This window comes from Enterococcus quebecensis (assembly GCF_001730365.1).
GTDB lineage: Bacteria > Bacillota > Bacilli > Lactobacillales > Enterococcaceae > Enterococcus_L > Enterococcus_L quebecensis.
This window is the reverse complement of record NZ_MIKB01000019.1, coordinates 1-57,671: the sequence shown is the minus strand read 5'-3', so window position 1 is coordinate 57,671 and position 57,671 is coordinate 1. Positions and strand designations below refer to the sequence as shown.

Genomic DNA, 57,671 nt, shown 5'->3' with positions numbered 1-57,671 from the left:
ACGTTTAATTGTTGTACCGCACAACACAAGGGACGGTTGAAAGATAGTAAAGTTTCCATAAAACAAAGACAGTGGCGCAAAGTCGAGGCTCCATTTCATCATCAACGGATGTTTTTGATGACAATTGTTTTTTAGGTGGACAACCACCTCATTTTGTTGTGTTCAAAATTACAGTAAGAAATTATTAAAAATAAATAATCAACTGCTTTGGCAGGTAAAGGAGAAGAAATAATGATCTATAAAGTTTATTATCAAGAAACAAAAACAAGAAACCCAAAAAGAGAAGATACAAAGTCTATTTATGTTGAGGCAGAAAACGATGTTATCGTTCGTCAACAAGTAGAAGAAAATACCCCATACAACATTGAATATATTCAAGCTCTTGATGAGAATCATCTAGCTTACGAACAAGAACATGCGGAATTCTCTTTAACGGAGTTTTAATATGAAAGTAAATATTAAAAACAACGAAACCGGCGTTTTCGCTATAGGTGGTTTGGGCGAGATCGGAAAAAACACTTATGGGGTTCAATTTCAAGATGAGATCATCATTATTGATGCTGGAATCAAATTTCCAGAAGATGATTTACTTGGAATTGATTATGTTATTCCAGATTATAGCTACATCGTTCAAAATCTGCATAAAGTCAAAGCCTTAGTTATCACTCACGGTCATGAGGATCATATTGGTGGTGTCCCTTATCTATTGCGTCAGGCAAATATTCCAATTTATGCTGGACCGTTAGCATTAGCTTTAATTACCAATAAACTTGATGAACATGGCTTATTGCGAGATGCTGTGTTACATGAGATCAATGAGGATACCGTGATCCGTTTCCGTAAAACAGCGGTCAGCTTTTTCCGAACAACACATAGTATTCCTGATGCTTTAGGTGTAGTTGTTAAGACACCTTCAGGCAATATCGTGGCAACAGGAGATTTCAAATTTGACTTTACACCTGTCGGTGAACCAGCTAACTTACATCGCATGGCTAAATTAGGTGAAGAAGGTGTTTTATGTCTCCTTTCCGATAGTACCAATGCAGAAATCCCGACTTTTACAAAATCAGAAAAAACAATTGGTTCTTCTATTTTGAAGATTTTCGAAAAAATCGACGGACGAATTATATTTGCTAGTTTTGCTTCAAATATTTTCCGTCTACAACAAGCAGCGGACGCTGCTGTTAAAACTGGACGTAAAATTGCAGTATTTGGGCGTAGCATGGAAAACGCTATTGTAAATGGCGAACGACTGGGTTACATTAATGTACCTAAAGGTACATTTGTAGATGCATCCGAGCTAAATCAATTGCCTGCAAACGAAACAATGATTTTATGTACAGGTTCCCAAGGCGAAGCAATGGCTGCGTTAAGCCGAATCGCTAATGGAACACATCGTCAGATTTCAGTACAACCAGGTGATACAGTGATCTTTTCAAGTTCACCTATCCCAGGAAACACCACAAGTGTTAACCGCTTGATCAACTTGCTTTCAGAAGCAGGTGCTGAAGTTATTCATGGTAAGATCAATAACATTCATACTTCTGGCCATGGCGGACAAGAAGAACAAAAATTAATGTTACGTTTAATGAAACCTAAATACTTTGTGCCTGTTCACGGTGAATTTAGAATGTTAAAAATCCACGCATCGCTAGCTCAAGATGTGGGTGTCCCAGAAGAAAATTGTTTCATTATGGAAAATGGAGATGTTTTAGCTTTAACTGCTGATGAAGCTCATGTTGCTGGACACTTTAATGCAAATGATGTTTATGTAGATGGGAACGGTGTCGGTGATATCGGTAATGTTGTTTTACGTGATCGACGTATCCTTTCAGAAGAAGGTCTAGTTTTAGCTGTAGCAACAGTGGACATCAAAAATAAAGAAATTTTAGCAGGTCCAGACATTTTATCTCGTGGTTTTGTTTATATGAGAGAATCTGGTGAAATGATTCATGAAGGACAGCGCCTGTTGTTCAATGCTATCCGTGAAGCTTTGCGGGATGAAAATTGTACAGAAGCGAAATTGTGTGATGCGATTTCTACAGCGTTGCAGCCTTTCTTATTTGAAAAAACAGAACGTCATCCAATGATTTTACCAATGATCATGACTTCATAAGTTTATATGTAAAAAAGCAGTTGATGGATTTTTATCCCTCAACTGCTTTTTGGTTTCTATACTGTTTTATTAACAACTAATACGTTTGCTTGTGTATGATTTACCACATAAGAAGTTGTTGAACCGACCATCAGCCGTTCAAATCCATTCAGACCAGTTCTACCAATTACAATCAGATCAATTGGTTCTTTTGACTCTGTAAAATCAGCAATCAATGTTTTCGGATATCCATAGATAACATAAGTAAAGACATTTTCTAGTCCTTCACCCTTTGTTATCGACTCCCTTTTTTTCATTTCTGCTTCTTCTTTTACACGAAGTTCTTCCATCACCGTTCCCATTGACATCGTCAATTCGCCAAAATAATTACCCATCTCTTCAATTACGTATAAAATATGCAATGTAGCATTATTACGTTTGGCGATTTTAATTGCTTCCTGAAATGCCTTTTCTGACTGATCAGAACCGTCCACGGCAACTAAAATATTCTTATATGTTTCGCTCATGACAAAAACCTCCTTCTATGCTCTCTTCATTATACTACTTGAAAGGGCTTTCTACAAAAATACTGATCCTTCAAAACTTCGGACTTTACACTTTTATAAAGTCATGCTATAGTAATCATGGAATTTCGTTATCAGATATCGCCGCCTTTCATTAAGAATCAAGAAAGGAGAATCATTATGACATTTGGTAATAAAGTATTAAAATACCGTGTAGCGTTAGATACAAAGAAAAATTTGTTTATGGCTATTGATGCAAATGACCAAGCAAATGTAGCTTATGGTGTCACGATTACACAAGCAGTAAAAGAATTGAAAAAATCTATTTAAGGAGAGTTATCAACCTAAATGAGCGATTCAAGTTCTAATACGATTTAAAGGCATTCTGTGAATGAAAAATCACATGGATGCCTTTTTGTTTTGTGTTGATTATTTTTTCCTTCCTTTGTTTAAATGGTTTACAACTATGTTTAATAGTAAGATTCGTACGCTCCTTTTAATCGCCTAGTACTGTCCAACATCTGCTCTGCACTACGTAGCAATCGCAGTATTTTACAACAAAAAAACACCTAGCAAAATGCTAGGTGTTTTGGAATGGATGAATTAGTTTTTTTCTACGTTTACTGCTTGAGGTCCACGATCTGAATCTTCAACATCGAAGCTTACTGATTGGCCTTCTTCTAGAGTTTTGAATCCGTCTCCTTGGATAGCTGAGAAATGTACGAATACATCGCTACCATCTTCGCGAGAGATAAATCCAAATCCTTTTTCTGCGTTAAACCATTTTACTGTTCCTTGTTCCATTCTTTGTTCCTCCTCGTGCTTAAGCACTAAATATTGTAACATTGCCCGTGTACGATAGAGGGTTTTAAAATTAAAACTTCTATATTGTCCCAAACAAGATTACCCTTACATTGTACATGTGAACCCTTATTTTTGCAAGAATTCAAGCTAGTCTAATTTAAAAAAATTTTCTTCTCTCATACTGATGTATACTTGCTCCCCAATGATGATATGATCAAGTACCTCGATCCCCATCATCTTGCCGCACTTCTGCATTCTTTGAGTAAAATGAATGTCACTCTCTGAAGGCGTAGGATTGCCCGATGGATGATTGTGAGCGAGAATCAAACGGGCTGCAGAATACTTTACAGCACTACGAAAGACTTCTCTGGGATGGGCTACGGATTGATTCAGCGTGCCTTTAAAAACCGTTTCTTGTTTGATCACTTCATTTTTTGTATTCAAATATAAACAGACTAAATGTTCTTGTTGAAAATCTTGTAATTCATACATTAAATTTTGAGCAATTTGGTAACTGGAAGAAACCTTTCCAAACTTCATTTGAGTGCTTTGCTGAATGCGGTAGCCAAACTCGATTGCTGCTCTAAGTTCAATCGCTTTGATTCGACCAATGCCCTTGATCTCCATCATCTCAGTCAAGGTTGCATTTTTCAGCTCATATAGATGATTAAAATGATTCAAAAACATAGAAGCAACTTTCATGACATTTACGTTTTTTGATCCTGTTCGCAATAAAATCGCTAATAACTCTTGATTAGACAGTACTTTTTCACCTAAGTCTTCTAAGCGTTCCCTTGGTAAACAGTTTTCCGGCATCTCTCTGATAAATAGTTTTTCCTCTTTTAACAAAAAATCACTCCTTTACGCTCTTCTATTAAAAGATACGCAACGGAGTGCTAATTTTATTTTTCTAAATAAGCTGGAACTTGTGTTAAGCTGTCAAAAATTTCTAGTGTCTTTTCTTTGATTTCATTTGTTGGAGCTAATAGATCTGGTACCATGATTACAGGAATCCCAGCCGCATCTGCTGCAGTGACACCATGAAATGAGTCTTCAAAAATCAAGGTACTTTCTGCTTTTGTTCCAAGATTGAAGAGGGCTTTTTTAAATATTTCAGGATCTGGCTTTGCTCTTGTCACATCTTCTGCTGAAACAATTCCAGAAAAGCGTTCCTTAATTCCAGCGCCTTCTAATAATAATTCTATTGCTGGACGAACATTGCTTGAAGCGACAATTCTTGGAATTTCTTGTTGATCAAGAAAATCTAGCAATTCAAGTACGCCTTCTTTAAGTGGCACTTCACCTGATTCAAAGACTTGATACGTGTCTTCATATGAACGTTGAATAAATTCTTCGACTTTTTCTTTTCCAAACTCCTTGTAGATGCGATGATAATTTTCTTGTACCTCTTCATCGGACACACCTAAAAATTCTAAATAAACATCTTTATTGTACGGAAAGTTCATTGCATCCGCAATTTTTTGTGTCGACTGATAATAAATCAGCTCTGTATCGAATAATAAACCATCCATGTCAAAAATTACTCCATCAATTTTCTTCATCATTTCCTCCTAAATTTAAAAGCATCCTGAGCAAACCTATAGCACTAGGTGTCACTGTATTTCAAAACAAGAACGTCGTACTACTCCACGTCGCTAGATCCTATATTCAATAATAACTCACGTACTTGGGAAACAAAATAAAGAGAACCTGTCACTAACATCAAATCGTCTCCTGACATTTTTTCTAAGATCTCACCCAAGCCAAATTGCCATAATGAAACAAGCTCGGTTTTCTCATCTTCAAAATGAGCCATTTTTGTTAACTCAATAGCCCTTGGATAATCAAAGGTCGTTAAGTACAAATGAACATTTGGTACTTTCCTCAGTAAACCAATCATCTGATCGACATTTTTGGTTGCCAGTGCCGAAAATAAAATATGGATTTCTCTGTTTGGAAATTCCTTTTTTAAATTTTCAGCTAAACGGTGCATCGCATGATCATTGTGGGCACCGTCTAAAATAATCAGCGGTTCATCACTGATTTTTTCCATTCGTGCAGGCCACTGCGCTTTTGCCAACCCTTGATAAACATCACGATCTTTAAAATGAATTTGTTGCATGTCACAATAAAGATGAAACAACTGAATAGCTACAGCTGCATTCTCCACTTGATGACGTCCTAATAAAGGTACTTTCACATTCGGAAGTTTTCCAGCTTTTCCATAAAAATGAAACACTTCCCCCCACTGCTTATCTGGATGCAGATATTCAGCTTTATAGTCTTTATCATAACGATAAACTGAGCTATGTTTTTCTTTAGCTACTTTATCAATCACCATAAATGCTTCTTCTTCAATATTTCCAGTTACAACAGGAATGGATTCTTTAATGATACCAGCTTTTTGGAAGGCGATCTTTTCAAGCGTATCCCCTAAAATTTCTGTATGATCTTTACCAATTGTGGTGATAGCTGTTAACTGTGGTTTGACTACGTTTGTACTGTCTAGTAATCCACCAAGACCTACTTCAACAATAGCGACGTCCACTTGTTCATCTAGAAAATAATCAAGAGCCATAACTGTCAATGTTTCAAATTCTGTGATCCCCGCACTTTCAGGCTGTTGATCCATCTCTTCAATTAAATCTTGGTATTTTTCTACATACTGGATGATATGATTGTCTGAAATTCCGTGACCATTGATCGCAATCCGTTCGTTAAAGTGCTCAATGTATGGCGATGTAAATGTCCCCACTTTTAAACCTAGCTCTTCTAACATGCATCTCAAATAAGTAACTGTTGAGCCTTTTCCATTCGTGCCAGCAATGTGAATCGTTGGTACTTTATCTTCTGGATTGTCCACTCTATTTAGTAGTTCTTCCACACGATCAAGACCTGGTCTAGAGCCAAAAGGCAATCTGCTATGGATCCAATCAATTGCTTCTTCTATTGCTAATGACATCTTATCAACTCCTCACTACCTATTATATCGAAAGCAGGAATGCTTTTCACTAATTAAAGCCTTTTATGATAAAATAAATAAGTCCATATGTATAAAGTAAAAATAGATTTTTTTGCATCTTCACCAAGTCCCATGATAGACTAGAATCTTAGAAGAAATTGAATTTTATGGTTCTTTTTATCAAAAACTTAATCGAAAAATAATTATTGTTGCAGGTCGTTCGTTTAATTTCATTAAGATTGATTGAACCTTTATCCTAAAACAGTTACAAATTATTAGAATAGAGGAGCAGTATAAAATATGATAAGAATTAAAAAAAGTTTGTTGATTAGTGGAAGTTTTTTATTGCCTTTCCTATTGTTGATCATACTCTGGTTCATCTTGGGTTTAGCACCTTTAGGGAGTAATAATCTCTTAGTCAGTGATTTAGGTACACAGTATATGCCATTTTTAAGTGCTTTTAAGCAATTTTTTCAAGGTGAAACATATTCTCTCTATACATTTTCCGATGCACTTGGCGGAACTATTTTACCATTGAGTGCCTATTATTTATTAAGTCCTTTCAATTTTTTAGTTTTATTTTTCTCTTATGAACAGCTTCCCATTGTGATTCTACTTATTATTACGCTAAAAATTTCTCTTATGGGCAGTTCGATGTTTTATTATCTTCAAAAAACCTATCAACAATCAAGTATGTCTACATTACTTTTTTCAACATCTTATAGCTTATGTGGCTTTGTGACAGTTTATGCTTTGAATTTTATGTGGTTAGATGCATTGATTTTCCTACCGTTATTAGCCTTAGGAATTCAACAGCTGTGGGATCACAAAAAATATGTGCTTTATTCGGTTTCACTATTTCTTTCTATAGTAACGAATTATTATATGGGCTACATGCTTTGTATTTTTTCCGTTTGTTACAGCTTGTATTGGTATTATCAAAAAATAGATTCATCGCAAAAAAAATCTATCAAACAATTCATTAGAGAAGGTCGTTTGTTTTTTGTTACTTCTTTTTTAACAGGAATTAGCACGAGCTTTATTTTGATTCCAGCAATAGAAGGTATGTTAGCCACAAAGAAAACCAGTTTTGATTGGCAAACATTTTTACCTATCCCGAATTTTGGTTTAAACTTTCTATCTCAATTAGGAATTGGCAGTGTCAATTTCGAATGGCGCTTAGAACATTTACCTACTATTTTTTCTGGTATTCTAATGACCTTGCTTTTTATCGCCTATTTCCAGCTACCTGCTATTTCTAAAAAAGAAAAAAAAGGTACTGCCTTTTTGATTGGGTTTATTTTCTTAAGTTTTTGGTTGGAATTGATCAATACTATCTGGCATATGTCCCAAAGTCCTGCGGGATTTCCTTATAGAAACACCTTTATCCTTAGCTTTTTGATGATAAAATTTGCTTACGAAGCGTTTCTTAAATTGAAACAAGGAGCTACACTAAATATAGTTGTACCCAGTATTTTTTCTGGACTATTGATCGTTGGATATATCGCTTTAAAATTTTCAAAAGAGCGTGTATTTCTGTTATCGGATTATTATTTCATTATCAGCCTTCTTTGTATTTGGTTGATTTATGCTTTGCTTTTCTTAAGTCAAAAAACACATGGTCTACAGCGGCTAAGTATTTACAGCCTACTTTTCTTTTTTGTTTGTTCCGAACTGGTTTTTAATTTTTGGATCAGCTTTAAAGATATTCCTTTTGGTAATCAAGAAAAATTTGCACAAACATACCAAATTCAAGATACCATTATTTCAGGTTTACAAAATGAACATTCTGATCTATTCCGAATAAAACAAACGATTGATTCTGATGTTGCTGGTTACAACGAAAAAAATAATGGCTATAATAATCCGATTCTATACGGGTATGCAGGGGTTTCCAGCTATACTTCAACGTTAGATGCTAAAACTCAAGATACATTGACTGCTTTAGGTTTGTATCAAAAAAATGACCGTAGAATCGCCTATGTAGATGAAGCAAAAGTGATCAATTTGCTTTTAAATGTGAATTATCAACTGACTCCAGAAATTAAATCACAGCAAAAAAATATTTCAAATGATCCTTCAACAAACGTTTACGAAAATTCTGAAGCGATCGGTATGGGCTTTTTAGTTCCTAAAAAATTCGGCACCATTGAATTAACTAAAAATCAGCCATTAAGAAATCAAGAAATGATTTTACAACAGATTCAAGCAAATCAACATGACTATTTCAAAGAAACACAAAACATAGCTTTTACAACTCATTCTGATAACAACTATACTCTTAAAACAAAAACAACAGCAGACGGTGAGGTCTATCTTTATGCTCCAGATGTTGATTGGGAGAAGATCACTTCATTTAAAGTCAACGGCAAGAAGATTCAGCCAGCTGTTTATATCGCAACAAATCAACTATTTAATCTTGGCTATTTCAAAAAAGATGAGGTCGTACAAATACAATTGGAATCAGAAAGTGAACTTGAAGAAAAAACTATTGAATTAAAAACGCTGCAGCAAGAAGCTTTCGATTCACTAATAAATGCACAGCAAGCAAAAGCGATCCAGCTAAAAGAACAAGTGTCAGGTACACTGACTGGAGAAATCACAGTAACAGATGAAAAAGAGTCATTACTCTATTTAGCCATTCCATATGATAAAAATTGGCAAATCACTGTTGATGGACAGAAGATCAAAGCTAAACGAATCTTAGGAAATTTCACAGGTCTTGACCTTACTACTGGAAAACACCAAATCACCATGAACTATCACCAAAGAAATTTCTTTATAGGTATTTTAATTAGCTTTTCCGTCCTTTTCGGCGTATTATTTTATCAGATATTTAAGCGAATTTTACAGCGAAACAACAAGTAAGCGTGAGAGGAATTTACAGACATGGGAAGAACTATTCTTAAAAGAATTATCTATGTACTGCCGATTTTAGGAATTATTGGTTTTACTGCCTTAGTCATTTATGGTTATTCCAAAGGAATTTTTCATTCTGTTCAGACGTTACAGACTTTTATCAAACAATTTGGTAAGTATGCTGTATTGATTTTTATGGCACTCCAATTAACTCAAGTAATTGTCCCCATCTTACCTGGAGGAATTTCTACCGTGGTTGGTATGTTGATGTTCGGGAGTATTCAAGGATTGATTTATAGTTATATTGGATTGATTATCGGAGAAATCATTGTTTACTGGCTGACTCGTTATTATGGAAAAGCTTTCGTCCGTTTAGTTTTATCGAAAAAACGCTATTTACAGTTTGAAAAGATGATGGATCGTCCCGAATCAGGAATCAAAAAATTAATGATTTTTACGTTGTTAGTACCTTTTGCACCAGATGATTTAGCTTGTTTGGTAGCTGGTTTAGCGGATCTGCCATTTAAAGAGTATATGAAAATCTTGCTTATCTTTAAATTCTGGTCTGTCGCGACTTACGGCTATGCGTTGTTGTTCTTATTCAATCGTTTTTTGATTAGTTAATACAACTGAAAAAAAGCAAGTACGATTTTGATGATTATTGTCGAAATCGTACTTGTTTTCGTTTAAGTAATAGATCCCTTTATTTTCTTCAAAAATTGCACGAAATAACTCCCCCTAATTCTACTATTCCTTCACAACCTGTTCTTGTTGATTGGTTCTTTACGAAATCAGAAAACACAATTCAGATAAAAAACACCCCTTAAGTATGATATTATTAACTTGACATTAATTTTTAAAAGGAGGTTAACCTATGAAAAAGAATAAAATGATTAAAGGTTTAATAATGGTAGGATTGATTGGAATGGTTGGTTTGCAGTCTCCTATAGCTTTAGCGGAAGAACAAAAAAATTTTATAAATGAAATGGACGCTAACCAATCCAACAAGTTAGAGGAGACAATAGAAGAAGTTACGCCGAAAAGCATTACAACAAACAGCGAGAACGAAAATAAAATTACAGGAACGTTCGGAACAGTTCCATGGACGTTTGAAGAAGAAACACAAACACTTATTTTTGACGAGGGGGAATTCCCAAATACAGACCAGTTATCTAATATTGAAAAAAACATTCGTCCAGATATTAAGCATATAACATTTGCGAAACCTGTTATAGCAAATAAAAATTCTAGCTATTTATTTAACTCTTTAAAAGAATTGGAATCTATAAAAGGCTTAGAACTTCTAAATACAAATAACGTAACCAATATGAGCTATATGTTTTCTCACACAACTAATCTAACAACTCTCAATATCAGCAACTGGAATACTGGTACTTTGACTGATATGACTGGTATGTTTCTAGCGGCATCTGCTTTAACTGCGCTTGACTTGACTGAATGGGACACCAGTAATGTACGTGATATGACTGGTATGTTCGCAGAAACAATTAGTTTAACTACTCTTGATTTAAATAAGTGGGATACCAGTAACGTAATTTCTATGGCTTATATGTTTCATCGCGCAACAAGTCTAACCTCTCTTGATCTTAATAATTGGAATGTTAGTAATGTAATTAGTATGGGGGGATTATTCGCAGATACAAGTAATCTAAAAGAGCTTACTATAGACAATTGGGATACTAGTAATGCAACCGACATGTATGGTTTGTTTTTTTGCGCAACAAGTCTGACTTCACTTGACTTAAGTAAGTGGAACACAGATAAAGTAAAAAACATGCATTGGATATTCTATGGTGCAAGCAATCTAACCTCTCTTGATATAAGTAGCTGGAATACGCATGGTCATTTTTCAAATAGCTCATATCCCGACAATATGTTTAGTGGTACCTCTTCTTTAGACACGTTAATTTTGGGAGAAAACAGTTTATTAAACAATTCTGAAATTCCAGAAAAAAAAGATGAACGCTATACTGGAAAATGGACACTAGTTTCTCAAAATACTCAAAATGGTTACTCTAGTAGTGAAGACTTGATGGCAAATTACAATGGGAGTATACCAGGTAAATATATCCGAGAAAAATATGAAGACATTATCAAAGTAAATGGTGTCGAATTATCATCTAGTATATTAGAGTTAACAGTTTCTAAACAGGTTACCCTACAGCCAAAAATCACACCAGAGAATGCAAGTAATAAGAAAGTAATCTATACTTCGTCAGATCATACCGTGGCAACAGTATCCTCAGAAGGTGTTGTAACAGGTCTTAAAAAAGGGACAGCTGTACTCACTGCAACAACAGAAGATGGCGGTTTCCAAGCAATTAGTACTGTTACAGTTACGGAACCAACTTCTTTATTTATTGATCCGTTCTATTTAGGTATTGATCACTATGTAACTGGGAGCTTAGATTCTAGCCTCTCCGCTAAAAAAGTTCAATTGGTCGTAAATGGTGAAGTGATTTCTACTTCAACAGTCTTTAGCGATGGAAGTTTCGAATTGGATACAAAAGGAATGATCACTAAAGTAACAGACAAAGTAGAAGTTATTGCATTAGATCGGAAAAATAAAGAACTAGAACGGACTACTGTAAAACTAGAGGAAAAATCTTATGCTTTAACCCTTAATCCCTACATTTTATACGAAGACTCAACCGTCTCTGGACAAACCGATTATTTCCATACTCATGTAGCCTTGCTAATCAATGGAGAGGAAATAGAACGTAAACCGTTATCCTCAACAAGACAGTTTAATTTTGATGTAGAAGGATTGATTGAGTATGCTGACGATGAAGTAGAAGTCATTGGTTATCGATATGATGATAAAATTACTCGGAAAGAAGTAGCGATTCAAGAACCTGTGATAGAAATAGCTCTATCTCCATATAAAGTAGGTGATCCATATTTAGCTGGAAAAGTAATAGGAAAATCTGCCAAAAATGTGCGTTTATATGTGAACGGTAGAAGACAACAAACAATCAAAGTAGCTGAAGATGGCACATTTAGCTTATTAGGAATGGCGATTTTATCACCTGAAGATAAAGTACAAGTGGCTGTTTTAAATGATTCAGGAATTGAGATTAAGCGATTCGCTGTTACAGTAACCAATTAAAGTAAGTAACTTCAAAAATAATGTATTTAAATTAATAATGACTATCAAAAAATGGAACAATAATCAGATTTCCACCTGATTATTGTTCCATTTTCGTTTATGCTTAATTCACTGTACGAAGTTGTGCAATTCGTTCTTTTACAACGACTTGTTTTTCTAAATAATCTTTTTCTTTTGCTTTTTCAGCTTCCACAACATCATCCGGTGCATTAGAAACAAAGCGTTCATTTGCTAGTTTTCCTTGCACACGTTTAACTTCTTGCGTCCATTTGTCTAACTCTTTCTCTAAACGAGCAATTTCTTCTTCCACGTTGATCAAACCAGCTAGAGGTAAGTATAGCTCTGCTCCTGTTAACACAGCTGACATCGCTAATTCTGGCGCAATGATATCACTTGCGATCGTCAACTCTTCTGGATTACAGAAACGTTCGATGTAATTTGTGTTTTCGATCAAGAATTTATCAACAGCTGTATCATTTGTTTTAATCAACAGTGTGATTGGTTTTGAAAGTGGTGTATTCACTTCGGCACGGATATTACGTACTGCGCGAATCACTTCTTTTAAGACTTCCATACCGCGAGCAGCTGTTTCATCTGAAAATTCTGCGTGTACGACAGGATAGTCAGCAACAACTAGGGAAACTCCTTCGTGAGGAATATTTTCCCAGATTTCTTCTGTCACAAATGGCATGATTGGGTGTAATAGACGTAAAATTTGATCTAATGTATACACTAAAATGCTGCGAGTTGTTTGTTTTGCGCCTTCATTTTCACCATAAAGAATTTCTTTACTCATCTCGATATACCAGTCACAGAAATCATCCCAGATGAAGTTATATAATTGACGACCAGCTTCACCAAATTCAAAACGATCGAATAGATCAGTAACACGAGCAACTGTTTCATTCAAACGAGTTAAGATCCAACGGTCTGCTACTGTTTTCTCACCACTAAAATCAATGTCTTCATATGACATGTCTTCAACATTCATGATTACAAAACGGCTAGCATTCCAGATTTTATTGATAAAGTTCCAAGAAGCATCCATTTTTTCATAGCTGAAACGCATATCTTGACCTGGTGTTGAACCATTTGACATAAACCAACGTAGCGCATCTGCTCCGTATTTATCAATGACTTCCATTGGATCGATTCCATTGCCAAGAGATTTACTCATTTTACGTCCATCTTCTGCTCTAATCAGACCATGCATCAAGACATTTTTAAATGGCGCTTTTTCGGTAAACTCTAAGCTTTGGAACATCATACGACTCACCCAGAAGAAGATAATGTCGTATCCCGTCACTAATGTACTAGTTGGGAAATAGCGTTGGTAATCTTCTGCTTCTTCATCTGGCCACCCCATTGTTGAAAACGGCCATAGTGCTGAACTAAACCATGTATCTAATACATCAGAATCTTGTGTCCAATTTTCAGCATCCGTTGGTGCATCCATGCCAACATACATTTCACCCGTTTCTTTGTGATACCAAGCTGGAATTTGATGTCCCCACCATAATTGACGTGAGATGACCCAGTCATGAACATTTTCCATCCAGCGTAAGAAGGTTTGATTAAAACGTGGTGGATAAAATTCTACTGCATCTTCTGTTTCTTGATTTTTAATTGCTTTTTCAGCTAACGGCGCCATTTTTACAAACCATTGTGTGGATAAACGAGGTTCAACGACAACACCTGTACGTTCTGAGTGTCCAACGCTATGATTCATTGTTTCGATTTTAATCAAGCGACCCATTTCTTTAAGGTCCGATACAATCAGTTTACGTGCAGCAAAACGATCCATACCTGCATATTTACCAGCTAAATCATTCATAGAACCATCTTCATTCATTACGTTTACACGAGGTAAATCATGACGGTTACCAACTTCAAAGTCATTCGGATCATGAGCTGGAGTGATTTTTACCACACCTGTCCCAAATTCCATATCTACATATTCATCAGCAATGACTGGGATTTCTTTGTCTACTAAAGGTAGTGTAACTGTTTTACCGATGATTGCTTGATAACGTTCATCTTCTGGATGTACTGCAATCGCAGTATCTCCAAGCATTGTTTCAGGACGAGTTGTGGCAATTTCAACAACGCCTGTTCCGTCTGTCAGTGGATAACTCATATGATAGAAGGCACCTTCAATATCTTTGTGGATAACTTCAATATCAGATAAGGCAGTTTTTGCTTTTGGATCCCAATTGATGATGTATTCACCACGATAGATCAGGTCTTTTTCATATAAAGAAACAAACACTTTGCGAACTGCTTGAGATAAGCCCTCATCTAATGTAAATCGTTCACGACTGTAATCTAGAGACAAGCCCATTTTTGCCCATTGTTCACGAATATGAGACGCATATTCTTCTTTCCAATCCCACACTTGTTCAACAAATTTTTCACGACCTAAATCGTAACGAGAAATATCTTGTTCCGCTAATTTTTCTTCTACTTTTGCTTGCGTTGCAATACCTGCGTGATCCATTCCTGGTAACCACAATGTATCAAAGCCTTGCATTCTTTTTTGGCGGATAATCATATCTTGTAATGTTGTATCCCATGCATGACCTAAGTGTAATTTCCCAGTAACGTTTGGTGGTGGAATAACGATTGAATAAGGTTTTGCTTCTTTATTGCCGTTTGGTTTAAATAAATCTTGATCTAGCCATTTTTGATAGCGACCTTGTTCTACTTCTGTTGGCTGGTATTTGGTCGGTAGATTTTTTTCTTCTGACATGTAGATTCCTTCTTTCTGTTTTTAATCTAAATTTTTGTTTAGTAGTAAGACTGTCTGTAGTAAACATGCAAAAAGCCCTAAAATACTTTCGTATTTTAGGGCGTAAACTCTGTACGCGGTACCACCTAAATTGTGCTTGATATCCAAACACCGCTTCATTGGTGAGGTAACGATCACTACTCGAATCATTCTACTAACTTCAAATCATTGACTCCCAAGCTACCTTCTTACTGGTTATGTGAAAATCTTCCACCATACGATTCTCTCTCTATAACGATGCCAGTAGTACTCCTCTTGTTCATTGTCTTTGCTCCATTATTTTACATTGAAGTGGAAAATAAGTCAATTTGAAAAAAACTAACGAGCTGCTTTTGCTTTTGCTAACGCAGTATCATAATCAGGTTCTTCCGCAATTTCTGTAGAAATCGCTTCATAAGTAATCTTACCTTCTTTATCAATTACAAAAATACCACGAGCCAAACGTCCCATTTCTGGAATAAATAATCCGTAAGCTTTCCCAAATGTTCCATCAGTATCATGGAGAATTTCCATATCAACACCTTCAGCAGCACACCAATTCGCCTGTTCTTCTTTTGTGTTATTGGAAATTGTTATAAATTTTACACCATCCACATTAGCCGCTTCTTGATTGAAACGTTTTGTTTGTAGTGAGCATATTCTAGTATCGATGTCTGGTACAACACTGATCAAAACAGGAACTCCTGCAAAATCGGACAAGTTCACTACTTCATCTTTTAAATTTCTTAATGAAACATCTGGTGCTTTAGCACCCAACTCAGGTTGTACACCGATTATTTCTACTTCTTCGCCTTTTTTTGTTACTTTCATTCTTTTTCCCTCCCAAATTTAAAACCTAAACTCTCTTTATTTAGTATAGAGGAAGGAACATCAGATGACAAAGTTCTTGCCTCCTACGCTCTCTTATTTGAAAATGTTTCATCAAAATAAATTAATGTCTGCAGTTCCGTTGTCAAATCGATATATTGAACATTCACATTATGGGGCACAATTACACGGTCTGGGGCAAAATTCAAGATCGCTGTGATGCCTGCATCCACAATTTTGTCTATTGCTTCTTGTGCAAACTGGCTAGGTACAGTTGAAATCGCAACTGTCACACCCGTTTTTTTGATTTCATCTGCTAATTTATCCATTGGTTGGATAATAACATCATCAATGGATAATCCAACAAGTTCTTCTTTGGAATCAAATGCACAAACAATATTTAAGTTTTCATTTCTCCGAAAATTATTCTTGACTAATGCTTTTCCTAAATTACCACAGCCAATCAATGCAATTCGTTTTTCTTCTTGCGTATTTAAAATATGACTAAAAACATCAATCAAGTAAGGGACATCATAGCCATAACCACTACGTCCCAACTCGCCCAATTGGGAAAAATCACGACGAATTGTTGCTGATGGTACTTGGATCACTTCACTAAACTCTTTTGACTTGATGCGTGTCACACCAGAATCACCTAACATTTTTAAATAACGCAAGTATAACGGCAATCGCTTAGCAGTTGCTTTTGGCATTTGTTTTTCTTTATGTAATTCCTTCATTTTCCAGCTCTCCTTGTTACTTTTTTCACATATGTATACAGTTTATCATGCTCTGCGTCTACTAGCAACTTGTTTGTGAAAGAAATAGTTGCTATTTGAAAAAGATAAATAAAAAAAACAGACTCGATAGTGTTATCAAGTCTGTTCTTTCGATGTTTACAGCAAATCAGAAAATTCTTCGCCTTTTTCACTTGTTCCAGTTATTTCACTAACTTTTAACCCCACCATTGCTCGAGCCATCAATCCCTCTACATCTAAACGTGCTTCATAGGCTTGAGCTTTGTCTAATTTTGGTCTTGTTTTTGGTTGAGGCGGTGCAAAAATCGTACAGCAATCTTCAAACGGTTGGATAGCTAATTCAAATGTATCAATCTTTTCAGCGATTTCGATGATTTCACCTTTATCCATTGAAACAACTGGACGAATGATCGGTGTTGTTGTTACTTCATTGATTGCTACCATGCTTTGCAAGGTTTGAGAAGCCACTTGTCCCAGTGACTCTCCATTGATAATCACTAAACCTTTTCGAAGTTCACGAATAGCATCTGTTAAACGTAACATCATACGACGCGTCACTGTCATTAGATAACCTTCTGGCACAACGCGTTTGATTTCTTCTTGGATTTCAGTGAATGGTACTTCGACAAATTGAATACTCCCTGCATATGGCGCAATTTTGGCCGCTAAATCTTTCGCTTTTTGCAGCGCTTGTTCACTTGTGTAGGGTGGACTGGCAAAATGAACGGCTTCAATTTCTACGCCTCGTTTCATAGATAAGTAACCTGCTACAGGTGAGTCAATTCCGCCAGAAAGCATCAACATACCACGGCCACCTGTTCCAACAGGTAATCCACCTGCTCCACGAATTGTTTCATAAGAAAGGTAGGCGCCTTCTTTACGGATTTCGATACGAATATCAATATCTGGTTTTTTCATTTGAACGGAAATCTCAGGAAAGACTTCAAACACGGCTCCGCCAAGTTCGCGGTTTAATTCATTTGAATCTAACTCAAAATCATGATCAGAACGTTTAGAAGTAATTTTAAATGTTTGACCTGGTTGATAAACATCCTTAATGATCGTTTGAACCATTCCCCGAATAGCAGGCATTGTTTTTTCAACTCGAATACTTGGAGAAAAATTTTGAATACCAAATACTTTTTCTAATTTTGGCATAATCTGTACACTATCTTCCCCATTTAACAGTAAATGCATACGGTCACGATCGGCATGAATTTTTACTGCTGGAAATTCCCCTAGGGTTCTTTTAACATTTTGCGCTAGTTGAGAAGTAAATACTTTTCTATTCTTCCCTTTAGTTGAAAGTTCGCCGTAACGAACCATGATTTCAGTATATTTCACTATTTTTCAATCCTTCTCTATTAGAACTTTCTATGTTGCTATTTTTCCTGCTACATAAGTAAACTTATTGTCAAAGTGTTCATAATAACTATTAACGTGAATCAATATAACACAGTATTTCACTTTTTTAAACCTTTAATTAAGATTTTTTATGGGTATCTTATCCTTATAGCAAATAAAAAAAGAGCAGCAAACTATTCCAGTTTTACTACTCTTTCTAGTTCTAAATAAGTTTCAATTCAAAACATTCTTTGTTTTTTGTTACTGGGCGCTTCTGTTTAATAATTCAAATGGTTTTCGTTGCGTTTTTTAGATAATTCTTTTGCATACATTGTAATAAGAAGAAACATTAGTACTAGGTAGCCAACAACGATCATTGAGTGTAGTGTTTGTTCTCCTGTTCTCGGAAACATCCCTGTCGTCTTATTAGAATTGCTTCCTACACCTTTTGATACTGATGGATCATTCGGTAAATAACTATCTGATCCTGTCTCCTTGACATTTTCTTTCATGAGACTAATCATTTTTTGAAAATTGTTAACTGTAAAAGTTACTGGTGTTTGATCCAGAATATAACCAGTAGGTGCTGCGATTTCTACAAATTGGTAGTTTCCAACTGGTAAGTTTTCGACAACTATTTTTCCTTCTGTGTTTGTGGTCAGATCATTGTACACCACTGTTCCATCTGATTTTTCTAATCTGAATTTTGCTCCTGCCAACGAACGTTTTGTCATACTGTCTATTTTTATTAATTCTACTGATCCTTCAACATTTATCGGTGTATTTTCCTTTGTAACATTTGCTCTCGCTTCCTCAATTAGTGCCACATTTACTGGTGTCTCATCCAAAGTATAGCCAATTGGCGCAGCTGTTTCTATAAATCGATAATTCCCCAAAGGTAAATTTTCTACAAGCAATTTCCCTTCTGCATTTGTAATCAGTTCATTTTGAATAACACGTCCATCAGCTGCTTCTAATCGGAATTTTGCTCCCTCTAACACTTGTTTCGTCACACTATCTACTTTTGTCAACTCCACTGAACTAGTAACAGGTATCGGTTCAGAATATAGCCCCATATTTATCCTATGAGCGGTCTTATCTGGAGCTAGTTGAATAGAAGCTACTCCAGCTTTTAATTGATCAGGTTTTACATCGGTTGCAATTATTTCTTCTGTACTTTGTAAGTACTCAGAAATTGTATCACCATCTTTTGTCTTTATCCGTACATTGTAATCTCCTCTGGCGGTCACATTTGAAAATTCGTACGCTCCATTTTCATCAGTAGTTACAGTGTTCACTGTATAAGTTACATCGTTTGTGACCAGTTCTACTTCGTACCCTTCAAGTCCTTTTTCATCGATATCTTTCAAGCTATTTTTATTTGTGTCTTGATACACCAAGCCTCGAATCCCATAAGCAGTTACTGGGATTTCTGATACGCGAGATTCAATCCAGTATTTATTTTCCTTATCTGTTGATACAGTGAAGGAATTTGCCATTTTTTGGTCATTTTTAATGGTTGCATCGATCGGAATTTTAGCTGGGAATGTAAAAGTAGCTGTTTCATTCTGTTTTAAAATAGCATTGTCATTTAAAACAATTTTAATCATCGTGACTTTACTATAATCAATCGTACTTATTTCTGGTGATAACCAGCTTTTATTCATATTAACCTTCATATCGCCTGAAGGCTCTTCATAAGAATAATAGACTGTATATCCTTCTGGTACTTCCACTGGTCCATCTAACACGTAACCTAAATCTGATCCTCTTGGATGGTGAGTGCCATCAGCTCCTACAATTGTCGTTAAATCTCCCTTATGTGGTAAAACATTGATTCCCACTAATTGACTAATATCTTCATCACTATAATTTCCTACTGAAAGTTGTTGTTTAATAATCGTACCCTGATCCACATGTTCTGCTTTCCCAGTCACAAACTCTTCTCCACCATTCACAGCCGCTGCTGTGTCCACGTATAAACTAAGAGGTGGAACAACCGTGATTGAAGTAGAGAACTTTAATAATTCTTTGTTTTCCGCATTTGAACTAATCAACTTATATGGATCTTCTTCACTTTTTATAAAAGTATTGTTGTACATGACCATGTCAATTCCAGTTGAACCATTATTATCATACGTAAAGTAGCTGTCTATTATTTGCTCCCCAAAACGAACTGAGTCATTGAATTTAAGGGAAATATTCAACCCTTTATATGAAAATAAATTGTCTATATCATCCATTGTCCATTCCTCTTTAGGGGTAATAATGATTGCTGTTTTTTGAGTCCCTGAAAAATTTTTCTCAATAGAATAGGAATATCCCCCTGCCAACCACTTATAATCAGTTATACTTTCTACTTCCACACTCTCAGGTACGATTACATGTAACTTAGGGTTTACTAATTTTTTATTGTCCAGTTTTAGTATGAAATTCCTATAGGTAAGATCAAATATTTCATCAACAAACACTTTGTTCTTCGTTTGATCTTGTGCTAACGCAATGCTGTGTATAGCTTTACGCGTTGGAAGGGACATATAGTACGTACTTTTTTTAGAACCATCTCCAAAATGCACGGTTCCGGAATTATGAATATAGCTAAACATCGTTGTTAAAGAAGTTTCTAAATATTTCCAGTATTCTGTACTTCTTTTGGCTGTAAACTTAAGTCCCACACCATTACCCGCTTGGGTTAATTCCACAGGAGTGTCAAACTCCACATAAAATGAATCGTAGGAATTTTCGTTATCGTTAAGATTTACTTCCTTTGTTACGTCTTCAGATAAGATCACCTTTTGCTCTTGCCCATTTTTATTATAAACACCCACTAGTTTGGCTTTTCCGCCAATTTTGACATCTCCATAGGCAACCACTTGAGCAGACTTAAGAATAAAAGGATTTGATCCGTCAATTTTTTCTGAAGTATCCACAATTTTCTCCACCGTTGACTTGTCAAAGTCATCTGTACAGTGAACATAAACCTCACCCAAAAATAGTGCATCTTTATTTTCTTCTATATAATATATACCTTTGGGATTTTGCCAGTCCATACTTTTTTCAATACTAGCACCAGCCGCTTTTTTGTTAAATTTTCTTTTCGCTTCAGCTCTTTCCTCAGATACTCTGTATTCAATTTCCCCGTCACTATCTAATAGTCTTGTGGTTGCTTTAAAAGTAACTGGATAACCTGGAGTATTGACTTTGACATTTTTGTACCTGACCTTAAATGAGTAATCTTTTAATATCTCATTTTTAGGAATCCTGCGGCTGATTGAATGGTTTTCAGCATTATAAACCCACTCAGGACCATTGTCCCCTGGCTCAAATATAGTGTTCTCTGTCAATTGAAATTCAACAATTGAATCCGATATAGCCCTCCCTACATTGCCCGACACTTTTCCTTGAAGAAAGAATTTTACTTCATCTACATAATCTGAACTGACTAAACCATCCGTTGTAACATACTTCCCAGACACCTCAATAGTTGTAGTACTTTGTCTGATATGAATAGCTCTGTTTATCGTAGTTGCTTCTAATTCAATCGAATTACTCGCCAACTCTTTATCCTCTTCATAATATAATTGCTGTGTAACAGATCCTTTAGTTCCGTGAAACAATTTATCCGAATGAAACTTTATTTTAAAGGGCACAGAAAGCTCTGTACCTGTTTTTACCTCTTTGAGATAAATATCCAAGTAAGTATTTTCAGCATCTTCTGAAAGTTCACTTTTTAAAACGCTTGAGCCACCAGAAACGACACCATAATGTGCAAAATACTCTTTAGGTAATGTAATTCTAAATCGCAGATCTTCGCTTTTAAAATCTCCCCCCGAGACCACCATTTTTGAGTATAAAGTAATTTCTTCACCGGTTAAATAATCTAACTTCGGTGAATGATCTTCATTTTTTTCTTGAGGAAAAAGATCTGTTTTAATCTCATACTGTTTCTGTTGGTACGCTGACTCATCACTGATGCTTGACCTATCCTCTGTAACTTTTTCTGCATCAATTTCTATCGCTTTCTCAATTTGTGCATCTTGTGCTTGAGAAACAGACAAATACGTCGTATCCATTGTTTCTTCTATTTCACTTGAAGCTGATGTTTGTGAACTTTCTGACTCCGAACTTGTTACACTTTGCTCTGTCGCCTCTTCGGCATAAACGCTGGACAAATGCCTAAACATACCAACAACGTCTATTACTTGAACCAACACAAGTAATAATACCAAAAATTTAACCATTTTCTTTTGCATATATATCTCTCTCCTTTATTTTCATGAACCTAATTATATCACAAAGTTATATAATTATTATATTAAAACATATTAATTATACCAATTTAATTTAATATATATAATAAAAAAGTCTAGATCAGAATTTACTGACCTAGACTTTTTTATTTTCATTTTAAAATAGAGAATTTTTTATATAACTGATTAAAGATAATCATGAACTGTTCTGCTTCAGCTATCGTATTGCTTTCATCTAAACTAACACGAATCGCTGAGGTCGCTAAAGTATCAGGTACCTTCATCCCATGTAACGTGCTGCCAGCTATTTTTTTCCGACTAGAACAAGCACTGGTCGTTGATGTATAAATTTGTTTTTCTTCAAATGCATGAACTAAGACTTCTCCACGAACTCCTTTTAAGGCAAAACATAAAATATGAGGAGCAAAATCAGCTGTTTCCTTTGAAAATACCGTAACATTGGCATACTCTTGTAGGGCTTCGATTAAATATCGGCGAATCGTAGCAGTATGTTCTGGTTTTTCACTTTTTTTATCTGTGTATAAGCGCAATGCTTTAGCCATTGAAACAATTCCTGGTATGTTTTCTGTTCCACTTCGTTGACTATTTTCTTGTCCACCACCATTTAATAAAGGTGCCAATTTACGTCCCTGCTTCCAATAGATAAACCCAATTCCTCTAGGTCCATGAAATTTATGAGCCGAAAATGTAGCAAAATCCACACGAGGTGTCAGCCATTGGTCTTGACTAACTTTGCCAATTGCTTGAACAGCGTCCACATGAAAATGAACTTTTGGATAGTCTGCTAAACAGTCACTAATTGCTTGAATTGGTTGAATTGAGCCTACTTCATTATTTACTGCCATGACGGAAACAAGAATCGTATCTTTTCTAATTAATTTAACTAACTCATCAACTACTACAAATCCGCGTCCATCTACCGGAGCGATAGATAGTTCAAAACCATTTGCTTCTAATTGTCTCGCCGTTTCAGAAACGGCAGGATGCTCAATACTAGAAATAATGATGTGACGACCGAATTCTTTTTTCTCTAATGCTGTTCCTTTTAAAACCCAATTATCACCTTCTGTTCCACCACTCGTAAAATAAATTTCATTTGAACTTACTTGAATTAAATCCGCAATTTGCTTACGTGCCTGCTCTAAGAGGCGATTCGCTTGAATTCCCAAACTATGCAAGCTTGATGGATTACCAATAATTCGCTGACTAGTTTTTACATATGTATCTAAAGCTTGGGGATAAATTGGAGTTGTTGCGCTGTTATCAAAATATATCATCTTAAAAACCTTCTTCTCTTGAAATTCTTTCCTATTATATACTTTCTATTTTAGTAGTTCAACTAAACATTCAAAACTAAATAAAATAAAAGAGCGAGACAACTGTCTCGCCCTAATTAATTAAATTGCATCAAGATTATTGAAGTAAAAATCTTCGATTCTTCTAAATGCACCTGGTTCTACCCGTTCAAGAGCCGTTCCAATTTCATCAAGAGCATCTTGATATCTGTATTCTTTTGAAAACAGTTCTAAACTCTTTTCCATCGCCATACGAATTGCTTCGTGAGTGTGACGGTAACGGTTAGCATATTGCATCATTTGCTCTGTTAATGCTGCAGAGTTTACTAAATCATTTGTTTTCTTATCTAGTAAGTCTAAATCTTCATTACAAAGATCAGATAATTTTTTGATTTCTTCCATATTGATTCGAATTCTATTTAGCGCTTTGCTTAACTCTTCAATACGGTCTGTTGCCACAAAGAAGAATTCTAGATAATCCGCTGGCAATCCAGGTAATCGTTGTTTTTCAACATATCGTTTGATGCTGCGTAAACGAAAATCATATTGATCCACTTTTTCTTGAGCGGCTTTTTCACCTTTACGTAATTCTTTTAATGAATCATCAATTTCAACTTGTTGATTTTCAATATCATCTAATATTTTGTAGCAGTCTTTAAAGAATGCTTGGACTTCCGAAAATGGAATAGTGTGTTCTTTTAATTTTGGTTCGAAATCCTCATAACGACGAATCAACTCTTCGATTTCTGTTTGGAAACCTCTTGAACGACCTAATTCATTATGATTCAAGGTATAACTTTGTGACGTATGATCTAATTCAATCATCAACTGACGATTATTTTTCAAAGCATGAGCGATATAATCACCAACAACTTTATGATTAGTACGAACATATTTCTTCGCATTGATTTCACGTTCCATGATTTCGTACAATGCATCAATTGCATTTGCTGTATCACGATTCGCAACTTCAACAGCATCTACTTCTGTCTTCTCTAAATCAACAGTTGAATTTTTCACGCGTTTTTGTACACGTCTTAATTCATCTTCAAAGTTCTTTTCAGGGAATACATAATGATCTGCAAGCAGACGTTTATATCCTTCTTCGATCTCTTTCAATTGATCAGGGAATGTCCGATTCAGTTCATCATAAAGTGGTGGAATACGCTTCATCACATCATCTAATTCATAGGTGTGACGTTCTGCATTTTCGAGTACTTCACGAGCTTCAATAGGATCTCCTGAAGTATTTAATGTAACAAACTGAGTAAATTCGATTTCGATATTTTTAATTTGTTTTTGCAATTCTGGGTATGCTGAACCGAATTCTGCTTTTTCATCATGAAGTAATTTACTGATCTCTTCGTAAACATCTAATGCTTTTTGCACTTCAAGTGAATTACGTTCTTCACTTTCGCGCAGTTCTTTTAAACCATTACGAATGATTTCAACTTCTGATTCCATTTCAGACATTGTCTGATCAGCCTCAGCAACTGCTTTTTTTGCTTTCATAAAACGGAAGGTTTCATTTAAATTTTCAACTTCAAAAATCTGACTTTCTAACTCTGCAAAAGAACGAGTAGAAATCTCGGTCCAACGCTGATTCCATTCTCTAAAAGTATTCTGACTTTGCCCGACCATGTGCATTCTTTTGACATCGTCTACCTCTTCAATTACTGGTAAGTCGAACAGTTCTTCTTTCCTCTTTTCCAGATCATCGAGTTTCATTTGATTTTTCTTTCTCATAAAATAACCAACTAAATACAAAACAGCTGCGATGATTATTATAGCTAAAACTACGATAATGATCAGATTATTCTTCATTCATGGTTCCTCCGTTTATTAGTCCATATATGATATGTAATAGCTGATAAATAACGAAACCTCTCTTATCTGCCATTACACTATTCTCTTATCTACTTAAAATTCCTTAAAAACACCTACAGAAAATTATATCACAAATCGTGCTATCAAGCACTAACAAATTGTAATTTTTCGAGAAATGTTTTGACTTTGTAATATTAGAACAAATTCATCCCGATTATTAGTTAGTTTAAACGATTTCCTCTGATTATTGCAACTTTTTGCACACATCACTTAATGACTCTATCTGTTCATCAGCTAACTCTTGGTTCATTCCAAAGTGACGATCTTTCAGCGCCCACACAGTTAGCCCAGCATCGTGTGCTGATCGTATCCCCTTTTCAGAATCTTCAATTGCCAAACAAGAACTGGGATACAGACCTAATTTTTGTGCGGTATACTCATAAATTTCTGGTGCTGGTTTACTTTTTTTAAATTGCGATCCGCTAACAATTATATCAAAGTAACTGGTTAATTGTCCGACGTTCAATACATCTTGAATGGCGTTCATCATTGATGATGAGGCCAAACCAATTTTATAGCCTTTTCTTTTAAGAAATTGCAAGACTCTTTTCGCATTTGGGTTGATCGCATCACTGTAATCAATCGGGTGTTCGATTTTATATTGATGATACTTTTCACTTAAGAATGACTCACTATAGATTGTATCATTAACTTGAAGAATCGTCTCCCATAAACTTCGCATATCCGCTCCAATAAATAATGGGATTGGAATCTGTTCAATAGATAAATCGTATTCTTTGAGAAAAGCTTTTCTGCGTTGATAATAAAACTCTTCACTATCAACCAACACGCCATCCATATCGAAAATAATGCCTTCGTATTTTTGCGTCATTTTGGCGCTCCTTTTTTACCTATTCTTATTCAGCTCTACCAGTCTAACAAAACTTTGAAAAAAAATGAAGAAATTTGTTGGGAAATAACGAAAAATAAAGAATATTTGTCCATTTGGTGGTTGCTTTTCATACAATATTTCGGTATTCTTTTACTAATATAATGAAAAAACTATTAAAATTAGGAGTGAAAAAAGTGAAAGTCATAAAATTTGGAGGCAGCTCGCTAGCCTCTGCTACACAATTAGAGAAAGTTTTACAAATCGTAAAAGAAGACGTTTCACGAAAGTTTGTGGTTGTTTCAGCTCCTGGTAAACGTTCTTCAGAAGACATTAAAGTCACTGATTTACTGATTGCATACTATAATGCTTATTTAAATAATGAGAACACAACTGAACTCATAAAAAAAATCGTCGATCGTTATGAAGCAATTTTAGATGAACTTGGGATCAATAAAGACGTTTTGAATGACATTCAACAAGCAATTCAACAGTTGGCGACTTTACCAAAAGAAGATAATCCACATCTTTTGGATGCCTTTTTAGCTAGTGGTGAAGACAACAATGCTAAACTAGTAGCATCTTTTTTCCAGCAACGTGGGTTAAATGCGCGTTATAAAAATCCTTTAGATCTTGGCATCATTGTCTCGGATGAGCCTGGTAATGCTCGTATTTTACCTTCATCTGCTAGTAAAATTAATCAATTTAAAGCCACTGAAGAGATCTTAGTAATTCCCGGCTTTTTCGGTTTCACGGAAGCAGGCGAGATTTGTACTTTTTCCAGAGGTGGGTCAGATATTACAGGATCGATCGTTGCTGCAGGTGTAGAGGCAGATATCTATGAGAATTTTACTGATGTCGATGGCATTTTTGTTGCTCATCCTGGAATCATTCAAGAACCAAAGACAATCAAAGAACTAACTTATCGTGAAATGCGTGAGTTAGCCTATGCTGGATTTGCTGTGCTTCATGATGAAGCTTTGATGCCGGCTTATCGTGCCAGTATTCCTGTAGTTATCAAAAATACGAATAATCCAAATCATCCTGGAACATTAATTACAACTTCTAGAACAATCGAACACGATCCCGTTGTTGGAATTGCTAGTGACCAAGGCTTTGCGAGTATTTATATCAGTAAGTATTTAATGAATAGAGAGTTAGGTTTTGGCCGTCGTTTGCTGCAAATCCTTGAAGAATTAGGCTTAAGTTATGAGCATATGCCTTCTGGAATTGACGACATTTCAATTATTTTAAGGGAACGTCAATTGACGATTGATATCGAAGAAGAATTAATGCAACGTTTAGAACATGAACTTGAACCAGATGAATTGCGGATCACTCATGGGTTGTCAATGCTAATGGTCGTTGGTGAAGGTATGCGTCAGCGAATCGGGGTCATGGCAGACAGTACATCAGCTTTAGCTCTCAACAAGATCAACTTAGAAATGATTAACCAAGGTTCTTCTGAGGTTAGTATCATGTTCGGTATTCGTGAAGATCAGGAGAAAAAAGCAATTCAGGCATTGTACCAGACTTTTTTTGAGGAATAATAGAAACAACGTTTATTTATATAAAATAAAAAAGAAAACTCTACATTAAGAGCTTTCTTTTTTTGTTCACTAATAAAAAGAGATGAATATGGGTCTGTTCTCTGATTAATTGAACTCAGCTACTTTTTTTTGACGGTCCAACTCTGCCTTAATCTTGGGTTCCGGTGCAAAATCCGCTTCCCAGTTATCTGGTTTCAGCACTTTGTGGGTCACTGGATGATAGTGAGGTTTTCCATCGGGAAATAACTTTCCCATGTTGGCTTCATGAACAATAGAAAAAATTTCTGTCGGGTCCACGCCTAATAACGAAAAAGAACCATACGTAAAATACAACAAATCAATCAAAGCATCTACTTGCTCTACCAAAGGATCCATCACTTCTTTTTGCTTATTAAGAACTTTTTCTTCAGCTTGATCAACAGATTCTTTTAATTGTGTTACTAATTTTTTAAAAACTACTGGATTATTATTCGCTGCTCCATATAAAAATTCAACTAATTCTTCAGCTTTAAATCCCGCTCTATCAGCCGCTTGTTTAGCTGAAAATTGAGTTGGAATTTGAGGCTTTCTATTATCGAATTGCTTGTGAAATGCTTCTGTTTTTTCAAACGGATTATCAATTTTCATTGGATTCCTCCTAATCTTAAAAGCTAAACAGGCTCATTTAGCTTTGACTGAAAAATAGAAAAAATTGACTGTGGTATTTTTTGCCATAATTAAATGTTGGAAACTAGCTGATAACACCATAATGCATTAATGCATGATAAATACCATCATCTTCACTATTTTTCGTTACATACTTCGCTGCATTTTTAATTTCTTCCTCTGCATTGCCCATTGCAATACCAAAACCAACACCTCTTAACATTTCTAAATCATTCCAACTATCGCCAAAAGCCATTACTTCTTCTAGTCCAATATCAAAATAATCTGCACATTTTTGAATCCCTACTAGCTTTGATCCTCCTGCTGGAATAATGTCTACTGTATATGGATTCGATCGTGTCAAATGACAATCCGGTAATTCCTCTTTTAAAAACACAGTTTCCGATCTCGGACTTAACAGAACACATTGATAAATCGGCTCTTTCAAAATATCAAGTTCACGATACCGCTGTTCTTTTCTATGAATCGAAAATCGACTAATCAAATTTTTTGTAAGCGTTGTGGGAAAATGCTTTGGTAAAAAACGCACAATTTTTTTTGCCCATTTGTTTTGTCCAAAGCGCATTAATGAACTGCCCTCTAAACTTCGTCTACTGCCAAACATGATTTGACGGTGATAACGATCTGCAAAGGAAACAATTCTATTCAGTGTTTCTTCGGTGAAAGCTTCCTTTCGAATAGTTGTTTCTTTGTTATAAACTAATTGACCATTATAGGTAACAAACACATCAAAATTCAGCTCATCAATTTGTTTCTTTAAGTGAACCGGCCCCCGTCCTGTGGCTATACCGCAGAGGATCCCTTTTGCTTGAGCTTGTGCGATTGCTTGTTTCGTTGATTCCAATGCTTTGGCATTATTATTCACCAATGTGCCGTCGATATCAAAGAAAATTGCTTTTATCATAGTATTCCTTTCCTTGTTTAACCTACTATTTTTATGTTTAAAATAAACCCATTTGTTTTGGATTCAGATTTTCATATTCCAATTTTAGCGCAGCTTTCATTTCTAATAGGTTACCTGCTGCATCACCACCGGAATTGTTATTAAATATTACGCCCACTTCGTTCGTTTCACGAGCTACTTTTTCAACCGCTTCACTCAAATCTTCGATTTCTTCTGAGTTGTAGCGGTATAAGGTTCTTTTTTTGCGCCAATCTTTATCATTTGCCATCCATCCTGCTGCATTTCGTCCATGAAAACGGAACAAAGTAAATTGGTTATTCGTAACAAATGGAAAAAAGGGGACTGGATTTGTCGGAATTTGTGGTTCATCCACAACAACCAATGAAAACTCGTTGTTCTTCATAAAAGATAATGTTTGCTTGATATATTTTGCTGTATACCATGAACCATTTCGTAATTCTATCGCAACGGGAAATCCCGCAAACCATTGGCGGATCTTCTCCAAGTAGTGAACATTTTCTTTTGTACAGCTAAATGTTCCAGAAAACTGAACTAGAAATGCAAAGAGCTTACCGCTTTCAACCATCGGCTCCATACTAGTTAAGAATGCCTCAACCATTTCTTCCTCATTTTGATAATACTGCTGCCATTCTCCCTGACAGCTAATACCGCTATATACTTTCATCACAAAACGAAATCCATCTGGAACCGCCTTCACCCATTCTCTGACCGACTCTTGTTTTGGAATACCATAATAAGCCGTATCCATCTCAACTAGAGGTAGATAACCAGCATATTCATATAATGTTGAACGTTTTTTCCCAGTTAATTTATCATGCTCGTTAAAGGAAGTTAAACCTAATCGAATCATCACGTAGTTTCCTTTCTATTTTTATCAAGCTAGTATTATTGACCTATCATTTGAATAACTATTTTTCTCTTTTATTCTATAACAAAAAAGACCAAGACAAAACAAAAAATTGTCTCGATCTTAAAGTAAAAGCTATTTCAACATAGTTAGTTATTCACTTTTTTTCCACTTCATATTTGCTTCACAGTATGTTTGCCCATCAATTCGAATTTCGTGCCGCGTTGTTTTACCTTCTGGCGTATCAAGCATGTCATAGTGGCTTTCCACTACCTGACCATATTCGACTTCTTTATCGAATTTTACATTAATAAAAGTAGGCTCATTTGTACTCAAAAAATCATACCCTAAAACATCTAGCAGCCAGTTAAAATAGACAGCATTATTTACATGTTGGTTTCCATCAATATCAAAATAGCGTACGCGATACGGCAAAAAATCGCTATTTTCAACTTTTTCGATTTTTTCCCCACGATAAATTTTCGTGATTTTTTCACTTTCATAAGGCTCAATGATTTCAGGCAGCACACTACTCATTTTGCGGTTTTCTTTATCCATTAATACAAATGTGGACTTGATTAGTACACATTCATTTCCTTGTTCATCATGAATCCAAAAGTTACGATAACAGAAATATTTATTATAAGCCATCGCTTGAGTCGTTATAGCAATCTGTTCACCAACCTTGGGTAAACGCGTGATATAGATTTCATAATTGGTAATGACCCAGCCTAGGCCAAACGAAGCAACAAAATCAGCTCCTCTATCTAAAGCGTCGCTTTGTTCCTCAGATGTTTTAATGACTATTGCCAACATGGACGATATTTTCATTCTTCTAGTGATATCTCCATCATAATAGGCAACTTCGTAAGGGCTTGTAAATTTTTTTGCCACCGGATCTCCTCCTTTTTAACTTGAATAGCTGCTTAAATTATACCATAAGACATTGAATCAACGAGAAAAAATAATGTGTAATTAAATTACCCCTAAAATAAGATATATTTTTTAGATAAATATTTTTTTGAATTAAATTTACTAATAATTTTAGTTATTTTTTTTATTTAACAAAAAAACTTTTCAATACCAAAGAGTAAATAACTCTGGTATTAAAAAGTTTTCCCACTATACCTATTTGTTAAAAAAAAAACTCAATTCACTAATTTTTTTACACTATACGTGCCCAGTATTTCCGTATGCAATCACTTCATTTATCAGGTTCAAAAGCGTTTCCATTGTTATCCCTCCAAAAAATTAGTTGATTCTAAAACGATAATACCATACTATTATATAAAACCAGAACTATAACGCTTAAAAAATAGAGGGGAAATATATGAGAATCAAAGGAGACATCATCCGTTTAGTAAGAAAACAAAAAAAATTGTCGCAAGTCACTTTAGCCGCCGGAATTTGTACGCAGGGAACCGTTAGTAATATTGAAAATAAAAACGTTTGCGATAGCCTTGAAATTCTTGATGCCATTTGCAAAAGATTAAACCTCAGTCTTGAAAGTGTATTAGATGATAATGATGAAAAAAAATTAACATCTTTATTGAATCAAGTAGAAGAATTATGTAACACATTTAAGCACAAAGAAGCTTATTCACTTTTAAAAGAAACCACTATTAATGTTTCTGATTTCCAAAATAAGGAGCTAGAAGTTCGTTGGTTCTACTTTATGGGAATCACTAACTTACTTGGCTTCAATAACACAACAGATAGTTTATTTTATTTTTATCGTGCTGATGAACTTGGTGATTCAAATTCTATTTACGCTATTCTTTCTGTCAATAGCTTAGGCATTGTCTATGAAATGGCCAATGAATTAGATAAAGCTCAGGTTTATTATGAAAAATCAATCGATATGCTACGCAAAATGACCATCAAAGTACCTATTGAGGCGACTAAAATTTTCTTTAACACAGCGAAATTTTATTCGTTAACTAAAAATTATAAAACGGCTTATGACTTAGCTTCAGAAGGAATGGCCTTAAATAGATCTTATCAATCATTATACATGTTGGATCTTTTAGCTTATGAAGTAGCTTTCAATAATTTTATGAAATCACCAAACCTAACAGCACCAGACTTTAGCAGTGCTAAAGCTTTTGCAACTTTCAATAATAACCAGAGTTTATTAAATGTGATTAAAAAGGATGAACAATCCTTGCATCGTTAAAATAATTTTTGTAAAAAAGCCATTAATTAGGAGAATGCACTTTGCGTTCTCCTAATTAATGGCTTTTTTATCATTAGAAATCCCCTCACCTAATTAACATATAAACGATAATTGCATATCATTTGAATAATATAAAACAGCATGTTACATTTACCGTTGTAAGCGCTACAAAAAATACTTTTAGGGGGATTTACAATGAAAAAAGCAATGCTGAAAACAGTCCTTACACTTGGTTTACTAGTAGGAGGATTATCCATTTCATCAACTGCTACACATGCTCATGGATATGTTTCATCACCAGGAAGTCGTGCGTACTTTGGTAGCAGCCAAGGCGGAAAAATAAACAAAAATGTGGGTCGTGCAGAGTGGGAACCTCAAAGTATCGAAACAACTAAAAATACCTTTATCCCAGGAAAATTAGCTAGTGCTGGTGTTAGTGGATTTGATCCATTAGATGTTCAAAGTGCTGACCGTTGGTTTAAATCTGATATTACAACAGGTTCACTAGCAATCAATTGGACATTAACAGCCCGCCACAGAACCGCTACTTGGGATTACTATATGACAAAACAAGGTTGGGATCCAAATCAACCGTTAGATATTAAAAACTTTGATTTAATTGGTCGTGTTGATGATAAAGCTACGATTCCTGAAACATCAGTCAGTCACACAGTTACTATTCCAAGTGACCGCAAAGGCTATCATGTGATCTACGCTGTTTGGAATGTTTATGACACAACCAATGCTTTTTATCAAGCGATCGATGTCAACGTAAAATAACAAAAAACTTATACTCAAAGGAGCTAACTATATGAAAATCAAACAATTAATTCCTAGCTTTTTACTACTCTCTGGCGTGATTGTCGGAACTTCACTTGCAACTTCAACTGTGGAAGCTGCTGATTCTGCTAGTGAAATGGTCAGTGTGGCTAATAAAAAAGTTCTTGTCGGTTATTGGCATAACTGGGCCTCTAAAGGAAAAGACGGTTATAAACAGGGAACATCTGCAAATATTTCATTGTCAGAAGTAAATAAAGCTTACAATGTTGTTCCTGTTTCATTTATGAAAAGTGATGGCCTAAGCCGAATTCCTACATTTGCTCCATATAACAAAACAGATGCTGCTTTCCGTCAAGATGTCGCATCCCTTAATAGTCAAGGTCGAGCTGTTTTACTTGCCTTAGGCGGAGCTGATGCTCATATCCAATTACAAAAGGGCGATGAACAAGCCTTCGCTGATGAGATTATTCGTCAGGTGGAAACTTATGGCTTTGATGGACTTGATATTGACTTAGAACAATCAGCAATTACCGCAGGAGATAACCAGACAGTTATTCCAACGGCTTTAAAAATGGTTAAAGACTATTACAAAACACAAGGAAAGAATTTTATCATTACCATGGCTCCTGAATTTCCGTATTTAAAACCTAGTGGTGCATATGAAAAATACATTACTTCTCTAAATGGTTACTACGATTACATTGCACCGCAGTTATACAACCAAGGGGGAGACGGTGTTTGGGTGGATGAAATCAATAAATGGATTCCTCAAAGTAACGATGCTTTGAAATATGAATTTCTCTATTATATGTCTGATTCAATGATCCATGGCACACGGACGTTCTTGAAGATTCCAAATGACAAACTTGTTCTTGGACTTCCTGCTAATGTAGATGGTGCTGGTAGCGGCTATGTAATCGATCCAACAGCTGTTTATAAAGCTCTTGATCAATTAGCTAAAGATGGCAATCCAATCAAAGGTTTGATGACGTGGTCTGCTAATTGGGATATTGGTACAAACGCAAGCGGTGTCTCTTACAACAATGAATTTGCAACAAGATATACGCGTATTTTGCAATAAATAAAAAAAAGAAGGGTATTAGGCAAAAGTAAAAATCACTTTTGCCTAATACCCTAACTGCGAATAAATGGCTGGAGCAGAAGGTATTTAACACTTCTGCCCCAACCTTTTCCTTCATTTGTTTTTTTCCCCACTGCTTACCAATAAATCATCCGTCTTTGTCTTTTTCGTTCGATAAACCCCCTCTTTTCTTAAATGATGGTAAATTGTGGAAATAGAAATGCCACAACGTCTGGAGATTTCATCTGTTGACATATCGGTAGTATGGTACAGATCAAGTGCTTTATTGACTTGATTCACTAGCGGGGGACGCCCCAAAATGACACCATTTTTTTTAGCTGCACTTAATCCTGCCAATACACGTTCACGAATCAATTCAGCTTCCATTTCAGCAAAAGCACCCATGATGGTAAAAAAGAAACGTCCTACAGGTGTTGATGTATCTATATTATTTTCAATACTGACGAAATGAATATTTCTCCGATCAAATTCTTCTAATAAAATCAGCAATTGTTTGGTTCCTCTAGCTAATCGGTCCAACTTAAAAATGACGAATGTGTCTCCTTGTTCCAAAGCATTCAGTGCCTTGTTTAATTCATTGCGAAAGCATTTACGTCCACTTTCGTATTCTTTGAAAATCTCATCGACCCCGTAATCTTTCAATGCCTGCAGCTGAGAATCAAATTTTTGATAATGTGTACTCACACGCATGTAGCCAATAACTGCCATCATACCCTCTCCTTTATTTCCAATACGCTGTATTACTAACTTATACTCATCGGATCAGAATAGATCGAATGGTAGTATCCTTTTAAAGCTAGCAATTCTTCATGTGTACCCTCTTCAACAATTTTCCCTTGATCCATTACTAAAATACGATCGAAATGTTTGACCGTGTTTAAGCGATGAGCCACAATAATACAGGTAAAATCGTAGGTTTTTAAACGATTCATAATAAAGTTTTCTGAAATATTATCTAAGGAACTCGTTGGTTCATCCATTAATAACAGACTTGTTTCTTTCACTAATGCCCGAGCAATCGAAATCCGCTGCATCTGGCCACCAGATAAATTCATCCCACCTTCTGAAATTTGTGTTTCCAATCCTAACGGTAAGTTCATAATGATTTCATCGACTCTCGAATCAAAAATCGCTTGTTCTACTCGTTCATCAGTGGCCTGCTCCTGATTCAAAACAATATTCTCATACAAAGAAGCGTTAAAAATCGTTGGTTTTTGATTGACAATACTAATACAGCTTTTTAAAGAAGCATCATCGATTTGTTTTAGATCAATATCATTGAGTTTAATCTGCCCTGACGTTGCATCATACAACCCAGCCAGTAATTTCAATAATGTACTTTTTCCTGAACCACTCTTACCAACAATCGCCACTTTGTCCCCAGGATTTATTTGAAAAGAAACGGAATGTAGAATATCTTCCTCAAAGTAACTATACTTAAATGAAACATCTTCAACAGTCAAGGACTCGATTCTAGCTATCTTTTCTCCTTCGATGGCTATACGAGGATTGTCTTTTGCTTCTAAAATTTCATTTAACTTACCAAAGTAGGAACGTAGCAGTAAAAACTCTGTATAAGAATCAAAAACCGTTACAATCGGTGCAATAAACGCACCCGATAATGCATTGAAGCTGATCAACTCTCCTAATGTCACTTGACCTTTCGTCACTTGAAATAAGCCTACGTAAATCAACACAATCGGTAAAATAAATTGAATCGATGTTTGAATCGTTCTAACCCATGTGGAAAAGCGGTTTTTCTCCGCTCGTAATGCAATTTGATTTTTGAACTCATTACGCCATTTAGCATAAAATTGATTTTCTGAACCAGAGGATTTGACGGTTTCCATCCCTTCAAAAAGTTCTACTAAAATTCGTTGAACTTTCGATTGAGCAATCAATTCTTTATTGGTGATACTTTGCACTCTTTTAGAGTTGACTACAGAAATTGCTCCCATCATAAATGCGCCGAAGATCGCAATCAACGTTAAATTAAGAGATAAATTGACCATCAAAATCAAATAGATAAACACAAATAAAAAGTCTACTGAAATGGTCAACATCCGTTGACTCATGATTTGTTGAATAATCACACTGAGATTCGCTCGAAAAATTAAATCCCCTGTAGAACGGTTAACAAAAAATCGTAGTGGTAGATGTATAATTTTCTTCATAAAAGCTTTCATCAGTGTTAAATCAAATAAGTTTTCTAAAATGATCAAAACCAAACCCCTAGCAACTTGCAGTAAGTAATATGCAATGAAAAGAATCACAATCGTTGAAGCGATTTGAAGGACATTTGTAACTGCAACATTGGAATTATCAATAATAGTTTGTGTCAATCTAGGAATCGCAATAGTAACCAGTTGAATTAACAGAGTCAAAACAATAAACATAGCAACTTTTGCTCGTTGATTGTTTAAGATCCCCTTTAGAATCCCCCAAGTCGCATTTTTCTTTTTCTTTCGTTGTGTGATGGTGACATCCACATCAGTTAAAATCAGTGCAATATTGGAGAAACTTGCTTGAAATTCTGCTCTTTTAATTTTTTTTCTACCGCTTGATGGATCTAGAATCGTCGCTTCTTTCGCTGTTAACTTTTCTAGCACAATATAATGACGTTCTTCCCAAAAACAGATTGTCGGTGTGGTTTGTTCTTCTAAAATATCAAGATCCAATACTCGAATTGCTTTGGTTTCGATTCCCCTATCTAATAAAATTTGATTTAAATTAGTTAATGTATTGCCTCCTTTGGGCACGCCATATACATCTCGAAGATGGCTTAGTGTTACGTTGTCATCATAATAATTTAAAACCATTGCTGTACAGGCTAACCCACATTCACTATGCTCACTTTGTTCAGTAAATGGTACTTTTTTTGTCAATATGTTTCCCCCTTAATTCTTTAGTAATTCCAAGGTTAGTAAATCAGCTGTTTGCGTAGAATCATGGACACGTAGCAACTGATGACCAATACCAGCTAACCCTGTAAATAAGCCGTATTTAGGAATCGTTGGTAGACCTTCAAACGTATATCGTTCTTTACGAACCTTCTGATTTGATTGATGTATCTTTCTTTGAATCTGCTCTTTTTGTTCATCAGTAGCTAGTGTTGTTTTTCCATATTCAATCAAGAATTCCAAATCACCAAAATTACCATGGCACAAGCAATCGTCTCTTTTCTCTTGATTGATCAAACGTTCTGCCACAATTTGTATTTCTTTAGCTAAGTGAACATCTTCAAAACCGCTAACATACAAATCTAAATAAGCTAAGCCGATCCCTGTAGAACCATAACACCATAAATCATTAACCATTGGCGGATTTGGGCGTAAATCTAACCAACCTTGCTGAATGGGATCAAACGTTTCTCGTTCTTTTACTAAACAAGTCTTAATTAATAACTCTATTTCTGGATCATCCTCAATTTTCAACAAACTATTCGCACTATGAATTACACCTGAATAGCCATGAGCAAATCCTCCTTGAGTGATTTTTGTCAGGTCTAAATCTAAAAGCAATTGCTTGGCGAACCTGAAATATTTTTCTTGAATCGTCAATTGATATAAGTGAACAAACACTTTTATGATCGAGGCTGTACCGCCATTCCAATCATAACTTTCAATAGTTTCCTTATCATAGGCCTCCATATATTTTGCAGCAATCGATTCAGCTGTCTTTAATAATTTAGAGTTTCCTGTGTATTGATAGGTATACAACAATGGATAGACTGCCGCAAAAGAACCGTAAAAAGCTGAAATACTATCTACATAATCCTCTTCTAGTTTCAAGACTAATAACTCGGCTAATTCATAATATTTTTTAAATTGCTGATCCCCAGTCACATGGTATAACTCGCTAAAATACAAGTACATTCCTGTAATACCATCATAGAAATTCTCATTCATAACATTGACAACATAATTATCAGGTGATGTTTCTTCAATATCTTTCCAAGCAATCGAGTCTTCGCCTAAAAATGCAGCTTCTACAATCGCTTCTCCAACAGCCTTAGCGCCATCTAAAAAGTCTCCTTGATGCAGTACCTCTTTTAGTGGAACTGTTTTTTCTTGAAGATCCATCGAATGATACAAACCGAATGATGTTTTTAAGTAATCTAATTGTTCTTCTTCTTCTTTTTTTGAAAAATTCTTTAATTGAGCTACTTCTAGAACAACAGCTTCTTCTTGGTACATATTTGTAATAACTTCTCCTTGACTAGCCACTAAATCACGAGTACTTGTAGGATTAAAGAAAATCGGCACATCGTGTTGCAGCATATCACGTATCTCGTAAGGAACTGGTTTTGAGTTAGAGTAGCCATGCATCCAAAGGTTTTCAAATAGTTTCTCACGCTCGATATAGTCCACCATACATGTTGGATGAGTTGAATAATCTAGTAAATCACCATAACTTTGAGTCGTTTTAATCACATTACGAACAAGACAATCTGAAAAAGTTTTTTCAGCTAAAGTAGCCAACATTTCTTTATTCTCTATAGCAAAGGTAGAGAACTCCTTAAATCCATCAACAATGGTTTCAATGTAAGGCACAAAATCAACTTTTTCTCCTTTGAACAAGGGTATATTTTCTGCTGCATCGGTAATATGTTCTTGGTACATAAATTGCATGTTGACAGAATCAAAGTTAATTAACTTCAGTACTTTATACGGTAACTTCTGCTCACCACCACTTAGGGCACTCAATTGAATACCTTTAGATGCACCTTCCACGTCCGCTTCAGCTCGTTCTTCAAATAGATAGATGGGAACTAAACCACTCATTACTACTGATTCACCGTTTTCTTGCATCACTTTAACGATTGCATTTTCACTATCCGGCATAGGAAAATGATTTTGGATGATTGTTTCAAGATCAATCAATACCGGATATTTACCAAAAGCAAGAACATTCTCTAAATGAAAATCGTTGCCGTTCAGCAAATAAACCAACGCAACAGTTTGTCCAAATTGGCGGTAGTAATGCGTGACTTCTTCTTGCGATAAACATTCAGAGTAAATCAAGCATTCTTCAAATGTATAGTTCTCTTTCACTATTTTTGTGGTCAAATAAAAATCAAATGCTGGATTCATTTTATTGATTGCTTGCACGAATGAGTCAAAACGTTCACCTATCATTAGATTCTTTGGTTTAAAGACAACATCAACCTCATTATTAAAGGTTAGAATCGCTACAGACTTTCCTTGATCATGAGAATCTCCCGCCCCCATTTTCAAACTGGTTAAACTAACAGGGGTTTCTATTTTAAATACCTGCTTCAATTCTTGTTCACTTTCTGCAATTGCTTGGACTAATTCTTGAAAATTGACTAATTGAAAGTTGATTGTTTCCGCATAAAGTCTAGTTAATACTGGATATTGATTGAAGAACTCGACCAGTTTATCTCTGCTACTAAACCGTGACACTAAGTATTGTCTAAATCCTTCTTTTTCATCCACTGATTCTGAAAGAAGCATTTTTTCTTTTTCTACATGCAAATCATAGACAAATGTCCGTAATCCTATGTCCATACATCGGTTGATTACTTCTCCTACATAGATTGATAATGCAGTCTCTTGAACTTGAACCCTAGGGAATTTTGTAATTATTTGTTTTAAGTGCTTCTCAAAATAATCAATATGCATACGTAAGGCATACGTAAAATTCGCTTTTTCTTCATCAAAAACATCTTCTGTTAACTGATCTTCTTGTGATAAAATCTGCTGGGTCGTTTTTATCCACGGTTCTTTAGAGATGCTTTTAAAAATATATTCTTTTTCATTTGACGTTAACGCTTTTATGGCAAAATCAAATCCTTCTTCTGTTAACTCTAATGATTGCAATATTTCTTTAAAGCGTTCATCTGTCACCGTTGTTGGGCGTTTACGCCATTTTTTATAATTTTCAAGTTGACCATTAGAATATGTCAGATGATTGTTTTCATAATATTCTTTTAAAACATCGTATCGTTGTCGGATCGATGTGCCTTTTGCTAAATTTTTAAGCTCCATGCTAAACTCCTTTATTTATGTATAATTTCTTTAGTTAAAAACAAGTGCTAGACAAGGCACCTATCAAGAGGAACTTGTCTAGCAACTTGATTATTTTAAATTACCATCCGCAACATCTTGAAGAGCAGCAGCTATAGCTACATCTTGTAGAGTAGCAGCTTCTTGATGAAGACGAAGATGATGATGAAGACCAACTCCAACCAAAGAAGCTCCCTTGTACTTTATTCATTTCTTCAGGTGTTAATTCCTCGAAAGATTTTCCAACTTTTTTCTCAGCTTGTTTGTTCATAGTGTGTGTTCCTCCTAAGTGTTTTTTGTTGATAATAAATGTGCACTTTTACTATCATATATTTAAAATAGGTCATTTTTAAAACGACCTATCTTAAAACAAGTCTCTTATTCACTTTGACTACCATTTACTCGCTAAATGCGCTCAAATTTTTAGTCTGATAACAGTGAATTTATTTGCTTCAATTTTGAAGCTTGTCGGTTTTGCTTGGATTATAAAGCTCCTTACAACAGGCTCTATTTCATATTCACCTGGTGGTAAGTAAATACTGATCTGTCCAAATGCATTGGTCATTACAGTCGTTGCAAATGCGGCTCCTTTAGTACAAGTAATGCTATATTCCAAGTCTTTTAATGATTGTTTTGTATCATTGCTTGAAAGATAGACTAGGGCGCGTCCTTGCTCTTGTTTTGGTTTATTATAAAAAATTGCTTCTGCAATTTCTTCTACAACAATTTTTTTGGTTTGCACAGTGGCGTCAACTTCATAGCCATCTGGTGCTTTTGTTTCAACGATTTTTACTTCTCCAGCTGGTAAATCAGGAAAGAACAACTCACCTTGCGTATCTGTAATTCCTTTATGGACATTTCCTGCTGAATCAGTTACTTCAAATTCTGCATTTGGTAATACAGTATCTGTTTCAAAACCATCTTCATCTTTTGCATACTTTGTTATTTTCAAACCGCCTAAGTTTTCTTTTTTGATATTTGCGTGTCTGACTTCGGTTATTTTTCCTGATTCAACAGTCACTTCATAGAACGTTGAATCTTGTTCATAACCTGGCGGTGCTTCAATTTCAATAACATAATATTTACCTGGGTCTAAATCACTTAAAAGAATTTCTCCCTTTTCATTTGTCTCATACGTACCTACCAGCTGATTATTGTTGTCATATACTTCAAAAACTGCTCCTTGTAAGTAAACTGTTGGATCCGAATCTTTCACATATTTAATAATCTTTAACGAACCTGCAGTTGGTAGTTCTTCTTTTTTATTGATCACTTCGATTGACGCTGTTCCGCTTGGATCGGTCTTAGACAGTATGATAAATCTTGGTGTTGTATCTAATACATAACCATCTGGGGCTTTTGTTTCAATTACTTTATACGTCCCATATGGTAGATCATTTAACTGGGCAGTCCCTGTTTCATCAGTCGTGATTTTTCCAACCAATTGATCCGCTGCATTGTAGACATCAAACTGCGCATCAGCTAAAAGAGTACCTGCTTCGTCTTTTTTCACTACTTCAAGATTTCCTGTTGTTTTTTCTTTCTTATTCTCAACCGTTATAGTCACGACTCCATTGGGATCGCCTTTGGAAACTTTGACATTTTTCGGTGTTGCATCTAATTCATAACCAGATGGAGCTTTTGTTTCGATTACTGTATAATCTCCAAATGGTAAATCTTTTATCGTGCCAATACCATTAGCATCTGTAGTAATCTTTCCGACCACTTTGCCACTTGCATTGCGGACTTCAAACTCAGCTCCTGATAACAATTTACCTGCTTCGTCTTTTTTCACTACCTCAAGATTTCCTGTTATTTTTTCTTTTTTATTCTCAACAGTTATAGTCACGACTCCATTGGGATCGCCTTTGGAAACTTTGACATTTTTCGGTGTTGCATCTAATTCATAACCAGATGGAGCTTTTGTTTCGACTACTGTGTAATCTCCAAATGGTAAATCTTTTATCGTGCCAATACCATTAGCATCTGTAGTAATCTTTCCGACCACTTTGCCACTTGCATTGCGGACTTCAAACTCCGCTCCTGCTAACAATTTACCTGCTTCGTCTTTCTTAATTACTTTCAGGGCACCTGTTGTGATTTTTTTCTTATTTACTATGGTAATACTTGCCTTACCATTTGGACTGTCTTTAGATAAGGTAATTGGTTTCCATGTTTGATCTAATTCATAGCCTTCTGGAGCCATATATTCCACTACATTGTATGTGCCATATGGTAAGTTTGTTACTGTCGCTACTCCATTGGCATTAGTTGTAACTTGTCCAACTACCGTATTACTACTGTTAACAACAAAAAATTGTGCACCAGCTAATAATTTTCCTGTTTCATCTTTTTTTATTATCTCTATGCTACCTTTTGTAATTATTTTTTTATTAGAAATAATAATACTTGCTACTTTATTTGGTGATAAAGCAGATAGAGTAACATATTTTGGTGTTGCATCTAATTCGTAGCCAACGGGTGCTTTGACTTCAATTAATTTATATGTGCCATAAGAAAGATTTCCCAATGTGGCTACCCCGTTGATATTCGTCGTAATTCTTCCTACAAATTGATTATTCGAATTATAAACATCAAATTGCGCTCCCGCTAAACGCTGATTATTACCATCTGTTTTAACGACTTGAAGACTGCCTTTTTGGTTGGGTAATGGTGTATTACATTTAGTTAGACAAACCACTTGGCCGGGTACAAAAACACTAAAACGCATTACAGCATTCTCTAACTGATAGCCAGTTGGAGCTTTCGTTTCTCGAATAGAATAATTGCCTAGCGGTAATGTTCTAGTCTCAGCAATACCGTCGTATCCAGATTGAATCACTTGTACAGCTCGATTCCATCTATTATAAATAGTAAACTGTGCCCCTGATAACCTTGCTTTAGTCTGTCCATCATACTTAATCACTTGAACTCCGCCACATGATACTGGAGAGAAAAATCGAGGTGATAGACTTCTTGACATTGAAATTCTTGATTGCAAGTTTGACATATAATCATTTGCCATCACACTTCCATTTTTATCATCGTTCACAACCGAAGAAGTTGACCACGATGGATTATTCCCCTGAGTTGCTTCTACTACTCTCCCACCGAGCGATGTGATAGCTAATACCATTAAAACCAAGGATAAAAATAAGTAAATAATTTTCCGTTTCATATTAATAAAGCTCCCCTAACAAATTTGATTTTTGAATCTTCTAAAAACTAAAACTAGTATGTGATGAACCAAATATATAATCTAAGCATGTCACTCAACTCCTTCCTAATAAAACAAATTTATTTTCCTTTCTATTTTTTTTTATTTTCTATTAGTTATTTAATGTTTTTGCTATAATAACATAAACATTATAAAAAGATTCACCAGGTAAATTATTTTTTACCGATAGAGAGGAGAACTATTTTTGAATAATTATGGAACCATGTTAAAAAAAATTCGACAAGAAAAAGGGCTTAGCCAAAAAGATGTATATGAAGGTCTTATGACCAGGCAAACTTATTATTTAATTGAAACAAATACAAGTATGCCTTCATTCGATAAGTTTCTGATTATACTAGAAAAATTATTTCTTTCAGTAGAAGAGTTTTTAGAACTACTTGATCCGACTTCTTTTCCAACTGAAAATCATTTGTATCAACAATTAAGTCATGCAGTTTTTAAAAAGGATGAAAAAATGTTTGATTTACTTATTGAAAAATCTCAACAACTCTATACAGCCACAAACAATAAAAAATATTTCCATTTAAACTTGATTACTCAAGCAATGACTTGTTTAAACAAGGAACAGATTAAGCCAGAAGATATGGCCATTTTGAAACAATTATTGTTTCCCATCAAACAGTATTTAATCGGTATTGATAAATGGTATCTCTATGAATTAAGACTATTAAATAATTCATTGTATTGTTTTGAGCTATCTGAAGCCATTGCCTTAGGTATTTTAGTCGGAAAAAAAATAGATAGACTTAGTAATATGGAGGATTATCAAGATATTAAACTAAGAATCTATTTAAACCTTTCTTGTTTATGTTTAAATAATCAGGACTATGAAAATACCATGTATTTTTCAATCTTGGCTAAAGAAAATGCTAAAAAAGATTATCGACTCTTTGAAACAATCATTGCAAATCTAAATTACGAAATTGCTCAAGTCGCTAATCAAGAAAAACAAATAAACGATAAAATCACTAAATACCTCACTATTTTAGATGGCTTAGATTATCAAGAAACGATATATGAATATCAAAAAACACTTAGTAAAAACCATATACACTAATTTTTTGTTTTTTTTCAAAATAAATTCATTTTCTAAATTGATTTACTTTGTAATCCCAACTATACGGTCTAGGTGATGTTTCAAGCTCTCCGCTACTATCTTTCCCCAATTCGGGGGTTATAAACATCGTTACCCAATACTCGTGGTTTATTTGATAATCTAAACTAGCTTCATTATTCTTTTTTAATGCCTCTGTATTATTGGATAAGTGTTTCACGCTTAATTCTTGATCTGTTGTTGTTGCAATGTATCCGAAAAATTTATAATATTCTGGAATTAAATCTTTTATTTTAAGTTGCTTTTGTTGTTTTGATATTGTTGTTTCATATTTAGCAAACAGTGTTTTTGATACCTCAGATGCCGTATCTTTTGTGGTACTCTCAGAAATCAAATTTAACGATTGTTGCGTACCATCTATCATAGATTGATAGTATCCTTTTGAAGGAATAACTAATTCTGAATTTGGATTTATCACAGTTTGTCGAATATTCAAAGTAATTTTTTTATTTTCAGAAACTTTTTTATTCGTTACGATTATTTGCTGATGTGCATATTCATTAGCGTTTGCTGTAAATTTGAAACTACTTTTTATACCTTTCGTTATTTGTGTATTGATATCAATCGTTGTTTCATAATCCTGATTCGCTTTTAGTATCTCTTCTACAATATATTCTTGATCACTCTTCCAAGGGTGGACTATTTTTTTTACTTCATTTGAGTAAAGTGAAAATTTATCATTTTGTGTGTATTCATCGTTTCCATAGTCAAAATCAAATAGTTCTGTTTGGTTACTTATGTCCTCCCCATTTTCATTTTGTAGCTTTTTTTGCAAACTGACGATGATTGGTTTGACTTTTGGGACAACAAATTCTTCTTGTTTCATCTTGTCGTTATAATCTTTATAAACAATGGTTGTTTTTCCATTAGTTTCGGCTAACCCCTCTACGTCAATCACATTTGGTTTTAAAATATCGTTTTGAGCGTTCACACGATAAGTCATTTGAGCAAACATTACATCCTCTTCTGGTTCACTAGACACAGGTGTCTTTAGTGTTCCAACATTCCAATTAATCGTTGGTTTCCCCAGAACATCTTTCACCTCAATTTTCCCCTGAGTGTTGGCGATTCCTCCAACCATTTCAAATCCGGTACCCATTGGATCAACAACAAACGCTGATTTAATTGCACCAACGATTTCTCCAGCAATACCACTAAGGATGTCTTCCAAATTATCTGCAGTTGCTGAAAAACTTTTATCTTCAGACGATGCCATCTCTTTCATTGTTTTATTTCCCGTCACAACCTCATCATCTTGTGAGGTAGAATCTAAATCCACACCAATTGTGTACAGATCTGTCACTAGAAACTCACCACTAGGTATTTTTTCATTTTTTGTAATCGTTGCTTGTGCTATTGCACTGTGTGCATGGTTAGCCATCAATCGATTCTTCGAGCCTGACGGCATTTGCTCATAATCTGGAGCAAGAGCCGCATAACGATACCTCACACCATCTCCATAAGCTTTTACATTAGTCTTAGGATTAACATAATCATAATTAAATTTTTCTTTTGGAATGCTCTTAACACTTTCATAATAATCGTAACCATTTTGTTTGTACTCAAACTTTTCCATCCCTATTAGCTGATTGTACGGTGTCTTTGGAGGATAACTATAGGTTGGTACACCATCAGATATCAACACTACATTCCTTTTCTTTGCAGTGGCTTGCTGCATAACCTCTGTTGCCGATTTAATACTCGCTTGCGTAAATGTTCCTCCATTTACTACTGGTTCAAGTTCTTTGATTTTATCGATTAATAGACCTTTGTGATCTGCATTTACAAACTGACTGCTCCAACCACTTTCATAAAATGTATAGTTAGTTACCTCTGTACTATAAGTGATCAGTGCAATTCTATTATCATAGTCTTTTCGTAAAACCATATTTACAAATTTTTCAGCTGCTGTTTTTGCTTTGATCATCCGATCGTTGTCTTTCATACTTCCAGACGTATCAATGATTAAAACAATGTCCGTTGGTGGCGGTGGAAACTGATTACGTCCTTCAATCCGAAGTGTGATATCCCATTGATTGACCATTCCAGCTACAGGTTCAGCAGTTTTACTTAATTGAATTTCTCCTGGTTGTAACTCTATTTTTTTTGCAGCTTTAATTGGTGCATTAGTAAATAACAGTGAAGATTGAATAACATAAACAGAGCCCATCAAACCCAAAATGATCATAAGCCATTTCAAAAATTTCAATTGAATTCTTTTCTTCAATACAATACCTTCTTTTTCTGTAAAATTTTTTAAGCTACTCACTAATTGTTTGATTTTTTAATGACTCATCTATCGCTAAAAGAGGATTTTCAATTGGCGTTTTACCACCCCACCAAGCATCTCTATAAGCAAATTTTGTACTACTAATTCCTTCCGCTTTTATCTCAATTGACAAAAACACACCTTCATATTCTTCTGTGATGTTCCCTTTGTTCATCATTACTTTTGTAAATAAATTAGTCGTACTTTCACCCTTAATTAGCTTCTTTTTATAGTAAAAATAGCCATCTTTACCATCAAACCAATCGGTTAAATTATAATCAATCGTTAAAACCGCAGTGGGTCCTTCAACTGTTGCAACCAACAATTGTGTCGTCCCATTTACTTGTTTTTTTGTAAGAACAGGTAATGCTAAAACTCGAATGAAACTTTCCTGTTCACCAGTATTTCTAATTGAAACTTTTTTTAAGTACTCTTTGTCAGGTTCAAAGTTAGCAGGAGGATCAAATTCCTCTTCTATCGATGTTTGGAAATCACCTATTCTAAATTCATTCTGCTTTTGATCCTTATCAGTTAAGGCTGCATAGGTCTTATACAATCCCGATGAAAAACTTACAATTATAATTAAAAGTCCCACAAATAATAAGAGCTGCTTAACGGTTAGAAACTTTTTTTTCTGTCTCTTTTTTTTCACCATCTATCTACTCCTTTTACTCACTTAAACGGTCGTAATACAAATCATATAAATCTCCTGAACTACCAATATTCCAAGTACTCAAAAGTGCTTTTGTACTATCATGTGCATCCATTACTGGGTTCAATTGATACAATGAACCTTTAAATTTATTAGGCGCACTTGTGTTTAACACGACACTCTTGACTACTGGAAGGCTTACTTCATTGGGTTGAAGCAATTCGGAATAGTAAAAAAATCCGTCTTTGTATAGCCAATATTCTTTTGTTCCTGATGGCGGTGCAAGATCATAGACATTATCTGGAAAGGCTATTTGAAACCACCGTAAATCCGTTTTTACCCTACTGCTGTCTTTGAACTTATACATTTCTATTCCAGTATCCATATCGGGTACAATAGCTTTTTGAGCAATAAAAAATTGTCCGTTATAAAAATACGTTCCTCCATCTGTTGCTGCCGGTTGCCAAGTATCTGTTTTTTTTTGATCAACTGCTGGTAGTAACTCTTTCGGTGATCGTGCTAAATTCCCGTTACCCGTCTGATCAACAGTGTCTACTTTGAAGGTCAATAAGTATTCATATAAACTAATACGGACAAAGGCTGGCATATTCCCAACATTTTTGACTTGGATAACTTTTTTTATAGTTTCTCCTGGCTGCCATTCAACTTCAGGTTCAAATTCTTCTACTATTTGGGCAGATAATCTTGAACCGACAAAATGATTAGATTCACTATCTTCAGAAACAAACCACGCATATGTACTTCCTAGAATCATCAAACCAGAAAAGAGAAATGAACAAACAGCAATGATCACTTTTATATTTATCTTCGTTTTTTTCTTTTTTCTTCGTCGAATTTTTTTTGTATTTTTTTTCACGCTGTCTTCCCCCCTGTCATTTGATCGTTCTAAAAAATTCAATCGGCGTCTTTGTGTTATTTACTCTTTTTTTTGACTATGTCGTTTTTTTTCTAGCTTTTTATGCTTAAGTATCAATAGAGAAACTAGCGTTAAGAACAATCCTACACACGAAAAAAGCAAAGCTGTCCGCCACTCTTCTCCTGTTTTTGGAAGTCTTAATTTGTTCTTTAATGTTTGTATAAAAGGTTTTTCTGGGTCTTCTGGGCTATCGGTATCTGGTAATACTGTTTTTACAGCTTTAAAATGCCAGATATTTTCTACAACATTTTTTTTGAAAAAGTCTCTGTTAGTGTAGGTTTTTCCATCTAATTCAAATTGCGCTTCCAACATCTTAGTATCTCCACCTTTGAATGTACCTAGATTTAAAGGTGCTGATTTGTCTTGTAGATTAATTTTCTCATCTCTGCCGGAGAGAGGTCCTTTATACAATTCCTCACCTTCATAAATCAAAGTCATTTGAATGGCTTGGGACAAATCCAGCGAACCCTCCTTCTTTGTCGGTTCACTTACATTCATAGTCAGATGGTAGGGAATATCTTTTTCAATATTGATGATCGTAATCTTTGTAGACCACTTTTTCCCTGGTGCTACATCTCGAATATCAATTAGATATTGACCATCATTTTTTATTTTGATTCCTTGATCATCACCTACAACTATTCCAGAAGGAAGATTAGACTCAGAACTTACTTCAACAGGTTGAAAGGTAGTTGATAGGCTAATAAATAAGAATAATCCTATCAACAACCGTTTTTTCACCCTGTTTCTTCTTTTCATCCTTCTTCCTCCTTAAAATAGATCGTTGCTTTCAATTATTTAGCAGGTACTAATGCTTTCAATGCAGTTGCTAAAGAGTCGTTGATACCTGCTGGCAACCAGTCGTCCACAGCATCTTTGTATGCTGAAATCCCTTGTCCCTTAACGGTTAAATCATAAATTAGTTTACTGTATTCATTACCAGCTGTTCCTAATAATTTAACTGCATCCATCAATTGTGTTGTACTGCCCCCAGGTGCTACAACACTTGTGTAGTAGAAGTAACCATCAGTAGTATTAAAGTACCATTTATCAGCAACCTTGGGATCTGTTGTAATATTGTTGAATGAGATTTGAATATTTTTTGAACCTGTTGCAGCAGCTGCATTCCAAATCAATGTTCCGTCTTTAGTGAATGTCGGTGTATAGATTGGGGCTTTCGTCCAATCTTTTTCCTCAGCTGGTGTATTATATTCTAATGATACATAGCTTAGTGCTGGTGTACCTGACCTTACTTTGATTTTGTTTTCTGCGTTACGATCAAATCCGTCAATACCAGCTGCGTAGTATAAATTGCCGCCTTTTTCAAACGCATAACGATACGTATAAGTTGTTTTGGTTCCAACTTTTTCAGTTTTTTCTTTGACTTTCAATGTATACGTCCCGGCGTAATCTCCATCTGTTACTGTTAGTTTTGGTGCAGTACCATCAAAAGTAGAATCCGTAAACTCGGTAGGAGCAGCTGTTCCAGGCAATAGATAAATATCCTTATTCTTTTTCCCTTCAAGCTCTGTCCCCGTTGTTGGTTTTACTCGATGATCTTTTAATAATTGTAAAGTTTCTGCCAAAGATACACGAATCAACGTATCGTATTTGCCAATATTAGCGATGGCAACATCTTTGTTTACTTCTGAACCTGGTTCCCATTCGGTCGGTGGTTCAAATGTTTCCACTACTTCAATGTCCTTACCTGTTGCAATTTGACCTTCAAAGTGGTTATTTTTTTGGTCTTCACTGGTAAACCAAGCAAATGTTGCTGCTGCAAGCGCAACAAGTGCAAAGCCACTCGCTAAAGCAAGTATTTTTTTCTTTTTTTGTTTGTTCATTTTTTAGTTTCCTCTCCATTTTTTTATTATCAACTTTTTAACAGCAATGCCTGAATAAATTTTTAATCGTTGTTAAAAAGTAAATACCCTTTACTTATTTAAAATGTAATACCTTATAATCGTAATAAATCCAAAAACAGAGATTAGAAAAACAATTGAAATTAATGGATTATCACGTACAAAATTTAGAATTGCACCTATCTTAGGAACAACTACTATTTTTTTACCAACAACTTGTTTTTCACTAATTGGAACATCCTCTGCCAAATTCGCGTCACCTTGGGTGATATAGTAAATTCCTTTCGTCTCACCTAAGTGGTCCATTTTTTTCTTTACTCTATGCGTCAAGAATGCCTGACTCTTGATACTTGGTCGGAAAGTAATAACATCGCCTACCTTTGCTTCATCACCAGCAATATTTTTAACTATGATAATGTCACCTGAATGAAAACCACCCTTTTGAGTTTCAGGATCTCTAGGAACCATTGAATTCGTCAATACGCCAAAAAATCTGTACCCAAAAATACTCTTATCCACATTTTTGGTTGTCGCAAAAATAATGGATCCAATGACCACAAATAAAATAAATCCATAAAAAAACAAATTGAATATCAATGTAGATATAGAATTTTTAGTTTTATAAGTCGTAGTCTTTTGCTTTTTTTTAGAACCTGTTTGTTGCTTTTGCCTTCTGTTTTTTTCAGTTCTCAGATTCTTATTTTTTGTGTTAGCTATTGAGTTTGAACGATTAGATCTCTTTTTTTTATTGACTGGCTTTTTTGATGGTGATAGTTTTGTTTTTTTCCTTTTATTTGACGGTTGTTTCCTAACTCCCTCTTCTACCAATTTCCAAGTCCTCGCTTCACATTAGGCTTACCAAAGCCCTTATTTCTCATCTTTATTTGAAAGTAAAATGCAAACATATCAAGAAATACAACTGTTTTTTATTTCTCTAAAAACAGTCTCACTCATTGAATTGAGACTGTTTAAATAGTCCAAAAAACTAATGATATTAAGAAAATCAACTAAAACAAAAAAAAGAAATACATTTGAATGGATAAATCCCTTCACAACGTATTTCCAGACTGTTTCCTCTTATATAAAATTTCATGGATTTCAGCTCTATAAAAATCATTAGTTTATTATAGAGAAAAGAGAAAGTCAATAGAATTTATAAAATATTTTTTACTACTTGTATTATAGAGTTTAAAGGTGGTGATTAAGGTGTTTGGTAAACTCATTTAGCTATACAACGCTTTTTACAGAAAACAATTAAACTATCAATAGTTAAGAGGTGTTCATTAATGGCAATTATTGGTTATATGCGTGTCAGCACGCATCAACAAAAATTTGATTCTCAACAAAAAGCACTAGAAAAATATGGTGTAGATCTTATTTACAAAGAATGTGAGAGTGGGCGAAAAACATCAAGAAGTGAATTAAACAAAGTACTTACTCTTCTACAACCAGGTGATACACTCGTTATTTTCAAACTGGATCGACTATCAAGAGGGACTAAGCAGCTGTTGAATTTATTAGAAGAATTTGATCGAAGAAACATTCATTTTGTCAGCATCCAAAATAATATAGATACGACAACACCAATGGGCCGGTTCTTTTTCACGGTAATGGGTGCTTTTGCTGAAATGGAGGCTGAGTTGATTCGAGAAAGAGTCATAGCAGGCCTTGAGGCAGCCAGAGAAAATGGAAAACAGCTAGGGAGGCCTCCACGTACAAAAGAGGTAAAAAAAGCGTTGGAACTTTATACTGGTTCAAATTTATCTGTTCCAGAAATTGCAAAGAAATGTAACTTATCTGTTCCAACAGTCTATAACCATATCAAAAAACATAATTTACTAAGAAAGGTCCATTAAATCACACACTTAACTTTTACAAAAAAACATAATACGGCATTGAAAATAACTAATTAACACTATACAAATTAAATCAGTTAACATCGAAATAAGAAAGATTTACATATTAAAAGCTAAAAGAGGTTGGAATGAAAGTATTTAGCTCCATGAAATAAGAAGAAGAGCTTTTACTCTTAGAAGTTGATGTGATTGAAGAAACATATAATCTGTTTTCCGTCTCCCCTTTATTAAGATTTTAAGGGTCTGAGGTATAACTCGAAGAGTTACGCCTCAGACCCTTTTCACTATCTATTAACCAATCAGCTTTAATCCAATAACTGACGCTAAAATAATTCCAATAAAAACAACCCTGCGCCAATCTTTCGATTCACCGTAAAAAACCATACCTAAAATAGCTCCCCCGGCAGCACCAATACCTGTCCAAATAGCGTATGAAACCCCCATCGGTAGAACCTTCATTGCTAAGTAAAGAAAAACAAAACTACTACCAAAGGTAAAGAACAATAACAATAATGATTTTTTATCTTTATTTAAGTTAAAGCGATTGATTGATCCAACCCCTAACATTTCAAAAATCCCTGCAATAATTAAAAATAACCAACTCATTTTTGCTCCTCCCCTTTCTCACCAGTAACAAATTTCAATCCCATAACACCAATCAATAAAACTGCGATTAACAGAATTTTAGACAGTTTAAATTCTTCACCAAAAAATAAGATTCCTGTAATGACCGTTCCCGCCGTACCTAATCCAACAAAAACAGCATAGGCTGTTCCTACAGGTAAGGTTTCACCTGACTTAATCAAAGCGTAAAAACTGATTAATATAAATATAATTGTGAGTAAAATTTCCCACCAAGTCGTACTATGTTTCATACCAATGACCCATAATACTTCAAAAAATGCACCAATCATTAATTTTATCCAATCTTTACTCATATAAAAATCCTCCTTAATTTAAAAAACGTAATCGGTTCGCTTAGTATTGTTTGAAAGGTAAGAAAATATGTTTGCAACATTTTCTGTCTCAAGCTAACCTTACTTTTTTCCTAACGTTTAGCCAATAAAGCCAAAAGACATATTAAAACAAATAAAAAAGTGTCAATCAGCAATTCCATCTAAGGCCTAGGAATTGTCGATTCACACTTATACAGACGAGCAGCCGGCGCTACTTATCAAAAGTCATTTGATTTAATTTTGTTTTCGGTTTATTTAAACTGTTTCCAATTCTACTCTAAAAAAAGTATTTTAGCAAGGTAAAAATAGTTTTTTTTATTAAATAAAATTTAATAATTCTCTATATCCTCTTGTAAACTGATAAAAAAAGATTATTTATGACGTTCTAAGTGAGCTAAATTTTTCAAAATCCAACTATTTAACCAATATCTCTTCTGATTATTTTTATTAAAATTATTATTTTATGTAATAAAATTCATTTTGATCAGATACTTCCCAAAATTTACGCATCATGATTTTGTAAATCTAATCAACATATGATACACTTACTTTATCAAAAAAAGATTCCAAGTGAATCGGTTAACGTTGATATTACTTACTTTAGGCGGTAGTAATGTCAGCGTCTTTCTTTTTTTATACATTTTATATTTCAATGAAATCTTTTTGATTCTCTCAGTAAACTTTAAGTAAAAAACTCCCACCTCTTAAGAGATGGGAAATTAAACGTTATTAAACGAGTATCATGATACATTTTTTCTATTAAGCTAAAGCTCCCATTGGATCCCAAGGTGCTAAAACAGTCGGCTCTTGTTTCCATGCTTCTTGTAATTCTGGTGCTAGTAACTCTTTACGAACAACAATTTGATACGTATATTCGTCCATCCAGGCATCACTCATGACAAAAAATCCTTTATCGCCGACTTTTTCTCCCCAGCTATTTTCTACTTTCCATTTCGTTGACTCTCCATTAATCAGATCTACACCAGTTAACACCATCGCATGGGTCATTAAACTTTCACCAAAATCTAAGCGTTGTGCTTTCGTCATAGTAAAATCGATATCAAATAAATCATTCATATCATATGCGTCTAAAGACATGATCCCACTGTCTCTTGTAGAAGATTGACCAACATCACAACCAAACCAAACAGATTCTCCTTGCTCTAGTTGCGCTACAGCTAATTTTTTGAATGTTGTCATATCTACATTGATATATTTTACTTCTTTACCGCCCACGACATTCCCTAACATTTCTACAGTATATGTTTGATTGTATGGTTTGTCTGCTGTTGGCGCATTGATCACACTTACATAGTTATCCAGATCTACACCAACATATTTTTCATAAAACGATTGCGGTGTTAAATTTTGGTCTAAGTGGTAATTCTTCTCTTCATCACGATACTCAAAATCAAATGTTTCTGGTGGTGTGCCTAAAGAAATCGCTAAAAAATTGTAGATTTCACCTAGCATTGTTTCTTTAGCTGCTTGAATTTCTTCAGATGTTTTGCCACTAATGACTAACTCTCGCAAAGTTGTTGCATCTTTTCTTAATTTTTTATTTAAGTAATTGTTTAAATCTCGAGAATTTGAGCTGTTGCTACTTTCTGGCATAGCTGTTTTCGGTACGACACCATATTTTTGGAAAATGGAGACAATCATATCCCACTGTCCACCATCTTGTTGAGGGGTTGCTAGTAAGAATGAAACTTTTCTGCTATCTAATTTTTGATCAGCGGTTGCGATGATATTTTCATAGAAATAATTTGATTTTTCGTATTTATCCCAAAAAAATGTATAGTTTTGAGAAAGTTCAAAATCTTTTAATTTAAAGCTATTAATCATTTTGTGTCTAAATGTGTTCAGCGCTGCAAACATCCAACAGCGTCCGCTTTGTTTTTGGTTTGCTACGGTTCCAGTTGTAATATCCACTGAGAACACCGGTACATTGTTTACTTCAGCACTTTGATTTTGCGCAGATGCTGTAATACCATTTTTGATTACGCCTCGTTGTAAAGCCTTTTGTTTATTATTTTCCATAAATGTGTCATGGAATTTTTGTGTGATTTTCGGTTCAATTACTGACATATCAATTCATCCTTTCACTCATAACATTTCTTTTCCATTATATGCCTGAATTTTCAATCCCTCAAGCTTTTAACAAATAAAAGTTGTCTTTTTGCATCATCTGTATTATATTATATAATACAAAGAGCAAAAAGAGGTGATAACATGCTTTTAGAAATAGATAGTCAAAGTGAAATACCTATTTATCAACAGATTTGCAATCAACTCATCCTTGGTATTGCCGAAAATAAACTTAAACCAGGTGAAATTCTTCCTTCCGTTCGGCAGATGGCTGATGAAATTGGCGTTAATATGATGACTGTTTCAAAGGCGTACACGTCTTTGAAAAAAGATGGGTACATTTTGACCGATCGCCGTAACGGGACAAAAGTTGCTGAAAAACAAGTATTAGACCCAGCATTTCAAAAAGAATTTTCAAATGGATTGGAACTGTTATTAGCTGAAGCTTCCATTCACCAACTTTCAGAAAAAGAAGTACAAGAAAAAGTCAGACTGATTTATCAAAAATTTGAACAATAAAAGGGGCGTTAAAAATGAATTTTTTTCTATATTTACTATTAATTGGTATTAGTTTCTTAATGGCATTTTCAGGAAGAATACCTGCTAACCCACATAAAAATGTTGTTTTAGAAACAACTTTACCTAAAGACAAACTTCAAGATAAACAAGTTCTTAAAGTAAGTAAGACTTATAAGAAGAGATTGCTTCAATGGGCATTTGCCTTTATTATTATTGCTTTACCAATTTTAGCAATTCCTTATGATTCTTTGACTCTTATTTATTTTCTAGCGATACTTAGTGGTTTTATCGGCACTTTTTACTATCTAGAAATCGTGTACATTCGTAAAATGACTGCTGTAAAAGTGCAGAATAATTGGTTATTACCAACAAGTCCAATATTAGTTGATACCAAACTAGTGGCAAATAAAAACCGTAAATTGATTTCTATTTGGTGGTTTTTACCAAGTATTTTACTCACTCTTTCAGGTTGCGTTTATTCTTTTAACATACTGGGTCTGGCTAACGGCACTTGGGTTTTCTGCCTTATTTCAATTCTAACAACTGGTATGTTTTTGCTTTTCTATTATTATATCGCCCGTTTTCCTGTCAAACCGTTAACGAGGGATAATACAATTAATCAAAAGGTAAATGATCAAATGCGTCATCATTGGTCCGTTTTGATGGCTGTTTCAGGATTAGTTATGAGTCCCTTAGCGTTTATACCTGCTTTTTCAGTTACAATTCCTTATGAAAAGATGATGATGTTATCCATTGTATATGCCATACTTATTCTTGTATTTGTGATTTTTACATTTTACTATTTATTCACAGCTAGAAAAAAACAAGATCAATTAATCTCAATGGCTAAAGAATATCGCTATAGCGATGAAGATCAATATTGGAAATATGCTATTTATATTAATCCAAATGATAAAAGAATTCTGATTCCCGACCGCGTAGGGATGAATATTTCAATAAATTTAGGTCAGCTTGGTGGAAAAATTGTTATGGGTATCGTAGGTGTTCTCGTTTTAATCTCATTAATCGCTGCTAGCGTTCCTTTATTGATTGGTGATTTCTCAGCGAATCCATTTCAATTATCAACTTCTAATAGTGGTATTTCTTTGTCAGCACCTTTAGCTCAAAATAGGAAAATCGATTGGACAGAAATTGAATCTGTTGAATTGTTAGATAAATTGCCTAAAGATAGAGTACGGGTATATGGTACAGCAACAGAGAATTATTTAACAGGAGAATTTCAAGTCAATAACGAACCTGCCTATTTGCTTGTATTTGAAAATAAAAAACCAATTTTGGAAATAAGAACCAAAGACAAAATATACTATTATACAAATAAAGATAGCGGATTAACTAAGAAGTATTATCAAGATATTCAAAAAGTTCTTAGCAAATAAAAATAAGTTAGGAAAAGTTCAATTACTTTTCCTAACTTATTTTCTTTTTTTTTATCCAGCTTCATGAGCTAGCACTTCGGAAAAAAGACAAAAATTGAAGGAGGCAAAATGCGCCTCAGTCAATTTTCCCTATTTTTCTGTCAGTGCTGAACGAGCTCATTCAGCTTTTATTTTTTCAATGTGTTTTTCATCATTCCAAGCAATGTTTTCACGTCTTCTGGTCTGGTGTCTCCTGTTTCTGAATCAATGATTGAGCTATATACGTGTGGAATGATTTTTTTCACGCCTGCGTCTACTGCGATTTGAACGATTTCTTCAAAGTTCTCTAAATCAATTCCTCCTGTTGGTTCTAGGT

46 protein-coding genes and 1 other annotated feature are annotated in these 57,671 nt (G+C 34.8%); of the genes, 14 read left to right on the top strand and 32 right to left on the bottom strand.

Features of this window, described 5'->3' with window-relative positions:
- Nucleotides 1-231: 231 nt before the first annotated feature.
- A complete protein-coding gene (locus BCR23_RS14115) occupies nucleotides 232-444 on the top strand; it encodes a DNA-directed RNA polymerase subunit epsilon (RefSeq protein ID WP_010770914.1) in 213 nt (70 codons plus the stop codon).
- 1 nt (nucleotide 445) lies between these two features.
- Nucleotides 446-2,116, top strand: a complete 1,671-nt coding sequence (rnjA, locus tag BCR23_RS14110; RefSeq protein ID WP_069636135.1) for a ribonuclease J1 — start codon at nucleotides 446-448, stop codon at nucleotides 2,114-2,116.
- Nucleotides 2,117-2,172: 56 nt separating this feature from the next.
- Here the strand turns inward: rnjA and BCR23_RS14105 are convergent, their stop codons facing one another.
- On the bottom strand, nucleotides 2,173-2,622 hold the full coding sequence (locus BCR23_RS14105) for a universal stress protein (RefSeq protein WP_069636134.1): 450 nt from the start codon (nucleotides 2,620-2,622) through the stop codon (nucleotides 2,173-2,175).
- A 177-nt stretch (nucleotides 2,623-2,799) separates the two neighbouring features.
- Between BCR23_RS14105 and BCR23_RS14800 the strand changes: the two genes are divergently transcribed.
- Nucleotides 2,800-2,949: a hypothetical protein gene (locus BCR23_RS14800; protein WP_167352181.1), complete on the top strand. Its 150-nt coding sequence runs from the start codon at nucleotides 2,800-2,802 to the stop codon at nucleotides 2,947-2,949.
- Between the two features lie 273 nt (nucleotides 2,950-3,222).
- Here BCR23_RS14800 and BCR23_RS14100 read toward each other — a convergent pair whose 3' ends face one another.
- The 4 genes from BCR23_RS14100 to BCR23_RS14085 form a co-directional block, all read right to left on the bottom strand.
- Nucleotides 3,223-3,423 carry a cold-shock protein gene (locus tag BCR23_RS14100; protein ID WP_069636133.1) on the bottom strand — a complete coding sequence of 67 codons (201 nt, stop codon included), beginning with the start codon at nucleotides 3,421-3,423 and terminating at the stop codon, nucleotides 3,223-3,225.
- Nucleotides 3,424-3,570: 147 nt separating this feature from the next.
- Nucleotides 3,571-4,239: a RadC family protein gene (radC, locus tag BCR23_RS14095; protein ID WP_069636191.1), complete on the bottom strand. Its 669-nt coding sequence runs from the start codon at nucleotides 4,237-4,239 to the stop codon at nucleotides 3,571-3,573.
- 86 nt (nucleotides 4,240-4,325) lie between these two features.
- Nucleotides 4,326-4,988: an HAD family hydrolase gene (locus BCR23_RS14090; protein WP_069636132.1), complete on the bottom strand. Its 663-nt coding sequence runs from the start codon at nucleotides 4,986-4,988 to the stop codon at nucleotides 4,326-4,328.
- 77 nt (nucleotides 4,989-5,065) lie between these two features.
- Nucleotides 5,066-6,385 carry a bifunctional folylpolyglutamate synthase/dihydrofolate synthase gene (locus BCR23_RS14085; protein WP_069636131.1) on the bottom strand — a complete coding sequence of 440 codons (1,320 nt, stop codon included), beginning with the start codon at nucleotides 6,383-6,385 and terminating at the stop codon, nucleotides 5,066-5,068.
- A 300-nt stretch (nucleotides 6,386-6,685) separates the two neighbouring features.
- On the opposite strand from BCR23_RS14085, the gene BCR23_RS14080 reads away from it, so the two are divergent.
- From BCR23_RS14080 to BCR23_RS14070, 3 genes are all read left to right on the top strand, one after another.
- A complete protein-coding gene (locus BCR23_RS14080) occupies nucleotides 6,686-9,253 on the top strand; it encodes a YfhO family protein (RefSeq protein WP_069636130.1) in 2,568 nt (855 codons plus the stop codon).
- A gap of 21 nt (nucleotides 9,254-9,274) precedes the next feature.
- The gene (locus BCR23_RS14075; RefSeq protein WP_069636129.1) at nucleotides 9,275-9,868 is read left to right on the top strand and encodes a TVP38/TMEM64 family protein; all 594 of its coding nucleotides are present in this window, start codon (nucleotides 9,275-9,277) and stop codon (nucleotides 9,866-9,868) included.
- 250 nt (nucleotides 9,869-10,118) lie between these two features.
- On the top strand, nucleotides 10,119-12,374 hold the full coding sequence (locus BCR23_RS14070; protein ID WP_069636128.1) for a BspA family leucine-rich repeat surface protein: 2,256 nt from the start codon (nucleotides 10,119-10,121) through the stop codon (nucleotides 12,372-12,374).
- Between the two features lie 103 nt (nucleotides 12,375-12,477).
- On the opposite strand, the gene BCR23_RS14065 is transcribed toward BCR23_RS14070, so the two are convergent.
- The 8 genes from BCR23_RS14065 to BCR23_RS14030 form a co-directional block, all read right to left on the bottom strand.
- Nucleotides 12,478-15,123, bottom strand: a complete 2,646-nt coding sequence (locus BCR23_RS14065; protein WP_069636127.1) for a valine--tRNA ligase — start codon at nucleotides 15,121-15,123, stop codon at nucleotides 12,478-12,480.
- A gap of 93 nt (nucleotides 15,124-15,216) precedes the next feature.
- Nucleotides 15,217-15,434, bottom strand: a binding site (T-box leader).
- 46 nt (nucleotides 15,435-15,480) lie between these two features.
- The gene (gene tpx / locus BCR23_RS14060) at nucleotides 15,481-15,972 is read right to left on the bottom strand and encodes a thiol peroxidase (protein WP_069636126.1); all 492 of its coding nucleotides are present in this window, start codon (nucleotides 15,970-15,972) and stop codon (nucleotides 15,481-15,483) included.
- Between the two features lie 83 nt (nucleotides 15,973-16,055).
- Nucleotides 16,056-16,709, bottom strand: coding sequence for a redox-sensing transcriptional repressor Rex (locus BCR23_RS14055; protein ID WP_069636125.1), 654 nt, complete (start codon nucleotides 16,707-16,709; stop codon nucleotides 16,056-16,058).
- A gap of 156 nt (nucleotides 16,710-16,865) precedes the next feature.
- The gene (gene thiI, locus BCR23_RS14050) at nucleotides 16,866-18,071 is read right to left on the bottom strand and encodes a tRNA uracil 4-sulfurtransferase ThiI (protein ID WP_069636124.1); all 1,206 of its coding nucleotides are present in this window, start codon (nucleotides 18,069-18,071) and stop codon (nucleotides 16,866-16,868) included.
- 278 nt (nucleotides 18,072-18,349) lie between these two features.
- On the bottom strand, nucleotides 18,350-22,324 hold the full coding sequence (locus BCR23_RS14045) for an MSCRAMM family protein (RefSeq protein WP_069636123.1): 3,975 nt from the start codon (nucleotides 22,322-22,324) through the stop codon (nucleotides 18,350-18,352).
- A gap of 149 nt (nucleotides 22,325-22,473) precedes the next feature.
- Complete coding sequence (locus tag BCR23_RS14040; protein WP_069636122.1) at nucleotides 22,474-23,619, bottom strand: cysteine desulfurase family protein; 1,146 nt, start codon at nucleotides 23,617-23,619, stop codon at nucleotides 22,474-22,476.
- A gap of 120 nt (nucleotides 23,620-23,739) precedes the next feature.
- Entirely contained in the window at nucleotides 23,740-25,461 is a 1,722-nt protein-coding gene (gene ezrA / locus BCR23_RS14035) for a septation ring formation regulator EzrA (RefSeq protein WP_069636121.1), read from the bottom strand.
- Between the two features lie 247 nt (nucleotides 25,462-25,708).
- Complete coding sequence (locus tag BCR23_RS14030) at nucleotides 25,709-26,356, bottom strand: HAD family hydrolase (RefSeq protein WP_069636120.1); 648 nt, start codon at nucleotides 26,354-26,356, stop codon at nucleotides 25,709-25,711.
- 194 nt (nucleotides 26,357-26,550) lie between these two features.
- Between BCR23_RS14030 and BCR23_RS14025 the strand changes: the two genes are divergently transcribed.
- Entirely contained in the window at nucleotides 26,551-27,903 is a 1,353-nt protein-coding gene (locus tag BCR23_RS14025) for an aspartate kinase (RefSeq protein WP_069636119.1), read from the top strand.
- 105 nt (nucleotides 27,904-28,008) lie between these two features.
- Here the strand turns inward: BCR23_RS14025 and BCR23_RS14020 are convergent, their stop codons facing one another.
- From BCR23_RS14020 to BCR23_RS14005, 4 genes are all read right to left on the bottom strand, one after another.
- Nucleotides 28,009-28,530 (bottom strand): pyrophosphohydrolase domain-containing protein, encoded by a 522-nt coding sequence (locus tag BCR23_RS14020; RefSeq protein ID WP_069636118.1) that lies wholly within the window; start codon nucleotides 28,528-28,530, stop codon nucleotides 28,009-28,011.
- A gap of 103 nt (nucleotides 28,531-28,633) precedes the next feature.
- Nucleotides 28,634-29,473 (bottom strand): Cof-type HAD-IIB family hydrolase, encoded by an 840-nt coding sequence (locus BCR23_RS14015; RefSeq protein ID WP_069636117.1) that lies wholly within the window; start codon nucleotides 29,471-29,473, stop codon nucleotides 28,634-28,636.
- Between the two features lie 37 nt (nucleotides 29,474-29,510).
- Nucleotides 29,511-30,344, bottom strand: coding sequence for a DUF72 domain-containing protein (locus tag BCR23_RS14010; protein ID WP_069636116.1), 834 nt, complete (start codon nucleotides 30,342-30,344; stop codon nucleotides 29,511-29,513).
- 150 nt (nucleotides 30,345-30,494) lie between these two features.
- Entirely contained in the window at nucleotides 30,495-31,235 is a 741-nt protein-coding gene (locus tag BCR23_RS14005; protein ID WP_069636115.1) for an acyl-ACP thioesterase domain-containing protein, read from the bottom strand.
- A gap of 436 nt (nucleotides 31,236-31,671) precedes the next feature.
- On the opposite strand from BCR23_RS14005, the gene BCR23_RS14000 reads away from it, so the two are divergent.
- From BCR23_RS14000 to BCR23_RS13990, 3 genes are all read left to right on the top strand, one after another.
- A complete protein-coding gene (locus BCR23_RS14000) occupies nucleotides 31,672-32,517 on the top strand; it encodes a helix-turn-helix transcriptional regulator (protein WP_069636114.1) in 846 nt (281 codons plus the stop codon).
- A gap of 195 nt (nucleotides 32,518-32,712) precedes the next feature.
- Nucleotides 32,713-33,297, top strand: coding sequence for a lytic polysaccharide monooxygenase (locus BCR23_RS13995; RefSeq protein WP_069636113.1), 585 nt, complete (start codon nucleotides 32,713-32,715; stop codon nucleotides 33,295-33,297).
- 31 nt (nucleotides 33,298-33,328) lie between these two features.
- Nucleotides 33,329-34,378, top strand: coding sequence for a chitinase (locus tag BCR23_RS13990; protein WP_069636112.1), 1,050 nt, complete (start codon nucleotides 33,329-33,331; stop codon nucleotides 34,376-34,378).
- A 114-nt stretch (nucleotides 34,379-34,492) separates the two neighbouring features.
- Here the strand turns inward: BCR23_RS13990 and BCR23_RS13985 are convergent, their stop codons facing one another.
- From BCR23_RS13985 to BCR23_RS13970, 5 genes are all read right to left on the bottom strand, one after another.
- A complete protein-coding gene (locus BCR23_RS13985; protein WP_069636111.1) occupies nucleotides 34,493-35,107 on the bottom strand; it encodes a recombinase family protein in 615 nt (204 codons plus the stop codon).
- A 35-nt stretch (nucleotides 35,108-35,142) separates the two neighbouring features.
- A complete protein-coding gene (locus tag BCR23_RS13980; RefSeq protein WP_069636110.1) occupies nucleotides 35,143-37,284 on the bottom strand; it encodes a peptidase domain-containing ABC transporter in 2,142 nt (713 codons plus the stop codon).
- Between the two features lie 12 nt (nucleotides 37,285-37,296).
- Nucleotides 37,297-40,410 (bottom strand): type 2 lanthipeptide synthetase LanM, encoded by a 3,114-nt coding sequence (lanM, locus tag BCR23_RS13975; protein ID WP_069636109.1) that lies wholly within the window; start codon nucleotides 40,408-40,410, stop codon nucleotides 37,297-37,299.
- Nucleotides 40,411-40,510: 100 nt separating this feature from the next.
- Nucleotides 40,511-40,699, bottom strand: a complete 189-nt coding sequence (locus tag BCR23_RS14850) for a mersacidin family lantibiotic (protein WP_205688509.1) — start codon at nucleotides 40,697-40,699, stop codon at nucleotides 40,511-40,513.
- A 144-nt stretch (nucleotides 40,700-40,843) separates the two neighbouring features.
- A complete protein-coding gene (locus BCR23_RS13970) occupies nucleotides 40,844-43,606 on the bottom strand; it encodes a SpaA isopeptide-forming pilin-related protein (protein WP_069636108.1) in 2,763 nt (920 codons plus the stop codon).
- 244 nt (nucleotides 43,607-43,850) lie between these two features.
- On the opposite strand from BCR23_RS13970, the gene BCR23_RS13965 reads away from it, so the two are divergent.
- Entirely contained in the window at nucleotides 43,851-44,723 is an 873-nt protein-coding gene (locus BCR23_RS13965) for a helix-turn-helix domain-containing protein (RefSeq protein WP_069636107.1), read from the top strand.
- A gap of 25 nt (nucleotides 44,724-44,748) precedes the next feature.
- Here the strand turns inward: BCR23_RS13965 and BCR23_RS13960 are convergent, their stop codons facing one another.
- The 6 genes from BCR23_RS13960 to BCR23_RS13935 all read right to left on the bottom strand — a co-directional run bounded on the left by BCR23_RS13960 (nucleotide 44,749) and on the right by BCR23_RS13935 (nucleotide 51,328).
- Nucleotides 44,749-47,007, bottom strand: a complete 2,259-nt coding sequence (locus BCR23_RS13960) for a vWA domain-containing protein (protein WP_069636190.1) — start codon at nucleotides 47,005-47,007, stop codon at nucleotides 44,749-44,751.
- A gap of 34 nt (nucleotides 47,008-47,041) precedes the next feature.
- The gene (locus tag BCR23_RS13955) at nucleotides 47,042-47,704 is read right to left on the bottom strand and encodes a hypothetical protein (RefSeq protein ID WP_240482567.1); all 663 of its coding nucleotides are present in this window, start codon (nucleotides 47,702-47,704) and stop codon (nucleotides 47,042-47,044) included.
- Nucleotides 47,705-47,717: 13 nt separating this feature from the next.
- Complete coding sequence (locus BCR23_RS13950) at nucleotides 47,718-48,578, bottom strand: BsaA family SipW-dependent biofilm matrix protein (RefSeq protein ID WP_069636106.1); 861 nt, start codon at nucleotides 48,576-48,578, stop codon at nucleotides 47,718-47,720.
- 60 nt (nucleotides 48,579-48,638) lie between these two features.
- Nucleotides 48,639-49,397 (bottom strand): hypothetical protein, encoded by a 759-nt coding sequence (locus BCR23_RS13945; protein ID WP_069636105.1) that lies wholly within the window; start codon nucleotides 49,395-49,397, stop codon nucleotides 48,639-48,641.
- Between the two features lie 35 nt (nucleotides 49,398-49,432).
- Nucleotides 49,433-50,482, bottom strand: coding sequence for a BsaA family SipW-dependent biofilm matrix protein (locus BCR23_RS13940; protein WP_069636104.1), 1,050 nt, complete (start codon nucleotides 50,480-50,482; stop codon nucleotides 49,433-49,435).
- A 90-nt stretch (nucleotides 50,483-50,572) separates the two neighbouring features.
- A complete protein-coding gene (locus tag BCR23_RS13935; protein WP_069636103.1) occupies nucleotides 50,573-51,328 on the bottom strand; it encodes a signal peptidase I in 756 nt (251 codons plus the stop codon).
- A gap of 458 nt (nucleotides 51,329-51,786) precedes the next feature.
- Between BCR23_RS13935 and BCR23_RS13930 the strand changes: the two genes are divergently transcribed.
- On the top strand, nucleotides 51,787-52,356 hold the full coding sequence (locus tag BCR23_RS13930) for a recombinase family protein (RefSeq protein ID WP_069636102.1): 570 nt from the start codon (nucleotides 51,787-51,789) through the stop codon (nucleotides 52,354-52,356).
- 291 nt (nucleotides 52,357-52,647) lie between these two features.
- Here the strand turns inward: BCR23_RS13930 and BCR23_RS13925 are convergent, their stop codons facing one another.
- The 3 genes from BCR23_RS13925 to BCR23_RS13915 all read right to left on the bottom strand — a co-directional run bounded on the left by BCR23_RS13925 (nucleotide 52,648) and on the right by BCR23_RS13915 (nucleotide 55,400).
- Nucleotides 52,648-52,962: a DMT family transporter gene (locus BCR23_RS13925; RefSeq protein ID WP_069636101.1), complete on the bottom strand. Its 315-nt coding sequence runs from the start codon at nucleotides 52,960-52,962 to the stop codon at nucleotides 52,648-52,650.
- Entirely contained in the window at nucleotides 52,959-53,294 is a 336-nt protein-coding gene (locus tag BCR23_RS13920) for a DMT family transporter (RefSeq protein WP_069636100.1), read from the bottom strand. The genes BCR23_RS13925 and BCR23_RS13920 overlap by 4 nt, the downstream gene beginning before the upstream one ends.
- Before the next feature lie 777 nt (nucleotides 53,295-54,071).
- A complete protein-coding gene (locus BCR23_RS13915; RefSeq protein WP_069636099.1) occupies nucleotides 54,072-55,400 on the bottom strand; it encodes a C1 family peptidase in 1,329 nt (442 codons plus the stop codon).
- A 144-nt stretch (nucleotides 55,401-55,544) separates the two neighbouring features.
- Between BCR23_RS13915 and BCR23_RS13910 the strand changes: the two genes are divergently transcribed.
- A complete protein-coding gene (locus tag BCR23_RS13910; protein WP_069636098.1) occupies nucleotides 55,545-55,919 on the top strand; it encodes a GntR family transcriptional regulator in 375 nt (124 codons plus the stop codon).
- A 14-nt stretch (nucleotides 55,920-55,933) separates the two neighbouring features.
- Entirely contained in the window at nucleotides 55,934-57,316 is a 1,383-nt protein-coding gene (locus BCR23_RS13905; RefSeq protein WP_069636097.1) for a PH domain-containing protein, read from the top strand.
- A 167-nt stretch (nucleotides 57,317-57,483) separates the two neighbouring features.
- Here BCR23_RS13905 and BCR23_RS13900 read toward each other — a convergent pair.
- The coding region (locus tag BCR23_RS13900) for a KDGP aldolase (RefSeq protein WP_141706695.1) at nucleotides 57,484-57,671 on the bottom strand (188 nt) is incomplete at its 5' end.

Bases quoted from the DNA above. Each gene is read 5' to 3' on its own strand.
- BCR23_RS14115 (WP_010770914.1), top strand. From the start codon at position 232: ATGATCTATAAAGTTTATTATCAAGAAACAAAAACAAGAAACCCAAAA.
- rnjA (WP_069636135.1), top strand. From the start codon at position 446: ATGAAAGTAAATATTAAAAACAACGAAACCGGCGTTTTCGCTATAGGT.
- BCR23_RS14105 (WP_069636134.1), bottom strand. From the start codon at position 2,622: ATGAGCGAAACATATAAGAATATTTTAGTTGCCGTGGACGGTTCTGAT.
- BCR23_RS14800 (WP_167352181.1), top strand. From the start codon at position 2,800: ATGACATTTGGTAATAAAGTATTAAAATACCGTGTAGCGTTAGATACA.
- BCR23_RS14100 (WP_069636133.1), bottom strand. From the start codon at position 3,423: ATGGAACAAGGAACAGTAAAATGGTTTAACGCAGAAAAAGGATTTGGA.
- radC (WP_069636191.1), bottom strand. From the start codon at position 4,239: ATGCCGGAAAACTGTTTACCAAGGGAACGCTTAGAAGACTTAGGTGAA.
- BCR23_RS14090 (WP_069636132.1), bottom strand. From the start codon at position 4,988: ATGATGAAGAAAATTGATGGAGTAATTTTTGACATGGATGGTTTATTA.
- BCR23_RS14085 (WP_069636131.1), bottom strand. From the start codon at position 6,385: ATGTCATTAGCAATAGAAGAAGCAATTGATTGGATCCATAGCAGATTG.
- BCR23_RS14080 (WP_069636130.1), top strand. From the start codon at position 6,686: ATGATAAGAATTAAAAAAAGTTTGTTGATTAGTGGAAGTTTTTTATTG.
- BCR23_RS14075 (WP_069636129.1), top strand. From the start codon at position 9,275: ATGGGAAGAACTATTCTTAAAAGAATTATCTATGTACTGCCGATTTTA.
- BCR23_RS14070 (WP_069636128.1), top strand. From the start codon at position 10,119: ATGAAAAAGAATAAAATGATTAAAGGTTTAATAATGGTAGGATTGATT.
- BCR23_RS14065 (WP_069636127.1), bottom strand. From the start codon at position 15,123: ATGTCAGAAGAAAAAAATCTACCGACCAAATACCAGCCAACAGAAGTA.
- tpx (WP_069636126.1), bottom strand. From the start codon at position 15,972: ATGAAAGTAACAAAAAAAGGCGAAGAAGTAGAAATAATCGGTGTACAA.
- BCR23_RS14055 (WP_069636125.1), bottom strand. From the start codon at position 16,709: ATGAAGGAATTACATAAAGAAAAACAAATGCCAAAAGCAACTGCTAAG.
- BCR23_RS14045 (WP_069636123.1), bottom strand. From the start codon at position 22,324: ATGCAAAAGAAAATGGTTAAATTTTTGGTATTATTACTTGTGTTGGTT.
- BCR23_RS14040 (WP_069636122.1), bottom strand. From the start codon at position 23,619: ATGATATATTTTGATAACAGCGCAACAACTCCAATTTATCCCCAAGCT.
- ezrA (WP_069636121.1), bottom strand. From the start codon at position 25,461: ATGAAGAATAATCTGATCATTATCGTAGTTTTAGCTATAATAATCATC.
- BCR23_RS14030 (WP_069636120.1), bottom strand. From the start codon at position 26,356: ATGACGCAAAAATACGAAGGCATTATTTTCGATATGGATGGCGTGTTG.
- BCR23_RS14020 (WP_069636118.1), bottom strand. From the start codon at position 28,530: ATGAAAATTGATAATCCGTTTGAAAAAACAGAAGCATTTCACAAGCAA.
- BCR23_RS14015 (WP_069636117.1), bottom strand. From the start codon at position 29,473: ATGATAAAAGCAATTTTCTTTGATATCGACGGCACATTGGTGAATAAT.
- BCR23_RS14010 (WP_069636116.1), bottom strand. From the start codon at position 30,344: ATGATTCGATTAGGTTTAACTTCCTTTAACGAGCATGATAAATTAACT.
- BCR23_RS14000 (WP_069636114.1), top strand. From the start codon at position 31,672: ATGAGAATCAAAGGAGACATCATCCGTTTAGTAAGAAAACAAAAAAAA.
- BCR23_RS13995 (WP_069636113.1), top strand. From the start codon at position 32,713: ATGAAAAAAGCAATGCTGAAAACAGTCCTTACACTTGGTTTACTAGTA.
- BCR23_RS13990 (WP_069636112.1), top strand. From the start codon at position 33,329: ATGAAAATCAAACAATTAATTCCTAGCTTTTTACTACTCTCTGGCGTG.
- BCR23_RS13985 (WP_069636111.1), bottom strand. From the start codon at position 35,107: ATGGCAGTTATTGGCTACATGCGTGTGAGTACACATTATCAAAAATTT.
- lanM (WP_069636109.1), bottom strand. From the start codon at position 40,410: ATGGAGCTTAAAAATTTAGCAAAAGGCACATCGATCCGACAACGATAC.
- BCR23_RS14850 (WP_205688509.1), bottom strand. From the start codon at position 40,699: ATGAACAAACAAGCTGAGAAAAAAGTTGGAAAATCTTTCGAGGAATTA.
- BCR23_RS13970 (WP_069636108.1), bottom strand. From the start codon at position 43,606: ATGAAACGGAAAATTATTTACTTATTTTTATCCTTGGTTTTAATGGTA.
- BCR23_RS13955 (WP_240482567.1), bottom strand. From the start codon at position 47,704: ATGGTGAAAAAAAAGAGACAGAAAAAAAAGTTTCTAACCGTTAAGCAG.
- BCR23_RS13945 (WP_069636105.1), bottom strand. From the start codon at position 49,397: ATGAAAAGAAGAAACAGGGTGAAAAAACGGTTGTTGATAGGATTATTC.
- BCR23_RS13940 (WP_069636104.1), bottom strand. From the start codon at position 50,482: ATGAACAAACAAAAAAAGAAAAAAATACTTGCTTTAGCGAGTGGCTTT.
- BCR23_RS13930 (WP_069636102.1), top strand. From the start codon at position 51,787: ATGGCAATTATTGGTTATATGCGTGTCAGCACGCATCAACAAAAATTT.
- BCR23_RS13925 (WP_069636101.1), bottom strand. From the start codon at position 52,962: ATGAGTTGGTTATTTTTAATTATTGCAGGGATTTTTGAAATGTTAGGG.
- BCR23_RS13920 (WP_069636100.1), bottom strand. From the start codon at position 53,294: ATGAGTAAAGATTGGATAAAATTAATGATTGGTGCATTTTTTGAAGTA.
- BCR23_RS13915 (WP_069636099.1), bottom strand. From the start codon at position 55,400: ATGTCAGTAATTGAACCGAAAATCACACAAAAATTCCATGACACATTT.
- BCR23_RS13910 (WP_069636098.1), top strand. From the start codon at position 55,545: ATGCTTTTAGAAATAGATAGTCAAAGTGAAATACCTATTTATCAACAG.
- BCR23_RS13905 (WP_069636097.1), top strand. From the start codon at position 55,934: ATGAATTTTTTTCTATATTTACTATTAATTGGTATTAGTTTCTTAATG.